General features: G+C 51.7%; 59 protein-coding genes and 3 pseudogenes (1 of these 62 running past the window's edge). 30 read left to right on the top strand and 32 right to left on the bottom strand.

What is annotated here, in order from left to right; genetic code table 11:
• The 6 genes from ABU190_RS03990 to ABU190_RS03965 all read left to right on the top strand — a co-directional run.
• Positions 1–1077: the 3' portion of an iron-containing alcohol dehydrogenase gene (locus tag ABU190_RS03990; RefSeq protein ID WP_354690456.1), read on the top strand. 63 nt of this gene lie to the left of the window's left edge; 1077 of the gene's 1140 nt are visible here — the last part of the coding sequence; its start codon lies beyond the left edge, outside the window; the stop codon is at positions 1075–1077.
• Between the two features lie 21 nt (positions 1078–1098).
• On the top strand, positions 1099–1983 hold the full coding sequence (locus ABU190_RS03985; protein ID WP_296415585.1) for a dihydrodipicolinate synthase family protein: 885 nt from the start codon (positions 1099–1101) through the stop codon (positions 1981–1983).
• 75 nt (positions 1984–2058) lie between these two features.
• Positions 2059–3471: a sodium:solute symporter family protein gene (locus ABU190_RS03980; protein WP_271850540.1), complete on the top strand. Its 1413-nt coding sequence runs from the start codon at positions 2059–2061 to the stop codon at positions 3469–3471.
• Between the two features lies 1 nt (position 3472).
• A complete protein-coding gene (locus ABU190_RS03975; RefSeq protein ID WP_079498235.1) occupies positions 3473–4636 on the top strand; it encodes an exo-alpha-sialidase in 1164 nt (387 codons plus the stop codon).
• Entirely contained in the window at positions 4633–5103 is a 471-nt protein-coding gene (locus tag ABU190_RS03970; protein ID WP_354690455.1) for a YhcH/YjgK/YiaL family protein, read from the top strand. Before ABU190_RS03975 ends, ABU190_RS03970 begins: the two co-directional genes overlap by 4 nt.
• A 2-nt stretch (positions 5104–5105) precedes the next feature.
• Positions 5106–5783 carry an SDR family oxidoreductase gene (locus ABU190_RS03965; RefSeq protein WP_039078925.1) on the top strand — a complete coding sequence of 226 codons (678 nt, stop codon included), beginning with the start codon at positions 5106–5108 and terminating at the stop codon, positions 5781–5783.
• Positions 5784–5835: 52 nt separating this feature from the next.
• Here the strand turns inward: ABU190_RS03965 and ABU190_RS03960 are convergent, their stop codons facing one another.
• Positions 5836–6630 (bottom strand): PhzF family phenazine biosynthesis protein, encoded by a 795-nt coding sequence (locus ABU190_RS03960; protein ID WP_354690454.1) that lies wholly within the window; start codon positions 6628–6630, stop codon positions 5836–5838.
• 182 nt (positions 6631–6812) lie between these two features.
• Here ABU190_RS03960 and ABU190_RS03955 point away from each other — a divergent pair, with 182 nt between their 5' ends.
• The gene (locus ABU190_RS03955; protein WP_354690453.1) at positions 6813–8015 is read left to right on the top strand and encodes a sugar transporter; all 1203 of its coding nucleotides are present in this window, start codon (positions 6813–6815) and stop codon (positions 8013–8015) included.
• A 95-nt stretch (positions 8016–8110) separates the two neighbouring features.
• Here the strand turns inward: ABU190_RS03955 and ABU190_RS03950 are convergent, their stop codons facing one another.
• On the bottom strand, positions 8111–8785 hold the full coding sequence (locus tag ABU190_RS03950) for a MarC family NAAT transporter (protein ID WP_039078922.1): 675 nt from the start codon (positions 8783–8785) through the stop codon (positions 8111–8113).
• Between the two features lie 239 nt (positions 8786–9024).
• Between ABU190_RS03950 and marR the strand changes: the two genes are divergently transcribed.
• Genes marR through marB form a run of 3 tightly spaced genes read left to right on the top strand, consistent with a single transcriptional unit; the run spans position 9025 to position 10108 of the window.
• Positions 9025–9459 carry a multiple antibiotic resistance transcriptional regulator MarR gene (gene marR / locus ABU190_RS03945; protein ID WP_039078921.1) on the top strand — a complete coding sequence of 145 codons (435 nt, stop codon included), beginning with the start codon at positions 9025–9027 and terminating at the stop codon, positions 9457–9459.
• An 18-nt stretch (positions 9460–9477) separates the two neighbouring features.
• Positions 9478–9861, top strand: a complete 384-nt coding sequence (marA, locus tag ABU190_RS03940) for an MDR efflux pump AcrAB transcriptional activator MarA (RefSeq protein ID WP_139153698.1) — start codon at positions 9478–9480, stop codon at positions 9859–9861.
• Positions 9862–9892: 31 nt separating this feature from the next.
• Positions 9893–10108 carry a multiple antibiotic resistance protein MarB gene (gene marB, locus ABU190_RS03935; protein ID WP_039078919.1) on the top strand — a complete coding sequence of 72 codons (216 nt, stop codon included), beginning with the start codon at positions 9893–9895 and terminating at the stop codon, positions 10106–10108.
• 38 nt (positions 10109–10146) lie between these two features.
• On the opposite strand, the gene eamA is transcribed toward marB, so the two are convergent.
• Complete coding sequence (gene eamA / locus ABU190_RS03930; RefSeq protein WP_039078918.1) at positions 10147–11040, bottom strand: O-acetylserine/cysteine exporter; 894 nt, start codon at positions 11038–11040, stop codon at positions 10147–10149.
• A gap of 194 nt (positions 11041–11234) precedes the next feature.
• On the opposite strand from eamA, the gene ydeE reads away from it, so the two are divergent.
• Positions 11235–12422 carry an efflux MFS transporter YdeE gene (ydeE, locus tag ABU190_RS03925; protein ID WP_354690452.1) on the top strand — a complete coding sequence of 396 codons (1188 nt, stop codon included), beginning with the start codon at positions 11235–11237 and terminating at the stop codon, positions 12420–12422.
• A 14-nt stretch (positions 12423–12436) separates the two neighbouring features.
• Here ydeE and ABU190_RS03920 read toward each other — a convergent pair whose 3' ends face one another.
• From ABU190_RS03920 to ABU190_RS03910, 3 genes are all read right to left on the bottom strand, one after another.
• A complete protein-coding gene (locus ABU190_RS03920; RefSeq protein WP_354690803.1) occupies positions 12437–13666 on the bottom strand; it encodes an MFS transporter in 1230 nt (409 codons plus the stop codon).
• A 156-nt stretch (positions 13667–13822) separates the two neighbouring features.
• On the bottom strand, positions 13823–14929 hold the full coding sequence (locus tag ABU190_RS03915) for a cobalamin-independent methionine synthase II family protein (RefSeq protein ID WP_107222775.1): 1107 nt from the start codon (positions 14927–14929) through the stop codon (positions 13823–13825).
• Positions 14930–15082: 153 nt separating this feature from the next.
• On the bottom strand, positions 15083–15478 hold the full coding sequence (locus tag ABU190_RS03910) for a rhodanese-like domain-containing protein (protein WP_354690451.1): 396 nt from the start codon (positions 15476–15478) through the stop codon (positions 15083–15085).
• A gap of 67 nt (positions 15479–15545) precedes the next feature.
• Between ABU190_RS03910 and ftrA the strand changes: the two genes are divergently transcribed.
• Positions 15546–16550, top strand: a complete 1005-nt coding sequence (ftrA, locus tag ABU190_RS03905) for a transcriptional regulator FtrA (RefSeq protein WP_354690450.1) — start codon at positions 15546–15548, stop codon at positions 16548–16550.
• Positions 16551–16659: 109 nt separating this feature from the next.
• The gene (gene mgtS, locus ABU190_RS03900) at positions 16660–16755 is read left to right on the top strand and encodes a protein MgtS (RefSeq protein WP_039078912.1); all 96 of its coding nucleotides are present in this window, start codon (positions 16660–16662) and stop codon (positions 16753–16755) included.
• Between the two features lie 289 nt (positions 16756–17044).
• Here the strand turns inward: mgtS and ABU190_RS03895 are convergent, their stop codons facing one another.
• The 3 genes from ABU190_RS03895 to ABU190_RS03885 all read right to left on the bottom strand — a co-directional run bounded on the left by ABU190_RS03895 (position 17045) and on the right by ABU190_RS03885 (position 18736).
• On the bottom strand, positions 17045–17242 hold the full coding sequence (locus ABU190_RS03895; RefSeq protein ID WP_039078911.1) for a hypothetical protein: 198 nt from the start codon (positions 17240–17242) through the stop codon (positions 17045–17047).
• Between the two features lie 584 nt (positions 17243–17826).
• On the bottom strand, positions 17827–17988 hold the full coding sequence (locus ABU190_RS03890; RefSeq protein ID WP_158276519.1) for a hypothetical protein: 162 nt from the start codon (positions 17986–17988) through the stop codon (positions 17827–17829).
• 361 nt (positions 17989–18349) lie between these two features.
• On the bottom strand, positions 18350–18736 hold the full coding sequence (locus tag ABU190_RS03885; protein WP_354690449.1) for a helix-turn-helix domain-containing protein: 387 nt from the start codon (positions 18734–18736) through the stop codon (positions 18350–18352).
• Between the two features lie 99 nt (positions 18737–18835).
• Here ABU190_RS03885 and ABU190_RS03880 point away from each other — a divergent pair, with 99 nt between their 5' ends.
• Both ABU190_RS03880 and ABU190_RS03875 read left to right on the top strand, forming a co-directional pair.
• Positions 18836–19567: an SDR family oxidoreductase gene (locus tag ABU190_RS03880; protein WP_039078909.1), complete on the top strand. Its 732-nt coding sequence runs from the start codon at positions 18836–18838 to the stop codon at positions 19565–19567.
• 210 nt (positions 19568–19777) lie between these two features.
• On the top strand, positions 19778–20764 hold the full coding sequence (locus ABU190_RS03875) for an MBL fold metallo-hydrolase (RefSeq protein ID WP_354690448.1): 987 nt from the start codon (positions 19778–19780) through the stop codon (positions 20762–20764).
• Positions 20765–20905: 141 nt separating this feature from the next.
• Here ABU190_RS03875 and ABU190_RS03870 read toward each other — a convergent pair whose 3' ends face one another.
• Positions 20906–21454, bottom strand: coding sequence for a thioredoxin fold domain-containing protein (locus ABU190_RS03870; protein ID WP_354690447.1), 549 nt, complete (start codon positions 21452–21454; stop codon positions 20906–20908).
• A 279-nt stretch (positions 21455–21733) separates the two neighbouring features.
• On the opposite strand from ABU190_RS03870, the gene ABU190_RS03865 reads away from it, so the two are divergent.
• Genes ABU190_RS03865 through ABU190_RS03850 form a run of 4 tightly spaced genes read left to right on the top strand, consistent with a single transcriptional unit; the run spans position 21734 to position 25524 of the window.
• A complete protein-coding gene (locus ABU190_RS03865; RefSeq protein WP_108701231.1) occupies positions 21734–22549 on the top strand; it encodes an SDR family oxidoreductase in 816 nt (271 codons plus the stop codon).
• 26 nt (positions 22550–22575) lie between these two features.
• Positions 22576–23337, top strand: coding sequence for an SDR family NAD(P)-dependent oxidoreductase (locus ABU190_RS03860; RefSeq protein ID WP_039078906.1), 762 nt, complete (start codon positions 22576–22578; stop codon positions 23335–23337).
• A gap of 41 nt (positions 23338–23378) precedes the next feature.
• Positions 23379–24578: an MFS transporter gene (locus ABU190_RS03855; protein ID WP_354690802.1), complete on the top strand. Its 1200-nt coding sequence runs from the start codon at positions 23379–23381 to the stop codon at positions 24576–24578.
• Between the two features lie 10 nt (positions 24579–24588).
• The gene (locus ABU190_RS03850; RefSeq protein WP_039078904.1) at positions 24589–25524 is read left to right on the top strand and encodes a GlxA family transcriptional regulator; all 936 of its coding nucleotides are present in this window, start codon (positions 24589–24591) and stop codon (positions 25522–25524) included.
• A gap of 2 nt (positions 25525–25526) precedes the next feature.
• On the opposite strand, the gene ABU190_RS03845 is transcribed toward ABU190_RS03850, so the two are convergent.
• The gene (locus ABU190_RS03845) at positions 25527–26477 is read right to left on the bottom strand and encodes an AraC family transcriptional regulator (RefSeq protein ID WP_354690446.1); all 951 of its coding nucleotides are present in this window, start codon (positions 26475–26477) and stop codon (positions 25527–25529) included.
• Between the two features lie 121 nt (positions 26478–26598).
• On the opposite strand from ABU190_RS03845, the gene ABU190_RS03840 reads away from it, so the two are divergent.
• Complete coding sequence (locus ABU190_RS03840; protein WP_354690445.1) at positions 26599–27132, top strand: carboxymuconolactone decarboxylase family protein; 534 nt, start codon at positions 26599–26601, stop codon at positions 27130–27132.
• Between the two features lie 106 nt (positions 27133–27238).
• On the opposite strand, the gene ABU190_RS03835 is transcribed toward ABU190_RS03840, so the two are convergent.
• Entirely contained in the window at positions 27239–28309 is a 1071-nt protein-coding gene (locus ABU190_RS03835; RefSeq protein ID WP_354690444.1) for a LacI family DNA-binding transcriptional regulator, read from the bottom strand.
• Positions 28310–28511: 202 nt separating this feature from the next.
• On the opposite strand from ABU190_RS03835, the gene ABU190_RS03830 reads away from it, so the two are divergent.
• From ABU190_RS03830 to cspA, 3 genes and pseudogenes are all read left to right on the top strand, one after another.
• Positions 28512–31619: a beta-galactosidase gene (locus ABU190_RS03830; protein WP_354690443.1), complete on the top strand. Its 3108-nt coding sequence runs from the start codon at positions 28512–28514 to the stop codon at positions 31617–31619.
• 57 nt (positions 31620–31676) lie between these two features.
• Positions 31677–32943: pseudogene (locus ABU190_RS03825) on the top strand (MFS transporter).
• A 328-nt stretch (positions 32944–33271) separates the two neighbouring features.
• Positions 33272–33484, top strand: coding sequence for an RNA chaperone/antiterminator CspA (gene cspA / locus ABU190_RS03820; protein ID WP_016495754.1), 213 nt, complete (start codon positions 33272–33274; stop codon positions 33482–33484).
• Between the two features lie 246 nt (positions 33485–33730).
• Here the strand turns inward: cspA and ABU190_RS03815 are convergent, their stop codons facing one another.
• The 5 genes from ABU190_RS03815 to ABU190_RS03795 all read right to left on the bottom strand — a co-directional run bounded on the left by ABU190_RS03815 (position 33731) and on the right by ABU190_RS03795 (position 39170).
• Complete coding sequence (locus tag ABU190_RS03815; RefSeq protein WP_354690442.1) at positions 33731–34858, bottom strand: HD domain-containing phosphohydrolase; 1128 nt, start codon at positions 34856–34858, stop codon at positions 33731–33733.
• A complete protein-coding gene (locus ABU190_RS03810) occupies positions 34851–35912 on the bottom strand; it encodes an HDOD domain-containing protein (RefSeq protein ID WP_354690801.1) in 1062 nt (353 codons plus the stop codon). The genes ABU190_RS03815 and ABU190_RS03810 overlap by 8 nt, the downstream gene beginning before the upstream one ends.
• Before the next feature lie 14 nt (positions 35913–35926).
• A complete protein-coding gene (locus ABU190_RS03805; protein ID WP_354690441.1) occupies positions 35927–37021 on the bottom strand; it encodes an ATP-binding protein in 1095 nt (364 codons plus the stop codon).
• A gap of 3 nt (positions 37022–37024) precedes the next feature.
• Complete coding sequence (locus tag ABU190_RS03800; protein ID WP_354690440.1) at positions 37025–38137, bottom strand: FIST N-terminal domain-containing protein; 1113 nt, start codon at positions 38135–38137, stop codon at positions 37025–37027.
• 238 nt (positions 38138–38375) lie between these two features.
• The gene (locus ABU190_RS03795) at positions 38376–39170 is read right to left on the bottom strand and encodes a helix-turn-helix transcriptional regulator (RefSeq protein ID WP_354690439.1); all 795 of its coding nucleotides are present in this window, start codon (positions 39168–39170) and stop codon (positions 38376–38378) included.
• Between the two features lie 77 nt (positions 39171–39247).
• Between ABU190_RS03795 and ABU190_RS03790 the strand changes: the two genes are divergently transcribed.
• The 4 genes from ABU190_RS03790 (at position 39248) to ABU190_RS03775 (ending at position 42982) form a co-directional block, all read left to right on the top strand.
• A complete protein-coding gene (locus tag ABU190_RS03790; protein ID WP_354690438.1) occupies positions 39248–41305 on the top strand; it encodes an FUSC family protein in 2058 nt (685 codons plus the stop codon).
• Positions 41295–41510: a DUF1656 domain-containing protein gene (locus ABU190_RS03785; protein WP_354690437.1), complete on the top strand. Its 216-nt coding sequence runs from the start codon at positions 41295–41297 to the stop codon at positions 41508–41510. The genes ABU190_RS03790 and ABU190_RS03785 overlap by 11 nt, the downstream gene beginning before the upstream one ends.
• A complete protein-coding gene (locus tag ABU190_RS03780; RefSeq protein ID WP_039078892.1) occupies positions 41507–42370 on the top strand; it encodes an HlyD family secretion protein in 864 nt (287 codons plus the stop codon). The genes ABU190_RS03785 and ABU190_RS03780 overlap by 4 nt, the downstream gene beginning before the upstream one ends.
• 324 nt (positions 42371–42694) lie before the next feature.
• Entirely contained in the window at positions 42695–42982 is a 288-nt protein-coding gene (locus ABU190_RS03775) for a hypothetical protein (RefSeq protein WP_354690436.1), read from the top strand.
• A gap of 95 nt (positions 42983–43077) precedes the next feature.
• On the opposite strand, the gene ABU190_RS03770 is transcribed toward ABU190_RS03775, so the two are convergent.
• The gene (locus ABU190_RS03770; protein WP_354690435.1) at positions 43078–43509 is read right to left on the bottom strand and encodes an NUDIX hydrolase; all 432 of its coding nucleotides are present in this window, start codon (positions 43507–43509) and stop codon (positions 43078–43080) included.
• Between the two features lie 58 nt (positions 43510–43567).
• Positions 43568–44137, bottom strand: coding sequence for a TIGR00730 family Rossman fold protein (locus tag ABU190_RS03765; RefSeq protein ID WP_354690434.1), 570 nt, complete (start codon positions 44135–44137; stop codon positions 43568–43570).
• Between the two features lie 186 nt (positions 44138–44323).
• Here ABU190_RS03765 and ABU190_RS03760 point away from each other — a divergent pair, with 186 nt between their 5' ends.
• Positions 44324–44470 carry a hypothetical protein gene (locus tag ABU190_RS03760; RefSeq protein ID WP_172600650.1) on the top strand — a complete coding sequence of 49 codons (147 nt, stop codon included), beginning with the start codon at positions 44324–44326 and terminating at the stop codon, positions 44468–44470.
• A gap of 91 nt (positions 44471–44561) precedes the next feature.
• Here the strand turns inward: ABU190_RS03760 and ABU190_RS03755 are convergent, their stop codons facing one another.
• The 3 genes and pseudogenes from ABU190_RS03755 to ABU190_RS03745 form a co-directional block, all read right to left on the bottom strand.
• The gene (locus tag ABU190_RS03755; RefSeq protein ID WP_125124603.1) at positions 44562–44741 is read right to left on the bottom strand and encodes a hypothetical protein; all 180 of its coding nucleotides are present in this window, start codon (positions 44739–44741) and stop codon (positions 44562–44564) included.
• A 106-nt stretch (positions 44742–44847) separates the two neighbouring features.
• Positions 44848–45150, bottom strand: a complete 303-nt coding sequence (locus ABU190_RS03750; RefSeq protein WP_193793479.1) for a hypothetical protein — start codon at positions 45148–45150, stop codon at positions 44848–44850.
• Positions 45151–45334: 184 nt separating this feature from the next.
• Positions 45335–45529, bottom strand: a pseudogene (locus ABU190_RS03745) (hypothetical protein).
• Between the two features lie 466 nt (positions 45530–45995).
• On the opposite strand from ABU190_RS03745, the gene ABU190_RS03740 reads away from it, so the two are divergent.
• Entirely contained in the window at positions 45996–46280 is a 285-nt protein-coding gene (locus ABU190_RS03740) for a hypothetical protein (RefSeq protein ID WP_039078886.1), read from the top strand.
• 170 nt (positions 46281–46450) lie between these two features.
• On the opposite strand, the gene ABU190_RS03735 is transcribed toward ABU190_RS03740, so the two are convergent.
• Positions 46451–46729: a hypothetical protein gene (locus ABU190_RS03735; RefSeq protein ID WP_079498210.1), complete on the bottom strand. Its 279-nt coding sequence runs from the start codon at positions 46727–46729 to the stop codon at positions 46451–46453.
• 251 nt (positions 46730–46980) lie between these two features.
• Positions 46981–48378 carry a H(+)/Cl(-) exchange transporter ClcA gene (clcA, locus tag ABU190_RS03730; protein ID WP_354690433.1) on the bottom strand — a complete coding sequence of 466 codons (1398 nt, stop codon included), beginning with the start codon at positions 48376–48378 and terminating at the stop codon, positions 46981–46983.
• A gap of 228 nt (positions 48379–48606) precedes the next feature.
• Here clcA and ABU190_RS03725 point away from each other — a divergent pair, with 228 nt between their 5' ends.
• Positions 48607–49125 carry a DUF6622 family protein gene (locus tag ABU190_RS03725; protein ID WP_354690432.1) on the top strand — a complete coding sequence of 173 codons (519 nt, stop codon included), beginning with the start codon at positions 48607–48609 and terminating at the stop codon, positions 49123–49125.
• Positions 49126–49204: 79 nt separating this feature from the next.
• Here the strand turns inward: ABU190_RS03725 and ABU190_RS03720 are convergent, their stop codons facing one another.
• From ABU190_RS03720 to ABU190_RS03685, 8 genes and pseudogenes are all read right to left on the bottom strand, one after another.
• Positions 49205–49444, bottom strand: a complete 240-nt coding sequence (locus ABU190_RS03720; protein WP_354690431.1) for a hypothetical protein — start codon at positions 49442–49444, stop codon at positions 49205–49207.
• Between the two features lie 397 nt (positions 49445–49841).
• A pseudogene (locus ABU190_RS03715) lies at positions 49842–50090 on the bottom strand (M3 family metallopeptidase); the annotation flags it as partial.
• Between the two features lie 625 nt (positions 50091–50715).
• Positions 50716–52524 (bottom strand): hypothetical protein, encoded by a 1809-nt coding sequence (locus tag ABU190_RS03710; protein WP_354690430.1) that lies wholly within the window; start codon positions 52522–52524, stop codon positions 50716–50718.
• Positions 52524–52997, bottom strand: coding sequence for an ABC-three component system middle component 2 (locus ABU190_RS03705; protein WP_354690429.1), 474 nt, complete (start codon positions 52995–52997; stop codon positions 52524–52526). The genes ABU190_RS03710 and ABU190_RS03705 overlap by 1 nt, the downstream gene beginning before the upstream one ends.
• Positions 52990–54039 carry an ABC-three component system protein gene (locus ABU190_RS03700; RefSeq protein WP_354690428.1) on the bottom strand — a complete coding sequence of 350 codons (1050 nt, stop codon included), beginning with the start codon at positions 54037–54039 and terminating at the stop codon, positions 52990–52992. Before ABU190_RS03700 ends, ABU190_RS03705 begins: the two co-directional genes overlap by 8 nt.
• Before the next feature lie 339 nt (positions 54040–54378).
• The gene (locus ABU190_RS03695; RefSeq protein ID WP_354690427.1) at positions 54379–54660 is read right to left on the bottom strand and encodes a hypothetical protein; all 282 of its coding nucleotides are present in this window, start codon (positions 54658–54660) and stop codon (positions 54379–54381) included.
• Positions 54660–54899, bottom strand: a complete 240-nt coding sequence (locus tag ABU190_RS03690) for a hypothetical protein (protein ID WP_354690426.1) — start codon at positions 54897–54899, stop codon at positions 54660–54662. Before ABU190_RS03690 ends, ABU190_RS03695 begins: the two co-directional genes overlap by 1 nt.
• 104 nt (positions 54900–55003) lie before the next feature.
• A partial coding sequence (locus ABU190_RS03685) for a tail fiber domain-containing protein (RefSeq protein ID WP_354690425.1) occupies positions 55004–55814 on the bottom strand: 811 nt, incomplete at its 5' end.

The following is a 55814-nucleotide window of genomic DNA, read 5'->3' as shown; positions in this document are numbered from 1 at the left end:
CTTACGGGTAAAAAGAAACTCTTACTGGTCAGCGATGGCAACGTCATCAAACTTGCCGCAACGCAGCAAATTCTGACGCTACTCCAGGCAGAAGGCCGACTGGTACAGATTATTGACAACGTACCGCCGGAACCCAGCCAGCATGACGTCGCCCGTATTCTCGCCGATGCGCCAGACGCGGCATTTGATCTGGTCGTCGGTATCGGCGGCGGCAGCGTTCTCGACGTCAGCAAACTGTTATCGGTACTCTATCACCCGCGCTCTCCGGGCCTTGACGCCCTGCTGGCCGGGGAAAAACCGACCGCACGCGTACCGTCTTTATTGATTCCGGCCACCGCCGGGACCGGCTCCGAAGCCACGCCGAATGCGATTCTGGCGATCCCGGAACAGAACACCAAAGTAGGGATCATCTCTCCGGTGCTGCTGCCGGATTATGTCGCCCTGCTGCCGGAACTGACCACCAGCATGCCTGCGCATATCGCCTCTTCTACCGGTATTGATGCCCTGTGCCACCTGATCGAGTGCTTTACCGCCACGATCGCCAACCCGGTAAGCGACAACGTCGCCCTGACCGGTCTGCGTAAGCTTCTGCACAACATCGAAACCGCCGTCAATGAGCCACACAATCTGGCCGCGCGCCTCGAAATGTTGTGGGCCTCTTATTACGGTGGGGCGGCGATCACGCATGCGGGTACCCATCTGGTGCATGCGCTCTCCTACCCGCTGGGTGGCACATACCACCTGCCGCACGGTGTCGCCAACGCCATTCTGCTGGCCCCCTGCATGAAAGTGGTGCGCCCGTATGCCGTCGAAAAATTCGCGCAGGTGTGGGATCTGGTTCCGGGCGCGGATACCACGCTCAGTGATGAGGATAAATCCCACGCGCTGGTGGATTACTTTGCCGCGCTGGTAAAACGCCTCAACCTGCCGGACAACCTGGAAGCGCTGGGGGTGCCGCGCGCGGATATTCCGTCGCTGGCCGATGCCGCCCTGAACGTTAAGCGCTTGATGAATAATGCTCCTTGCACTGTTGATCACGCCGCCGTGCAAGCGATTTACCAGACATTGTTTCACTGATTTTTCATGGAGAGATGTGCAATGAGTAAGAAAATTGAAGGCGTGCTGACGGCGATCGTCACGCCTTTTGATGAAGAAGGCGGATTGAACGTTCAGTCACTAAAAGAACAGGTCAATCGCCAACTGGCTGCCGGAAACGGTATTTTCTGCGGCGGCACAAACGGTGAGTTTTTTGTGCTGAATGAGCAGGAAAAAATCACCGTCACCGCAGCCTGTGTTGAGGAAGTGGCCGGTCGCGCCAATGTGGTGGCTCATATTGGTGAGATCGCTACCCGTGAAACGATTCGTCTGGGTAAACAGATTGAAAAGCTGGGCGTCGACGCGGTATCCGTGATCACCCCCTATTTTGTGCCCTTAAAACAAAACGAATTAATTAACCATTATACCGCTGTCGCTGATGCCCTTAGCGTCCCGGTATTTCTCTATAACATCCCTGCCCGCACCGGGAATACTCTTGAACCGCAAACCGTTCGCGTGTTGGCGGAACATCCAAACATTATTGGCATTAAAGACAGCGCAGGCAGCTATGAAAGCCTGAGCGGATTTCTGAACGCCGTAAAAGATATCGATAATTTCGATGTCCTGAACGGACCGGATTCCCTGATTCACCGGGGATTCGTGGAAGGGTGTTCAGCCTGTATCTCTGGCCTTGCGAACGTCGCCCCGAAGGAAATTAATGCGATCTGGTCGCATTTCAGGGCTGGCGACGTGGAAGGTTCTCGTCAGGCGCAAGAAAATGTCACCGGGCTGCGCACCGATCTCTATAGCGTAGGGTTCTCTCCGGCGGCGGTTAAAAAAGCAGTACAACTGATGGGCTATAACGTCGGCGAAAGTCGTTATGCCGTTTCATTCACTGAAGAACAACAACTGCAAATTCGCCAGATAGTGACGCAGTACGTGCGTTAAGGCGTTTTTCATTCGTCATTAGAATATTGGGCACCTCAGGTGCCCTGGCTTCACTCGCCCCAAAGAGAGGCAAAGATGAACACGTTTACTTCACAAGATACCCTGATCATTGTCGGTATAGTCATTGCCTATATCGTCTTTACCACCTGGCTTACCTTCCGTTTACGCAGTAAAAACTCCGGCGATTTTATGGAAGGCTCGCGCGCGATGCCGGCCTTTCTGGTAGGCATCTTATTGATGTCTGAATACATCGGCGCAAAATCCACTATCGGTACCGCGCAGGCCGCGTTCGAAGGTGGTATTGCCGCCTCCTGGTCCGTTCTGGGCGCGGCTATCGGTTTCCCGTTGTTTGGTCTGCTGCTGGTAAAACGTATTTATAACACCGGCAAAATCACCATCTCCGGCGCGATTGCGGAAAAATACGGCAACAGCACTAAGAACATCATTTCTATCATCATGATCTATGCGTTGTTGCTGGTAAACGTCGGTAACTACGTTAGCGGCGCGGCGGCTATCGCAACCGTGTTGAAAGTGAGTCTGCCGGTGGCAGCCTTTATTACCGCGATTGTCAGTACGTTCTATTTCGCTTACGGCGGAATGAAAGGGGTCGCCTGGGTTACCCTGCTGCACAGCGCACTGAAATATTTTGGTATCCTGGTGATCATGGGCTTCGCGCTGTACAAAACCGGTGGCTTCACCCCTATGATCAGAGAGATGCCGCACTTCTACTGGACCTGGGACGGTAACTTTGGCCCAAGTACGATTTTCGCGTGGTTGATTGGCACCATTGGTTCTATTTTCTGCACTCAGTTTGTGATTCAGGCCATCTGTTCTACCAAAGACGTGAAATCCGCCAGGCGTTCCACCTGGATTGCCTTCTGGTTCTGTCTGCCTATTTCCCTGGCGATTGCGGTGATCGGTGTGGCTGCCAAATACCTGCATCCGGAAATCAGCAGCCTGTACGCGATGCCTATCTTCCTGCAGGATATGAATCCGTGGATTGCCGGACTCGTGACAACGTCACTTGTTGCTTCAATTTTCGTGAGTGTGAGTACCGTGGCGCTGGCTATCGCCTCGCTGGTCGTTAAAGATTTCTACGTGCCTTACCGCAATCCAACGCCGGAGCAGGAATTTAAAGCGACGCGCTGGCTCTCTCTGTTTATTGGCTTCCTGCCGTTGATTTTCGTACTGCTGGTCCCGGAAGTGCTGAAACTGTCGTTCTTTACCCGTGCTATTCGGTTGTCCATCACCGTGGTCGCTGTGATTGCCTTCTATGCGCCCTTCTTTAAAAGCACCCGTGGTGCGAATGCTGGCCTGATTGGCGCCTGTGTCGTCACGTCTGTCTGGTATGTGCTGGGCGACCCGTTTGGCATTAACAATATGTATATCGCGCTGATTACCCCTGCGGTGATTATGGTTCTTGACCGTCTGATCCCGAGTAAAGAACACCCAAAAGCGCCAACACCCGTTCAAAATAGTGGAGTTTGATATGTCCGTTACCGTTAATCGTGATGGTGTGATTCGTCAACAGGAAGACGCACAGGTACTGAGTGCAATGCTGCCCTCGCCCTGCCCGCAAAACCACGCGGCCAACATTCTGCCGCTACCTGATGGCACACTGATGTGTGTCTGGTTTGGTGGCACCCAGGAAGGGGTAGCGGATATTTCCGTGTGGGGCTCACGCCTCGCACCGGGCAGTGAGCGCTGGAGTGACGCGGTGAAGCTGTCTGACGATGCCACCCGCTCTGAGCAGAACCCGGTGCTCTTTCTGGCCCCGGATAACGTACTGTGGCTGATGTGGACCGCGCAGATCTCCGGCAACCAGGACACGGCAATCGTCCGCTATCGCCAGTCGACCGATCTGGGTGTCAGTTGGGGTGAGATCGCCACGCTGCTTGATAAGCCTGGCACCTTTATTCGCCAGCCGATCACCGTGCTGGAAAACGGCAACTGGCTGCTGCCGGTCTTCTATTGCCGGACAAAACCAGGCGAAAAATGGGTGGGGAATGATGATGTCAGCGCGGTGAAAATCTCCGCCGACCAGGGGAAAACCTGGCGTGATGTGGACGTTCCGCAAAGTCTCGGCTGCGTGCATATGAACATCACCGCGCTACACAACGGCACGCTGGTCGCGCTCTTTCGCAGCCGCTGGGCGGATAACATCTATTACAGCCAGTCCACTGATGGCGGTGAAAGCTGGTCCGTACCGGAACCGACAACGCTGCCTAACAACAACTCGTCTATTCAGGTCACGACACTGGCGGACGGTAATCTGGCGCTGGTCTTTAACCACATGAGTGCCGCCGGTGCGCTGGAACGTCGCGCCTCCTTATACGATGAGATTGATGATGGCGACGGACGTAAAGAGCCGGAAGTGACCGAAGGGAGAAGCGCGTTCTGGGGTGCGCCGCGCGCGCCGATGACCGTGGCGATATCGCCTGACGGCGGGAAAAGCTGGCCGTGGCAGCGTCATCTTGATGAAGGCGACGGCTATTGCATGACCAATAACTCTCAGGAAAAACTGAACCGTGAGTTCTCCTACCCGAGCATCAAACAGGGCGCGGACGGCAGTTTGCATATTGCCTATACGTATTTCCGCCAGGCGATTAAATATGTGCGCGTATCACCGGAATGGGTTAAGGAGTCAGTGTGATTTTTGGCAATCTTAACGCCCTGCCGCAGGCAGGGTTACCTGCGGTGTTGCGCGATATTCTCGCGCTTCCCCAGTGTTCGCTCGATGCACTGCAGACGCGCGATGACGGACGTTTTCAGTTACCGGGTGCAGAATGGTTCTGTACCGTTGGCCCGGCCCACACGCAACGGCGTGAAGACCGCCATACGGAATATCACCACCAGTGGGCGGATATCCAGGTACTGCTGACGGGGGAAGAAATTATCTGCGCCGGTACGCAAAATACGCCGCTGGCAACGGATGAGGAACGTAAACCGGATCTGTTTATCACCACAACCGCAGAACTGCCGGTCAGTATGCTGCTGCAAGCGGGTGATTTTGCCGTGTTCTTACCCGGCGAACCGCATCAGGCCCTGTGCGCGGCGGCGGAACCCATGACCGTTCGCAAAGCGGTGTTCAAAGTGCCGCGCTCACTGCTGGGGGGGTAAACATGCCACATGCGATTGTAACGGGGGCAAGTTCCGGGATTGGCGAGGCCATTGTCAGCCGCCTGCTTGAGCAGGGGTGGAATGTCACCGGGCTTAGCCGTTCAAAGGTCACACGCGACAACACACATTTTAACAGCGTCTGTGTCGATCTCAGCGACAGCGCGGCGCTGCGTGATGTGCTCAATACCCTGCCTGTGCCCCATGCGCTCATTCATGCCGCCGGAATGATGGCCGCCGCACCGCTTGGTGAAATAACGCCTGAGGTCAGTCAGCGGTTGTGGCAATTGCATGTGCTGGCGGCGGAAACGCTGGTGAACCACTTCGCTCCACAGATGGCGTCCGGGGGCAGGATCGTGGTCATCGGTAGCCGGACATCGCGCGGCGCGGCGGGACGATCGCAGTATGTTGCCACCAAGGCGGCGCTGGTGGGAATGGTGCGCAGTTGGGCAGCAGAGCTTGCGCCGCGAGGTATCACGGCCAATGTGGTGGCGCCGGGGGCGACGCAAACGCCAATGCTCAGTGCGCCCGGACGCGAAAGCTCGCCACCCAATATGCCGCCCATCGGACGGCTGATTAAACCGGAAGAAGTGGCCGCGCTGGTGGGATTCGTTCTGTCACCGGACGCGGCGGCCATGACCGGTCAGGAGCTGGTGATATGCGGCGGCGCATCGCTTAAGTAACGAAAAAGGGGTGACACTGTCACCCCTTTAACTTTCTCAACGGTGCTTATTTTTAACCACGCAAATAGACTTTGCCAATCAGATAAATGGTGGCCTGGCCGCCAATCAATACCCTTTCACCACGCGCTTCGCAGCGCAGTTCACCGCCACGGGCCGAGAGCTGGCGGGCCTGCAAAACGGTCTTACCGAGCTTATCCGCCCAGTACGGAATCAGCATGCTATGAGTCGAACCGGTTACAGGATCTTCAGGTACTGATTCACCCGGACAGAAAAAGCGACTGACAAAATCATGCTCGTCGCCCGGTGCGGTAATACAGACCATTTTGTTTAAGGGGATCATCGCGGCGATATCCGGGGTAACGGCTTCAACCTGCTGCTGATTGTCCAGCACCACCATGTAATCGCGTGCCACGCGCACCTCTTTGGCCTGGGTGATGCCGAGCGTTTCAAACAACAGCGCAGGCGGCGTTTCCACCTTTTCTGTTTGCCAGGCCGGGAAGTCCAGCGTCAGCCAGTCACCTTTGCGACTTACGGTAAGCGGGCCAACAAAGCGGGTAGCGAAATGAATATGCGTCTCGGGGTAGTCCAGATATTCGAAAATCACATGGGCTACGGCAAGCGTGGCGTGACCACAAAGGTTGATTTCATACTGCGTGGTAAACCAGCGCAGCTCGAAACCGTCGTCGTTACGAACAAAGAAGGCGGTTTCCGACTGATTATGTTGTTGCGCCATTTTCAACAGCACGTCATCAGGTAACCATTCCGTTAGTGGACAAACGGCGGCGGCGTTGCCGCCAAATGTATGGTCGCTGAACGCGTCCACCATGTAGAAGTCGATTGTATGCATAGCCTTTCCTCTTGTTTTCCTTTTTGTTTTAGTTCGTTTTTCCCTTGTATTGCTTTTTGTTTCAACTGGCATCGTTGTGCCCTACCGAAAAATGAGACATTGATCACAAAAAGTTTGTATTTTGAGCAGAATTAGATCTAAGATCTGCACATCTTCTTCTCCTGCTACCGATCCCAAAATATATGACAACACAAATGGTTTCACGTAAAGTCGCGTGGCTCCGGGTGGTGACGCTTGCCGTTGCTGCGTTCATTTTTAATACCACTGAGTTCGTGCCCGTGGGGCTGCTGTCGGACATCGCGCAAAGCTTTGACATGGAAACACCGCAGGTCGGTATTATGCTGACGATCTACGCCTGGGTTGTGGCGCTGATGTCGCTGCCGTTTATGCTGCTGACCAGCCAGGTGGAGCGCCGTAAGCTGCTGATTGGCCTGTTCGTGCTGTTTATTGGGAGCCATGTTCTCTCCTTCCTGGCGTGGAATTTCCATGTGCTGGTGATAAGCCGCATCGGTATCGCTTTCGCCCATGCCATTTTCTGGTCTATTACCGCCTCCCTGGCCATTCGCCTCGCCCCGGCAGGCAAACGCGCGCAAGCGCTGAGTCTTATTGCTACCGGTACGGCGCTGGCTATGGTGCTGGGTATTCCGATTGGTCGCGTCGTCGGGCAATATTTCGGCTGGCGTACCACCTTCTTCGCCATCGGTTTTGGTGCGCTGGTCACCCTGCTGTGTCTGATCAAACTGTTGCCGAAACTGCCCAGCGAGCACTCCGGTTCGCTGCGTAGCCTGCCGGAACTATTCCGTCGCCCGGCGCTGTTATCGATTTATTTGCTGACGGTCGTGGTGGTTACCGCCCATTACACCGCCTACAGCTATATTGAGCCGTTCGTGCAGAATGTGGCGGGATTTAGCGGTAATTTCGCCACCTTACTGCTGCTGATCCTCGGCGGTGCGGGGATCTTTGGCAGCGTGCTGTTTGGCAAGCTGGGCAATAAACATGCCTCCGGTCTTATTAGCGGCGCAATTGGCCTGCTGCTCATTTCGCTGCTGCTGCTGCGCCCTGCGGCAGGCAGTGAGATCAACCTTGCCGTGTTGAGCGTCTTCTGGGGTATCGCGATTATGATTATCGGCCTCGGTATGCAGGTGAAAGTCCTGGCGCTGGCACCGGACGCGACCGATGTCGCCATGTCACTGTTTTCGGGCATTTTCAATATCGGGATTGGCGCGGGCGCGCTGGTCGGTAACCAAGTCAGCCTGCAATGGTCGATGTCAGCCATTGGCTATGCGGGCGCCATTCCGGCGCTGGCCGCGCTGGTCTGGTCGGTCGTGATTTTCCGTCGCTGGCCGGTATCGCTTGAAGAAAGGCAGCAACCGCACCATATGTAATGCCTCACCGTCAGCGGGTCGCAGTTGCGCTACCGCTGACGGTATTTATCTCCCCGCGTCTGGCACTGGCGGCCATCAGCGTAACGGCTGTCACATCAGGCAGCGGCGTGGTAGGTCGTAATGATTTCCAGCACGCCATTAATGATAAATTGCACACCCATACAGACCAGCAAAAAGCCCATCAGACGAGAAATAGCCTCAATTCCACCCTTACCTACCAGCCGCATTATCGCCCCGGAGCTGCGCAGACAACCCCACAGGATCACCGCCACGGTGGCGAAAATCAGCGGTGGCGCAATCCACAACACCCATTCAGGGAAGGCGCTGCTTTCGCGCACTGTCGACGCGGAACTGATGATCATCGCAATCGTCCCCGGGCCGGCAGTACTCGGCATCGCTAACGGCACGAAAGCGATATTGGCCGTCGGTTCGTCTTCCAGCTCTTCCGATTTGGTTTTGATCTCCGGCGCTTCATGCATTTTCTGCGGCGGGAAAAGCATACGAAAGCCGATAAAGGCCACAATAAGCCCACCGGCGATACGCAACCCCGGAATTGAAATCCCGAAGGTGTTCATCACCACTTGCCCGGCATAATACGCCACCATCATGATGGCAAAGACATAGACAGAGGCCATCAGCGACTGGTGATTGCGCTGGGCGCTGTTCATATTGCCCGCGAGCCCTAAAAAGAGCGCAACGGTGGTGAGCGGGTTTGCCAACGGCAGTATCACCACCAGTCCAAGGCCAATTACTTTCAATAAATCCATCATCTAATAAGGCTCTCCAGGGCCAACAAACGTACCGCAGAGTATATCTTCATCGCGACCTGCCCGGCAGTGGCTTTGCTTATCTCTTTATTAATTAAGAAAAAACAAAGAGATAGCTGACGAAAAATACAGACATAACGCGGCTTTAGCAAATCGTGGCATAAGCTAATTCATTCAGTTGACTTATACTTGCCTGAGCAATAATATCTGCCGTGACTAATATACTTGCCGGGGCAACCACTGTGAAAAGCACAAGTGATCTGTTTAACGAAATCATTCCACTTGGTCGCTTGATCCATATGGTTAACCAAAAGAAAGATCGCTTACTTAACGACTATCTCGCGCCGCTGGATGTCACCGCCACGCAGTTTAAGGTGCTCTGTTCTATCCGCTGCCAGGGATGTATCACCCCGGTTGAATTAAAAAAGATCCTCTCTGTCGACCTTGGTGCGCTTACGCGCATGCTTGACCGACTGGTCTGCAAAGGCTGGATCGAAAGAAATCCTAATCCGCATGACAAACGCGGCGTGCTGGTGCAATTAACCACCGACGGCGCCGCGTTGTGTGAGCAATGTCATCAATTAGTAGGGCAAAACCTGCATCAGGAATTAACAAAAAACTTAACGGCAGAAGAAGTGGCAACTCTGGAGCATTTGCTCAAGAAGATCTTGCCGTAACGAAAAAGAGGTATGACGATGTCCAGACGCAATACTGACGCCATCACTATTCATAGCATTTTGGACTGGATTGAAGATAACCTGGAATCGCCGCTCTCACTGGAAAAAGTGTCAGAGCGTTCGGGTTACTCCAAATGGCACCTGCAACGGATGTTTAAAAAAGAGACGGGGCACTCCCTGGGACAGTACATTCGCAGCCGTAAGCTGACTGAAATCGCACAGAAGCTGAAAGGCAGTAATGAACCGATCCTGTATCTCGCGGAGCGCTATGGGTTTGAATCGCAACAAACCCTGACGCGCACGTTCAAAAACTACTTTGACGTGCCGCCACACAAGTATCGTGTGACCGAAATACCCGGAGAGTCTCGCTATCTATTTCCGTTAAACCACTGTAATTGCTAATCGCCTGTTTTAAAGACGTATCGAGGAAATCATGAAACGTATTGCCTGTGCCGCCCTCACCGTGATGGTGTTACTGACCGGCCAGAGTTATGCGGAACAATTCGCACACCCTGCGAAACAGAACCCACGTGACACAATGGTAATGCCCACTTCCCATGAACAGTCGCCTTTCGACTTTAACCACATGGGAGCCGGGAGTGATAAATCCGACGAATTGGGCGTGCCTTATTACAACGAGCGCACCTAATCGTTTTGCCCCGCCTTCGGCGGGGCTTTTTTTATCTCTTACGCCTGAACTGCCCGACGTAAGCGAAAACCAAACACATTGATGTACAGCCCCGCCATAATCAGCACCGCCCCGCCCAGTTGCAACAGGGACAACGACTCACCCAGCAGTAGCGCGGCACTGGCCATCCCGACCACCGGCACCAGCAGCGACAGCGGCGCAACGCGCCAGGTTTCATAACGTCCAAGCAGCGAACCCCAGATGCCATAACCGACAATCGTCGCCACAAACGCCAGATAAACCAGCGACAAAATAGTCGTCAGGTCAATACTGACCAGGCTTTGTCGCATCAACGCCGGGCCTTCAAAGACCAGCGATGCCACCATAAAGGGAATAATCGGAATCAAGGCACTCCAGACCACCAGCGACATGACCGGCGGGCGTGAGCTGTGGCTCATGATTTTTTTATTGAAGATATTGCCGCAGGCCCAACTGAACGCCGCCGCGAGGGTAAGGGCAAAACCGATCATCGGGATGTGTTGCCCGCTCAGGCTGGCCTCAATCAGCACCAGCACACCGAAGACCGCCAGCGCAATGCCCGCCAGTTGTTTCCCCTGCAGACGTTCGCCGAACACGCCCGCGCCAAGAATGATGGTGAAAAACGCCTGCGCCTGCAGAACCAGTGACGCAAGCCCCGCAGGCATGCCGAATTTGATGGCGCAAAATAAGAACGCAAACTGCCCGAAACTGATGGTCAGACCGTAGCCCAACAGTAAGCGCAGAGGCACTTTAGGGCGCGCAATAAACAGCAGTGCCGGAAATGCCACCAGAACGAAGCGTAAACCCGCCAGCATAAGTGGAGGCATGTTGTGCAGCCCGACTTTGATCACTACAAAATTCAGGCCCCATACCACCACAACCAACAGCGCCAGCAGTCCATCTTTACGCGTCATTCTTCGCCTCTGATTTTTAAACTTTTGTAAAAATTTACGTTAACGCAAAAAACAGTCCAGAGACAGATCATTATTTTTGGCAGGTCAGTTTTGGCATCCACGGATAAATCAACCGATGTACATCACGCTTTATGCATGTTATTGCTGTTAGACATCACAAAAAACTATAACAACAGGCATTGTCGGGCAGGAAAATGATCTCAACACAAAAGCGCTCTACCGCCGCGCTACTGGCGTCGTCGTTGCTGTTAACCATAGGCCGCGGCGCAACGCTGCCATTCATGACTATCTATCTCAATCGCCAGTACGCCATGTCTGTTGACCAGGTGGGTTATGCGATGACGACGGCGTTAACCATTGGCGTGGTCTTTAGTCTTGGCTTCGGTATCCTGGCGGATAAATTCGATAAAAAGCGCTATATGTTGCTGGCCATCGCCGTCTTCCTGCTTGGTTTTAGCGCGATTCCACTGGTCAGCCATGCCGGTCTGGTGGTGTTATTTTTCTCGCTCATTAACTGCGCCTATTCGGTATTTTCGACCGTTCTGAAAGCCTATTTTTCCGATACGCTGGGCGCGGCGGCGAAAGCGCGGATTTTTTCGATCAACTATACGTTTATTAATATCGGCTGGACCGTCGGGCCGCCGATCGGCACGATGCTGGTCATGTACAGCATCAATCTGCCCTTCTGGCTCGCGGCCTTCTGTTCCGCGATACCGTTGGTGTTTATTCAGCTATTTGTTCGCCGCGTGCACGTGGCGCAGAGCAGCGAAAACAGCGTGGCCTGGTCGCCATCGGTGTTATTGCGTGACCGCGCGCTACGCTGGTTTACCTTATCCGGACTGCTGGCCTCTTTTGTCGCCGGATCGTTTGCGTCTTGTATTGCGCAGTATGTCATGTCGATCGCCGACGGCGACTTTGCCGAGAAGGTCGTTGCCGTGGTACTGCCAGTGAATGCCGCAGTGGTGGTGACGTTGCAATATGGGCTGGGCAGTAAGCTGACGGCAAACAACCTGCGCCCGTTAATGGCCTTCGGCACCGTCTGTTTTGTGCTGGGGCTGGGTGGGTTTATGTTCTCAGGGGACAATCTCTGGTTCTGGGGCGTGTCGGCCGCCATCTTTACCCTTGGCGAAGTGATTTATGCCCCCGGCGAGTACATGCTGATCGATAACATTGCCCCGCCGGGGATGAAAGCGAGCTACTTCTCAGCCCAGGCGCTGGGATGGCTGGGCGCGGCAATGAACCCGCTGTTAACCGGGATTATCCTGACCACCCTGCCGGCATGGACGCTCTTTGTCATTATGATGGTCACCATCGTGCTGGCCTGGCTGATGATGCTGCGGGGGATGCAGGCAAAACCACTGGGTGCGTTGCAGACAAGCTAACGCCTGCCTGTGCTTTAACGGTTCGGGCGGATCTGCGGCGAGTTGTCGAGCAAACGAATGGCAGGAACAAAGCAGGCCGCCACCGTCGCCAGCACCACCGCCAGCGCGCAGGCCAGCAGGACAGGCGTGCTGCCATAGTGCTGTGCCAGCGGACCGGCGGCAATTTCACCAACCGGGATCGCAACAAACGAGCCCAGGGCATCATAGGCATATACCCGCGCCAGTTTTTCAGGCGGGATATGGGTTTGCAGTGACTGCGCCCAGACCACGCCAAACAGACCAAAGCTCACGCCGGCCAGGAAAAAACCGGCCATCAATGCGGTCGTCGTGGGATAGATTCCCAAAGCCAGCAACGGCAACGCGCAAAAGTTAACCAGTATCACACCAATAAACAGATCGCGTCGGGGACGCCAGCGCAGCGCAATCAGCGAACCCGCAATCAGGCCAATGCTCTGTGCCGCCACGCCGAGCCCCCAGCCGGTACGGCCAAAGGTTTCATCCGCCACGATGGGGCCGAGTACCATCGCCATACCACTAAAGGCCGCATTGACAATAGTAAACTGCACCACAATCGCCCAGACCCAGGTACGGGCGATAAACTCTTTCCAGCCATCGCGCAAATCCTGCAGGATATTTGATTGCGTTTCATGTGATGCGATTGCCCCAACACGAATCAGTAAGTAGAGCGGAGCCGAGGCCGCAAAGCCAAACGCATCAATCGCCAGCCCCCATCCCGGACCGATAGTGCTGGTGAGCATACCGCCAAGCGACGCACCAATCACCGTACCGCCATACACACCAAGCTGGATAAGGGCATTCGCTTCCCGCAGGGTACGCAGGGGCACCGTCTGCGGCACCATCGCCGATGAGGCAGGCAACGCGATGCCCGCCGCCGCGCCGTTAAGCGCGCCGAGCACAGCCAGCAGCATAATGGTTGCGCTGCCGTCGAGCACCAGCCAGGCCACCATCCCCTGGGCCACTGCCGCCACCAGCGAAGAGGAGACCAGCACCAGGCTTCGTGAATAGCGGTCCGCCAGCACACCGCCGAGCAGCAAGAAGATAACGTTGAAGAGTGAACGTGCCGCCACAACCAGCCCTAAGTCCGTCGCGGAGCCGCCGATATCCAGCACCGCAAACGCCAGCGCAATCGGGGCAATGCCGTTTCCCAGCACGGTCAGCAGGCGGCCAAAAAACAGGTAGCGAAAAGAAGAAGAGTGAAAGGCCCGTTGGCCGCGCGACGCCATCACTTCAGTATCCACAAATCTGCTCCGATTTATCCCTTTTTGCCGCCATTAATGGCTCCATTATGTCTGGTTCTGGCCTGGCCGAATAAATAAAGAAAGGACATGCAGGGTGCCCCGCATGCCCAAAGTATTCTGTTTGTCGTTATGACTGGCGGATTACCACACCTCTTCCGCTATTTGCGTAACGAGGCGCACTTTATCCCATTGTTGCTCTGCTGTCAGCGTGTTCCCCTCCTCCGTTGAGGCAAAACCACACTGTGGGCTCAGGCAAAGCTGGTTCAGACTGACATATTTCGCCGCTTCCTGTAAGCGCGCTTTGATGCCTTCCGGGTTCTCCAGTTCCCCATTTTTGGTGGTTATCAGCCCCAGTACCACCTGCTGTTTGCCAGGGCGAATAAAGCGCAGCGGCGCAAAATCACCGGAGCGGTCATTGTCATACTCAAGGTAGAACGCATCGACATTCACGCTACCAAACAATACTTCCGCCACCGGCTCATAACCGCCTTCGGAAATCCAGGTAGAGCGGAAATTGCCGCGACAGACGTGCAGACCAATCGTTAAGTCCGCCGGTTTGCCTTCCAGCGCTTTGTTCAGTACGCGGGCATAGATTCGCGCCAGCTCATCCGGGTCTTCACCACGCTCGACTATCTGACGGCGCTGATCGTCAGAGCACAGGTAGGCCCAGACGGTATCGTCCAGTTGCAGATATCGACAACCTGCGGCGTAGAACGCATGGATCGCGTCACGCCAGGTGGTCGCAAGATCGTCAAAATAGTCTGCCAGGTCCGGGTAGACGGTGGCGTCAATATCTTTACGGCCACCACGGAAATGCAGCACGCTCGGGCTTGGAATGGTCATCTTCGGCTGGGCATTACCACTGATGCTTTTCAGGTAAACAAAGTCTTCCAGCATTGGGTGATCGCCAAAACCGAGTTTCCCGGTCACCCGCACACCGTGTGCTTTGGTCTGCACACCATTGAACTGGATGCCTTTATCCGCGTCGTAACGCTCAACGCCCTGCAGACCATCAAAGAAATCGAAATGCCACCAGGCGCGGCGGAACTCCCCGTCGGTCACCACATGCAAGCCGCAGTCACACTGCTGCTGAACCACCTGACGGATAGCCTCGTTTTCCACGGTACGCAGTTGCTGCGCGCTGATTGTGCCCTGCGCAAATTGTTGACGAGCCTGTTTAATGGCATCCGGACGCAGGAAGCTGCCTACTACGTCTGCGCGGAACGGGGCCTGATGACGCTGCTGCATGGTGATCTCCTTGCACGCCGGGCCAGATAGTTTCCCGGCGTGATAGTTCATTATTTGAATTTTTAGCCTTCTGGATGGCTAAACGTCCAAATAAAATGTCACACGCAGTGTCTGTGTGGCAAACGAGATTTTCTCAACACACATGAAAAAAATTCAACTTGCCGCGAAACTGTACCCTTCATCTTCCCAGCCGGTTATCCCGCCGAGCATAATTTTGACCGCCAGCCCCAACCGCGCCAGCTTGAGCGCCGCACGGTCCGCCCCATTACAATGGGGGCCTGCGCAATAGACAACAAAGAGGGTATCCTGGGGCCATTGCGCCATGCGTTCCGGTGTCATTTGCGAATGCGGCAGATGGATCGCGCCGGGAATATGGCGCCTGGCGAAGGTCTCCGGGCTGCCCACCACATGTAACAGCACAAAATCTTGCTCCTCGTGGTTCAACGCATGGTGGACATCGGCGCAATCTGTCTCGACGCTCAGGCGGCGCAAAAAGTGACTGGCGGTAATCTCAGGTGAGGCGGCAGGAACTTCCGATACATAGCTCATAGTGCTTTCTCCAGGTTTGTGTTAACACTAATGTAACGAAAACAGGACACAGCGACTGTATAGCTTTATGCCAGATAACCGCAAAAACATGACAATTTCACTGCTCCACGAACACCAACATTTGGTTGTCGCTCTCGCTTACGACGGTTTATGTACTTTTGAGTTTGGCGTCGCCGTGGAAATTTTCGGCCTGCCACGCCCCGAACTGGGCGAGAACTGGTATCGCTTTGCCGTTGCGGCGGTGGATGAAGGGGAGCTGCGTGCGACTGGCGGTATCCGCATTGTGACCGAAGGCGGCGTGGAACTGCTCGAACAGGCCGATACAATCATTGTTCCAGGCTGGCGCGGCGCGCAAATGCCGGTACCGGAGACGCTTTGCCAGGCACTGCGCCAGGCCCATCAGCGCGGATGCCGGATAATGTCTATTTGCTCCGGGGTCTTCGTGCTTGCCGCGGCCGGGCTCCTCAACGGACGAAAAGCGACAACCCACTGGCGCTACACTGATCTGCTGCGTCAGCGCTATCCGGCAATCGAGGTGCTGGAAGATGCGCTCTACTATGATGAGGGCCGCGTGATGACCTCTGCGGGTAGCGCGGCAGGCATCGATCTGTGTCTGCATGTTGTCCGCACCGATTTCGGTCGCGACATCGCCAATAATGTTGCCCAGCGTCTGGTGGTTCAGCCCCACCGCGACGGGACACAGACGCAAAAAGTGACGGCACCGGTGGCCCGTTCGCGGGAGAGTCAGTCGCTGGGTAAACTGTTTGATTTTGTGCACCAGCAACTCGCCGCAAGCCATACCGTTGAGTCGCTGGCCCGTCATGTCGGCATGAGCCCGCGCACGTTTTTACGCCGGTTTGCGGAATCCACTGGCACTACACCCGCCCGCTGGATTTTGCAGGCCCGTCTGCGGCGGGCCGAAGAATTGCTAACCCAGTCACGAATGAATATCGACGTGATTGCCGAACAAATCGGTTTTAGCAATGGTGCCGCCCTGCGCCATCATTTTCAGCAACATTACGCACTCACCCCAGGACAATTTCGCAAAAAATTTACGCTGGTGAATAAATAGTTCACATAATTAAGCTATTGTTTAGATTCAATGAGGTAGTATTCCATTCAACGCGGCAAATAACGAAAGGTAAGTGAGGTTAGTATTATTCGATAAAAGGAGAGTAACCATGTTAGGAAATATGCATGTTTTTATTGCAGTGCTGGGAATCATTTTATTTTCTGGTTTTCTTGCTGCATATTTTAGCCATAAATGGGACGACTAATGAACGGAGATAATCCCCCACTAAACAGGCCCCTCGCGCCGATACGCCGCGAGGGGCCTTCTTTTTTGCCGTAATGCAGGCAAAAAAAACCGCCAGTTCACACTGACGGTAAAATGCTTGCATGGATAGATTTGTGTTTTGGTCTATACGCTACCCTGTAGCCACAGGATTAACGGATCACGTTTAATCTACCCACCGTTTCCTAAATAAAGACTAAACGATGGCAAACTAAGCCCCGGAATCACATTTGTCATCGCCTTAATGTGACGCCACGCAAAATAGTGGGCCTTTATTTCCCTTTCATTACCAGACTCGCCGCCTGCGTAAAAATGGCATCCTCCACCCCGTCGCCCCTGTTTCTGCCCTGACGCTCTATCTCTTCAATGATATTGTCCCGATTAATAACCTTACCGCCCGAAATCAGCCCAATAACGGCGGCCCCAATGGCTAATCCAATGAGTCCCGTACGCTCGTCATTGAATTTCATACCGTTTCCTCTCTGTACGACCTCTTTGTTGGGTCAGGAAAAATTTAGCATAGGGTTTACAGGCCGCCATTCATCGAGGCTAAAAAGCGATAAAAATCTTACTGAATGCAGGGTTTTTAGATGAGACGAAACGGTATTGCGTATCCTGATAAAAGAGCCGAGAGACATTAATTCGGGCTAATCAACTGATTTTGCAACGGGCAAATCCGCCATGTCGGCAGAGCGTTACCTCGTAGCATTCTCTGCCCCACAGGCGAAAAAAAATGTAACGAAACCTGACATTCTGCGACTAAAGTGTGAGAGGTAAGCGCGTTATGTAACGTACCCGTTGCCCTCTTCTGAGGCAGTGCCGTCTCCCAACGGGCCGAAAGAGATCAGCCCCTGTGCACAATAAAACCGCCATCGTCAGATTGAAGATCATGACCGCTTTTTTACAGGCCAGGCCGATGCCAGTTTTAACGGAGCATAAGAGTAAAAATACGCAGGCAAGAAGACGATAAACAGAGAGGGTTATAAGAGAGGATCAAATTTACACCCCGGCCTTCGCCAGGGCGTTTATTATGCAGCGAATCTTGCATTATTATTCAGTGCCACTTTAGGCCATAATGTTCGCGGACGACTTTTTCCAGTGCGACGCGATCAACAGTCACTGCCGCCCGTTCTTCGGGAATGGCCAGCCGATATTCGCAGCCGGGGATAATGGTTGTTAGCCGATGCAATCTTTTTTTATAACGGATCCATTTCATATTCATCCCCTGCCTCTACAGCGCAATTCATTCTTGCTTTATTTTATTGTAGTCAGCGTAAACCTTGAGCGTAATGATAAAGATCATCTATTTATTTTGTTTTATGAAAAAAACTAACAGGATACAGATTGTGGTGGCCCAAATGTTAACACAATACGTCTAAATTTGCGTAGCGGATATACAAGCAAACGTACAAAAGATATTCAGCCAGCCTTCATATGAAAGCTGCATTTAAAATAAATAACGTTTTTGCGCAAACACGCGGCTATTTTACCAGTCTGTTTCAGAAATACGCTCTGACGCTCAGTATCCCGATTAAAAATAACCCACGGGATATCTCTTTTAGCAGCAAAACGTTCTGTCAGACGACGGATTCTTCTTCATGTCGCTGTTTGTCATACTCTTTTTGCGCAGCCTCCAGAGTCGGACCATGTTCCAGCGCCCAGTGGTAAAGCGCCTCGAAAGGTTCACGCAGCGAATGTCCTAAAGGGGTAATGCTGTATTCCACCCCAACCGGCATGGTGGGCAGCACTTTTCGGTATATCAAACCGTTGCGTTCAAGGCGCTTGAGGGCATCAGCAAGCGCCTTGTGGGTAATGCCATCCAGGCGGCGGCGGATCTCATTGAAGCGCGAAGGTTCCGTGCACAGTACGGTCAGGATCAGAATCGACCATTTGTTGGTGATGTGCTCAAGCACCGGACGCGTTTTTCCTACTTCTCTCAGGCTGTTGCAATCCATTTTTGTCATGTCGGTATATCCACTGATATCTGGTATAAACAAAGTGCGTAATTGATACTAAATATAAAACTTATATCATCTGTTTTCCACTCACTGAGGAGATCAATGATGAACAGACTCAATAATAAAGTGTCCGTCGTACTGGGCGGAGCCAAAGGCATCGGTCTGGCGATTAGCCAACGTTTTGCCCACGAAGGTGCCGCCACCTGGTTTACGTCTCGTCGGGATGAAGAGTTGCAGGCCGCCGCTGCCACCATCGGAAACAATGCCCTGCCACTGCGCGCCGATGTCAGCCAGCAAAGCGAGCTCATTCGAATTATGGAAAAAGTGCAGGCTGAATCCGGTCATATTGACGTGCTGGTGATTAACGCCGGTATGTCGGAACACGCGACGCTGGAACAGATTTCCGCCGATCATTTTGAACAGATTTTTGGGCTGAATGTCCGCTCTCCGGTGTTTGCGTTGCAGGCGGCCCTGCCCCTGCTGAAACCCGGCGCCAGCGTGGTGTTAATTGGTTCAATAGCCGACGTTATTGGCTCGGAAGGTTATGGGGTCTACAGCGCCAGCAAAGCCGCGCTGCGCTCTTTTGCACGAACCTGGACACGTGAACTCGCCCCCCGCGGTATTCGCGTGAATGTCGTCGCACCCGGTCCGGTGGACACTGAAATGATGGCCGCCGCATCGGAGGCGTTCCGTCAGGGGATCATTAGCGCCATTCCGTTAGGCAGAATGGGCACGCCGGAGGAAATTGCCAGCGCCGCGCTGTTCCTTGCCAGTGATGACAGCCGCTATATCGCTGGCGCGGAAATTTGCGTCGATGGCGGGCTGACCCAAGTGTAATAAAGACCGTGCTGTAAAGAGGCCGCTATGCGGCCTTTAATCAAACTGATACACCTTGTTGGCCCGGTTACCCGCGCCAGCAAACCACGAAAATCATTTTGAAAGACAGAGCCCATCTGCAATGATGCAGCGTCCTCTACGCCGACGGGCCTGAATATATAAGAGCGTGATGCCAGCCAGGATAACGGAATGTCATAACAGGAGGTTTGCATGTTCAATAAAATTATAGTTGTTAACACGTTACGCATTGCCAGCGCTTTCCCCCTGTTATTGCCTTTTTACACCCAGGCAGCGTCACCGCAACATGTCATTAAGCCAGCGACATCCACCTACGCTATTGAGGTGGGTGACATAGACGTCACCGCCCTCAGCGACGGCGCTATCGTTCAGGATTTGCACAAATTACTGCGCGGAACGTCCGGCGAAATGATTGATAGCCTGCTGGCTAAAGACCAGCAGACTAATCCGGTCAACGTGCCAGTCACCGCTTATCTCATCGCGTTACCGGACCATAACGTGCTTGTTGATACGGGGGCCGGTCAACTTTTTGGCCCCGGAAATGGCGGGCTTTTATTACATAGTCTGGCAAAGCTTGGGATTGCGCCGCAGGATATTACGGATATTTTGCTGACTCACCTACACGCCGACCACGCCGGGGGATTAATGAATGATGGACGCCGGACGTTTCCCAATGCCAGCATATTTATTGGTAAACCCGATGCGGATTTTTTCTTTAATCAGTCAAAACAACAGCAGAAAAGATATGGGCCGCGCTACTTCGCAACCGCAAAGAAAACTCTGGGACCTTACAGTGATGCGGGCCAGGTAAAGACCTTTACAGGCACTCAGACGCTGCTTACGGGCATTACTGGCACAGTTCACCCCGGCCACACGCCCGGCTCTTCCTTTTATACTCTGGAAAGCAAAGGGGAAAAAATTGTCTTTGTCGGCGATCTTGTTCATGTCGCTGCGGTGCAATTTCCAAAGCCCAGTGTCACGATAATCTATGACCAGGATCAGGAACAGGCCGCGCAGGTTCGTCACGTTGCGTTTTCATCCTTCGCCAAAAACGGCACCCTGATTGCTGCTCCGCATCTTCCCTTTCCGGGTTTCGGCCACGTTGCTCGCGGGGCGAATCAAGGCTATGTGTGGTTACCCATTCAGTTCGGTACGCATGAAACGATAAAACGCCCATGATCGCTTCTCACTGCGGTGATACAGACACGATGGCAATAGTGATACGCCGCTCTCTGCAACATCAGTAGGGTATCCACATCGCCAAAGCAGCGGCCCGTTCTGGCGATGAAACACGTCGCGACTGGCCGCCTGTGCAATATATTAGTGTAATTCAGAGAGAATTCTGTCCGGCGATACGCTGCCCAGGAAAGTATGGGCGGAGCTATCGAGCACAACCATCGCGGGCGTTACCTCTACGCCCAGCCGATCTGCAAGTGCAGATTGTTGAATGATCAGATTTTTACATTTTTCCGTGCTGTCATTTGCCGGTAAAAATCCCGCCATCGCATTTTGCAGGCTTTTCGGACGATCTGACGCACACCATACTCTGGCCATATCTTCGATAACCGAATCTTTTATTGATGATGGAACAACAGTCAGAAACGACATGGTCAAACCTGCATCCGTATATTTCTTTATATTTTTGACGACGAAGCTGCAATAGACGCACTGATTATCTACAAAAACTAACAATTTGTGTTTTTCCGGACTGGCCTGAAAGGTAATAGGTTCAAGCGCAGGTAAAGAGTGTGAGATATCTTCATAGGCCATCTGCGGCGTGGTATCAGTGGCGGGGACAGACGACGCCAGCACTGCAGAACTGGCTGAAATCATAAAAACTGCACTTAATGCTTTAAGAAAACCCTTCATTCCCTTTTTCCTTCCTGATTTGGTATCGGATTAACGCTACTGTGGCGGTGCCAGTAAACGCCTTATCCATTATTTTTGCAGCATTTTATTGCATAACTGTGCGTCGCTTCGTTTAAGCAGGCCATCATCGCAAGTCCGAACAGTAAAGCTGCGACATCACCTGTCACCGCACTGGTGCATCCAGAATGTCCTGAATAACGACCATTATCGTCATTTAAGACATTCCTTTCTTCCTTATGATTCTTCCATCGAATCAATTGTGACTGAAAGGAACCTGCTATGAACATCGCTACACAACCCAGTAAAGGCACTGCCGTGATCACCGGTGCATCGACCGGCATCGGTGCTATTTACGCCAATCGCCTGGCGCGCATGGGTTACGACCTGATTATTGTTGCCCGCAATCACAACCGCCTGAATCAGATGGCAAGCCATATCACCGCCGATACGGCCCGCAATGTTGAGGTGGTGGCGGCCGATCTTGGCGATGCCGAACAACTTAACGCCCTGGAGAAAAAACTGCGCGACGATGCCAGCATCACTTTACTGGTCAACAATGCGGGCACGGGCACACACACGCCGCTGTTATCCAGCGATGTCGACCAGATGCAGGCGATGATTAACCTGAACGTGGTTGCGCTGACTCGCCTGACATACGCCGTTGTTCCCGGATTCGTCGCGCGTGGCAACGGCGCCATCATCAATATCTCTTCCATCGTCAGCATCGCACCGGAATTGTTAAACGGTGTTTACGGCGGAACAAAAGCGTTTGTGCTGGCCTTTAGTCACTCCTTGCACCACGAACTGGCCGACAAAGGGATACAGATTCAGGCCGTATTACCAGGCGCAACGGCAACGCCGTTCTGGGATAACGGCGGACTCCCGCTGGAGCAGCTCGATAAAGCGATAGTTATGAGCCCTTATGACCTGGTGGATGCCGCGCTGACAGGCTTTTTGCGCGGTGAACTTGTCACCATCCCTTCTTTGCACAACGAAGCCGAGTGGCTGGCGATGGAAAACAGCCGCAAGGCCATGATCCAACATCTTTCGAGCAATACCCCGGCTGAACGCTACCGCGACAGCGCTGGCCGCTAACCCTTTTATCCAACAGGAATGACATGATGAAACTCACCGGAAACACTCTTTTTATTACGGGCGGCACCTCAGGCATTGGTCGCGCCATCGCCGAAAAATTTCACCAGCTTGGCAATCAGGTGATCATCTCTGGTCGTCGTAAGGCGCTATTAGAGAGCGTGACTGCCGCCAATCCGGGTATGGATTACGTGGTCCTCGATGTCACCAGTGCTTCTGATATTAAAAACGCGGCACAGCAAGTACTGTCTCGCTATCCGGCGCTGAACGTAGTGATAAATAACGCAGGGATTATGCCGTTTGATAATCCCGCCGCGGAACTGGATGACGAGATGGCCACCACGCTGCTGGATACCAATCTGCTGGGCACCGTTCGGGTGAGCGCCGCGTTTGTTGAGCATCTGAAACAGCAAGATGATGCGGTACTGATCAACAACAGTTCCATACTGGCCTTTTTGCCACTGGTCACTAACGCGCTCTATTCCGCAACCAAAGCCGCGATCCACTCTTATACCCTTTCCCAGCGCTTTTTGCTCCGCGACGCGGGAGTGAGCGTGATAGAGATTGCGCCGCCGTGGGTGGACACCGATCTGATCTACAAAAGTGGCGATGCACGGGCAATGCCCTTAGCAGACTTTATCGAACAGACCTTCGAGAAACTGGCTACGGATAACCCCGAAGCCATTGTCGATAGCGTGCTCCCTGCCCGCGCCAACCCCGGTGCGAATGAACACGCAATGGTGAACGCGTTTAATCAGGCGATGGTTGAAAATCCAATCCCGGTTGCGTGATCGGATGTCGGGCAGGCAACTGCCCTTCGCTGGAGTTTATGATGCAAAACCACATTTCCATGCCACAACGCCGCGCGCTCTGGGCGCTGAGTATTGCTTATTTTATTCAGGCAACAGGTTCCCTTTCCGTTGCCGGTAGCCTGGCACCCATATCCCATGAATGGGGACTCAGCGATGCGCAAAGCGCCCGTTTGCTCTCTATTTTCGGCCTGACGTTTGCGCTGGGTGCGCCGCTGGCGCAAGTGATGTTTGGCACGATGATGCGCAGAACCCAGGTCCTGGCAGGCATGCTGGTGTTCGCGCTGGGGGGCGCTATTTTTGCCATTGCGCCGAATTACGCATTGCTGGTCATATCGCGTATTGTGATGGGACTGGGTGCGTCGCTGATAGGCCCGGTGCTGGTGGCGTTGGGCGCTGAGTTAGTGTCCCCCAGGGAGCGTGGCAGCGCCATTGCCATGATTTTGCTGGGCGTGTCGATGGCAAGTATGGTGGGTATTCCGCTGGCCGCGTGGATAGCCAATGCCTGGGGCGCGCGGTGCTTGTTTACCCTTGTCGCGCTGGTAAGTCTGATCACCGCTACAGGTGTGTGGCTGCTGGTGCCGAATGAAGTTAAAGGCGTCGATATCCGTTTGCGCCATGTCGGCCAGGTGCTGACCGACGGTAAATCGCTGTCCGCGTTTTTGGTGGTCTTTTTTATCACCTCCGGGGTATACGATATGTATGCGTTTATCTCGCCGATGATCCGCGACCGCTGGCACGGTGCGGCCACCGATGTCTCTATCGCGTTAACGGTTATTGGCGTGGCGGGCATACTGGGCAACCTTTTTGTCAGTCGTGCTGCACGCGTTTACAGTGCGGAGCGTTTACTGATCATCGGTATGACCTTGCTGGTCGCAGATATGCTGCTGATAACGCTGCTACCCGCTCAACTGGCATGGTTGTTTATCCTGCTGGTGGTGTGGGCCTTTTCAACGGATCTGCTATGGCCAACACAGCAGCGGCGCATCGTGGAAATCTCCTCAGCAGAAACGCGGGGTATTTCGCTGGCCTTAACCAGCGCCTTTATGTTCTGCGGTATTGGTTTTGGCTCAGCGGTCGCGTCCTGGCTTTATCCTCTGAGCGGTTTTTACGGCGTGATGATAAGCTCGATGCTGTTTTTGTTGCTGGCATTGACCAGCCTGGGTATATCGGAGCGGCTACGCGCCCGTTCTGCGCAATGGGTAAATATTGAATTGCCATAAAGAGGTTGCGATGCACCGGATAGGATTGATTATTTCTGACCACTTTCAGATGCTGGCATTGTCGACACTGACGGTATTTGAGTTTGCCAACTTCGTGGCTGAAAAGCCTTTTTACCAGTTGACGGTCTATTCCGAATCCGGTGGCAAGGTGCGCTCCTCCTCTGGTATTGGCGTGGATTCCGAACAGTTGAGCGACGAAACCCTGGTTGATTCCTGGCTGGTGGCGGGGGTGCTTTCCCCGGTAGAGGAGCCCGCAAGCCCGGCGGTGATCCATTTTCTGCAAACCTCTGCCCGAAAAGCACGCCGTATCGCGGGCATCTGCACCGGCGCCTTTGTGCTGGCACAGGCCGGGCTTCTGGCGCAAAAACGGGCCACCACGCACTGGGCGCACTCCCGCAGTTTCACCACGCTGCATCCCGGCGTTCAGCTTGAAGATGACCGTATCTTTATTATCGATGACACCATCTGGACTTCGGCAGGGATGACTGCCGGGCTGGATATGGCGCTCGGTATGGTGGAAAAAGATCTGGGCGCAGAGATTGCCCGTATTGTGGCGCATCGCCTGGTCATGAATCAGCGCCGTTCAGGCGGACAGACACAGCATTCCGAAATGCTGGCGCTGGCACCACGCTCAGATCGCCTGCAAAGCGCGCTCGAATATGCCCGCAACAACCTGCACAAAACGCTGACGGTGGAACTGCTGGCCGATGCCGTGCATGTCAGCGCCCGCCAGCTCAGCCGCCTGTTTCGTCAGGAAACGGGGAAATCTCCGGCGAAAGCTATCGAAGGATTACGGCTGGAAGCGGCAAGATTGATGATTGAACAAAGCCGCCTCTCCCTGGATACCATTGCCCGTGAAGCCGGTTTTCGCGACCGGCGTCATATGCGGGAGGTTTTTATTCGCGGCTATGGTATTCCGCCGCAGTCACTCCGTACGGGCAGGTAGCATTAAGCAGTAAGGTGCGAGTCTGCCCGCGTCCCCGGTTTTTGCAGGCTCGCTTTTCGGTAGACGGCCGGGGTGATGCCATAGCGTTTTTTAAAGGCTTTGGTGAACGATGACAGCGACAAAAAACCACACCTTTCGGCAATGATATCCACCGCCAGAACCCTTTCATCAATCAGTAACCGCGAGGCCAGCGCCATACGCAAATGTGTCAGCCACGATTGTGGCGTCTGGTGATAACTGTGCGCAAAATACCGGGCAAAGGTTGCGCGCGATAAAAAACAGCGTTCAGCCATTAACTCAAGGGTCCAAGGGTATGCCGGATCCGCGAACACCGCTAATAACGCAGGCGTCAGACGTTTATCACTCATCAGCCGCAGCATACCCGGAGGCGGTTCTCGCAGTGAAAGTAATATCCGCAGCATCATCGCCAGCAGCGTATTTGCCAGCCCTTTAACCATCGCCATACTGCCTGGCAAACTGTTCTGGCTTTCACGGACTAACATCGTCAGCAACATTTCCAGCTCCGGAAAGCTTTTGCGCTCCGCAGGCTGAAGATGGATAAGCTCGCTCTCTTCGGCGAACAGCCAGGTGCAGTCGGCCCCAAAATAAAACTCCCCGCACAACACCTCGACGGACGGTCCCGGACCTTCCGTGCGTACCTGCGTCAAAATGCCATTGTGATGCCCCTGCGCGGGTACCACTTGTCCCCAGTCCACCAGGCTTTCAAGGATATGGGGCGAACCCTGAGGAAGCAGCAGAATATCCCCGGCACGCACATTAAAGGTTTTACCTGCAATGTGCAGGCGCGCCTCCCCCCGCATAATGACATGCCATGGCACAATGCCGGCTGGCAGTTGCTGATGGTCAGCAGCCCACCGCCCGTTAAACCGACAATGAAGGTTAACCACGCATTGCGGTGCCAGCACAGCAAGTAATGAACTGAGGTTATCCACGCGCACTCCTGAGACGATAAGACAAAAAATAGCCGCTTTAGGGGCAATAATAGCATGGCCAGCGCCCTATGATGTGTCCATCGCCAATACGGTGGCGCACATTAACTGACAGGAGAACATCATGAGCCGTTTAACCGCAATTCAGGTCGAAAATGCCACAGGCAAAACTGCCGATCTTTTCACAATGATCAAACGCGCAATGGGTAAAGTGCCAAACGCGTATCAGACGATAGGTATCGCGCCCGACATCCTGGGCCAGGCGCTGCAACACAATGCCACGCTGGCAAAAAGTACGCTGAGTAAACAGGAGCTGGAAGCCATTAACCTGGTCGTGAGTGAACTCTCCGGCTGCGATTACTGCCTTGCCGCGCATACCCTAACGGGCAAAATGGCCGGTTACAGCCTCGCGCAAACACAGGCACTGCGCCGGGGCGAATATCCGGATGATGCCCGTATTGATGCGCTGGTGAAATTCGTCGCAAACGTGGTCTCAACCCGCGGTACGCTGGCGGAAGAGACGGTAACCCGCTTCCTGGCGGCTGGCTTTAACGACCGTCAGGTTATAGAAATCATCAGTGCGATCAGCGCGATTCTGTTTACCAACATGGTCAACCGCGTCAACAATACCGTGGTGGATTTTCCACCCGTAAACTAAACACACTCGGACATTAAGATTTCTGATTTCTATCATGGCGGTGACGGGTTCCTTTGCACATCATTACCCGCCCCGCCGTTCTCACGGGCAGGCACGGCCTGACGCGCTACAATTTTTCCACCAGCGTTTTTAATTGCCTGAGTAAATCGTCTTTTTCATCTTCATCGCGGCCTCCGTACGGCCAGGTAGACTGGCGAATAACCAGGCGCGTCGGCAGCAGCTCACGGATCCGCATTTGCGGGGCGGCCATCTGCTGAATCAACAACTCCACGGCGCGCTTCCCGAGCTTGTTGAAATCCTGTGCGACGGTAGTCAGAGGCGGCTGGAAATAGAGGCTGTCCGCCGTGTCGTCATAGCCGGTGACAGATACCGCCCTGCTGCCAGTGCGATTGAGCTGTGCCAGCGCGCTCAACACTCCCAGCGCCATCTGATCGTTCGCCACGACAATGGCGCTGATTTTCGGATACTGATGTAACAGCTCAAAAGCTTTGTGCCAGCCGCTGGCCGCGCTCCAGTCGCCGAAGACCGTCACCGCATTACGTACACCGTGACGATGCAATGCTTCACGCCAGCTACTGAGCCGCATCCGCGCGGAGACCGAACTTTCCGGCCCCGCCAGTAAGCCAAACTCCCGATGCCCTAATTCCCACAGATGCGTGACGCAGGCACCGCAGCCCTCCATGTGATCAAAGCGCACACAGCAGACATCGGTCTCCGGCGATATATCCAGAAACAGACAGCAGATATCCGGATTCTCACTCACCAGTTTTTCCGCAATGCTCCCTTCCAGCGGCAGATTAATAATCGCGCCGCGGATGTTTTGCGCGCGAAACTCATTCAGCCGCGCCTGTAAAGAGGCGTAATCGGCCGTCACGGGCATCGCGATCGCCACCTCCAGCTCGTGGGCGCTGGCGTGACTTTTGATCGCGGCGGCTATTTGCGAAGGGGCATGCAGCGTTAACGACGCGGTAATCAGGCCAATCGACGGCGCCGATTTCCCGGCCAGTAATTGTGCCGAGCGGTTCGGCACATAGTGCAACGCCTGCATCGCGCGGATGACTTTATCGCGGGTACGTTCAGCCACCACCTCGGGTTTATTCAGCACGCGTGACACGGTTTGTTCCGAGACACCCGCCTCACGCGCCACATCTTCCAGGGTTGCCGTACGGCGTTGCATCGCCTTCTCCTTAACCTTGTGATAACAATGTCGTTCGCTAACATTATATGTCGAAAAGACGACAAAAAACGGCGTCTTTCGCACGGTTTCGTGATCGTTAATGGGTTTCACTTTCCCAAATATTGTGGCACTAAACAAAATATCTGATAACTCACCTATCTTGTCGAGCGAATGACATTTCTTTTTATTATCAGGTATAGCGATGCAACATTACGATTCCCACGCGCGTCGTGGCCCCCGGTTCCACGATGTGCTTGCCCGTGAAGACTGGCAAAATCAGACCATTACGCACCTTAACCGCTTAGCGGCTCACCCGACGTTTGCCAGTTGGCGAGACGTTCATGCCGCAAAGGAAAATCAGCCCTCGACGCACCGTCGCCTGCTGGACGGACAGTGGCAGTTTGCCCTGGCGCGCAGCCCCTTTGAGGTGGATGCCTCCTGGCTGGAAAGCGATCTGCCCGGTAGCCGCAGCACGCCAGTTCCCTCGAACTGGCAAATGGAAGGCTATGACACACCTATTTACAGCAATGTGCGTTACCCCATTGAAACCACCCCGCCGCGCGTGCCGGAAGAGAACCCGACCGGCTGCTATTCGCTGCTGTTTAACGTCGATGCGCACTGGCTGGATGAAGGGCAAACGCAGGTTATCTTTGATGGCGTTAATTCTGCCTTTCATCTGTGGTGTAACGGTGAATGGGTCGGTTACTCGCAGGATAGCCGCCTGCCTGCGGCCTTCGATCTGAGCCCTTATCTTCATACCGGCGAGAATCGCCTTTGCGTGATGGTGATGCGCTGGAGCGCAGGAACCTGGCTTGAAGATCAGGATATGTGGCGGATGAGCGGGATCTTCCGTTCGGTCTGGCTACTGCACAAACCTGCGCTGCACCTGAGCGATGTCCAGCTCACCCCACAGCTCGATGCGCTGTATTGCGACGCAGAACTGGCGGTTAACGTCACCGTCGCCGCCCCGACGCAGATGCTTAAGAACCTGACGGTCAACGTCGAGTTGTGGAACGACACACAGCGCATCGTCAATCATCAGCAACCGCCCGGCTCGCCGGTGATTGATGAGCGCGGCAACTATGCCGAACGCGCGGTGATGCGCCTGCCGGTCGAACGCCCGGCGCTGTGGAGTGCGGAGACACCGAACTGCTACCGCGCTGTGGTCTCCCTGTGGCGCGGCGATGAGCTGATCGAAGCCGAAGCCTGGGACATCGGTTTTCGTAAGGTTGAAATTGACAATGGCCTGTTGAAGCTCAACGGTAAACCGCTGCTGATCCGCGGTGTCAACCGCCATGAACATCACCACCAGCGCGGCCAGGTTGTCAGCGAAGAGGATATGGTGCAGGACATTCGGCTGATGAAGCAGAATAATTTTAACGCCGTGCGCTGCTCCCACTACCCCAACGCCCCGCGCTGGTATGAACTCTGCAACCGCTATGGTCTGTACGTCGTCGACGAGGCCAATATTGAAACCCACGGTCTGGTGCCCATGAGTCGTCTCTCTGACGATCCGTCATGGCTCCCGGCATACAGCGCTCGCGTCACACGGATGGTGCAAAACAACCGCAACCACCCGTCGATTATTATCTGGTCGCTGGGCAACGAATCCGGCGGTGGCGGCAATCACGAAGCCATGTACCACTGGCTTAAGCGTAACGACCCGTCACGTCCGGTGCAGTACGAAGGCGGCGGAGCAAACAGCACGACAACCGACATTCTGTGCCCGATGTATGCCCGCGTGGAGAGCGATCTGCTGATACCGGCGGTACCGAAATGGGGGATCAAAAAGTGGATCAGCCTGCCAGGTGAGCAGCGCCCGCTCATCCTGTGCGAATACGCGCACGCAATGGGCAATAGTCTTGGAAACTTTGTGGATTACTGGCGGGCATTTCGTGATTATCCGCGCCTGCAGGGTGGCTTTATTTGGGACTGGGCCGATCAGGCGATCACCAAAACCTTTGATGATGGCAGCGTCGGCTGGGCCTACGGCGGCGATTTTGGCGATAAACCCAACGACAGGCAGTTCTGTATGAACGGTCTGGTGTTCCCCGACCGCCGCCCTCACCCTTCACTTATTGAGGCCAAACATGCCCAGCAATTTTTCCAGTTTACGCTGCTGGCGCAAAACCCGCTGCGCATCAGTATTACCAGCGAATATCTGTTCCGCGCGACGGACAATGAAACACTGCACTGGCAGGTTCAGGCCGCAGGTGAAACCGTTGCCCATGGCAGTGTAGCTCTGGATATCTCGCCGGAGGGGCACAAGGCGTTGACGCTCGCGGAGACGTTGACGCTGCCCACCGGTGCCGAAGAGGTGTGGCTGACGCTGGAGGTTATCCAGCCGCAGGCCACGGCCTGGTCAGAAGCCGGGCATCGTGTCTCCTGGCAGCAGTTCGCTCTCGCCGCCCCGCTGGTGCTGCGATCACCTGGACACCCGGCGAATGCACCGGAGCTTGAGGGCAGCGACAGCGCCTGGACGATACGCTGCGGCAGCCAACAATGGATTATTGACAGGCAAAGTGGGCTGCTTACCCACTGGCAGGTCGACGGCGTGGAACAGTTACTGACACCGCTGCGCGATCAGTTCGTGCGTGCCCCGCTGGACAATGACATTGGTGTCAGCGAAGTGGAACGCATCGATCCCAACGCCTGGGTCGAGCGTTGGAAGAGCGCGGGGTTGTATAACCTCACCGCGCGCTGTGTGCAGTGTGAGGCGCAACGTCTGGCTCATGAGGTGATGATAGACAGCCGCTGGCACTACCAGAGCGGTGATGACGTGGTAATTGTCAGCCACTGGCGAATGACCTTTGATGCCGAAGGCAAGCTGCATCTGGCGATCGATGGCGAACGCGCGGGCACTTTACCGCCGCTGCCGCGTGTCGGGCTGAATTTCCAGGTGCCGGATCAGTACCAGCCTGTCTCCTGGCTGGGCTTCGGCCCGCATGAAAACTACCCGGATCGGCGCGCCAGTGCCTGCTTTTCCCGCTGGACGTTACCGCTCGATGAGATGACAACGCCCTATATTTTCCCCAGCGAAAACGGCCTGCGTTGCGATAACAAAGCACTGGACTGGGGGCACTGGCACGTCGCGGGAGATTTTCATTTCTCTGTGCAGCCCTACAGTACCGCGCAATTAATGGAGACCGACCACTGGCACAGGATGCAGCCGGAAAATGGCGTCTGGATAACCCTCGATGGTCAGCATATGGGTATCGGCGGTGATGACTCCTGGACGCCCAGCGTATTGCGGCAATGGTTGCTGCTTGAGACACGATGGCAATATCAGTTAACGATCCACTTCCAATAATAATCGGGGGGCGTTAAGCCCTCTGGCATACAGGCATAACAAGATGGAACAGTCACAATGAAACTCTCTCAACTCGCACCAAGAGAACGACATAATTTTATCTACTTTATGCTGTTCTTTTTCTTTTACTACTTCATTATGTCGGCTTATTTCCCTTTTTTCCCGGTCTGGCTGGCGGAAGTTAACCATTTAACCAAAACCGAAACGGGGATTGTCTTCTCGTCTATCTCGCTGTTTGCGATTATTTTCCAGCCGGTGTTTGGCCTGATTTCCGATAAGCTGGGGTTACGCAAACACCTGCTGTGGACCATTACGGTCTTGCTGATCCTGTTTGCCCCGTTCTTTATTTTTGTGCTCTCACCTCTGCTTACAAATGAATATTTTCGCCGGTGCGCTGGCCGGAGGGATCTATTTAGGGATCGTCTTCTCCAGCGGTTCTGGTGCTGTCGAAGCCTATATTGAACGCGTCAGTCGCGCGAACCGTTTTGAATACGGTAAAGTGCGCGTTTCCGGTTGTATTGGCTGGGCATTGTGCGCATCGATAACCGGTATTTTGTTTGGTATCGACCCTAACATTACGTTCTGGATCGCCTCCGGTTTTGCTCTGGTGCTCGGCGTACTGTTGTGGATGTCCAAACCCGAAGGCAGTAACAGCGAGTTGGTCATCGACGCGCTGGGCGCCAATCGTCAGGCATTCTCAATGCGAACCGCCGCCGAACTGCTGCGGATGCCGCGTTTCTGGGGCTTTATTGTTTACGTGGTTGGCGTCGCCAGCGTCTATGACGTCTTCGACCAACAATTTGCCAACTTCTTTAAAGGCTTTTTCTCCAGTCCGCAGCGCGGGACCGAAGTCTTTGGCTTCGTTACCACCGGTGGGGAACTTCTCAACGCCACGATTATGTTCTTCGCACCCGCCATCGTGAACCGCATCGGGGCAAAAAACGCACTGCTGGCCGCCGGGGTTATTATGTCAGCACGTATTTTGGGGTCTTCTTTCGCGTCGTCTGCGGTTGAAGTGGTTATCTTAAAAATGCTGCATATGTTTGAGTTGCCGTTCCTGCTGGTCGGCACCTTTAAATACATCTCTTCGGCCTTTAATCCAAAACTGTCGGCCACGCTGTTCCTGATTGGCTTTAACTTATCGAAACAGCTTTCAGGGGTGGTGCTATCGGCGTGGGTGGGACGGATGTACGACACGGTTGGCTTCCATCAGGCGTACCTGATTCTGGGCTGTATTACCCTGACTTTTACCGTTATGTCGCTGTTTACCCTGAAAGGCGGTAAAACGCTGCTGCCGGAACCAGGATATAACAGCGCCGCGTGATAACACGCCACGCAAGGGATGACCAGAGCATCCCCAAAACGCGACGGCAGGCTATCTGGTACTGATGCACCAGATAGCCGTCCGGGCGTGTAAGCGGTTAAAATAAAAAAATATAAACGTTGCTTAATTAATTTCGCTATGTCTTAATAGCGCCATCGGTTTGGAATACAGACCTTATGAAAGCAGTTTTAGTAAAGCAGTCCTCAGTTCAAGTGTTATCCATAGATATCCTTCTTCGAGAGCCTCCTCCTAAGTGCCAAATAAGTCACTCTAACATTACAGGCCATTATCGCCACTCTGCGTGGCCCATAAAATTAAGGAAGTATCTATGTCTAATAAAATGACTGGTTTAGTAAAATGGTTTAACTCCGATAAAGGTTTTGGCTTTATCACTCCTGACGATGGCAGCAAAGATGTATTCGTACATTTCTCTGCTATCCAGAGCGACAGCTACAAAACGCTTGATGAAGGCCAGAAAGTATCCTTCACTATCGAAAGTGGCGCTAAAGGCCCTGCTGCCGGTAACGTTACCGCGCTGTAAGTTGCGCGCATTATCAGTGATGTTTACAACAGCGATGAAGACAACAGTCTGAGCAGATAAAATCTACTGATAAAAATAAACCCGCCGAGTGCGGGTTTTTTATTGCCTTACATTCAGCCAGCGGCTCGCTTTTATTATTTCCGGTTAGCGGACCGGTTATTAAACAGCCAGTGCCTGACTTACCCCTGGGTAATTCACCCTCTGTCCTTGCAGCCCTTTCAACGACAGAGGGTTGTGTTTATTTTTTCAGACAGACGTTCCCCGTACCCGAATAGGCTCTTTGATGGCATTCACGGACAACAACCGCTGGAGCGCATTAATAGCGGTGTCAGTAAGTTCATGCCCTTTGGTCAAGACCATCAGTCCATTCGATGTCAGAATATCTTCCTCAACCACCCATCCGGGCAGCAGTTCGCGAATATGCGCAGAACGAACGCCACTCACGTTTGCACGGAAATCTGACAACGCCTTAATGATGTAGTCGGGCAGTGGTGGCGTGGCCGCACGCAGAATTTCCCATGGCCGCTCCAGGCTCCAGCCACGGACGGCATGTTTTTCCAGTTCGAGCGCGGCACGCAGCAAATGCGCGCCTCGCAGAACCTCCAGAGGGACATTCGGCGCCGGCTCTTTCGCCTGGTGACGTATAATTCCCGCGACCAGTTCGAGGCGAGGAATGTTCTCAACCAACCGCCCGGCAACCTCCGGATGACCAAGCAGCAGTTTTTTCTCTTCATCCGTCAGTTTACGCTGGGCTGCATCAGCCTGGACGATATCCGCAGGAATACCGACACAGCCTATCTGGCTTAGTGACGCCGCGATGGTGTAAATCCATTCATCGGGCCACTCCAGTTTCGGCAACGCATGATTCACACATGACTGCGCGAACGCGGAGCGCTGAAAAGCCCATGGCGCGACCATCGCGAGCACTTCGGTCAACGTTTTCACCGAAGCGGTAAGCGTGGTGGCAAGCAACTCTTTTTCGGCACAAATAAGGCGATACTGGCGCACCGCCTCATTCAGCGTGGCAATCAGTTCGTCTTTTGGACAAGGCTTACACAGATAGCGAAAAATGGCGCCTTTATTGATAGGCGCAATAGAGGATTGCACATCGGCCTGACCGGTCAGCAGAATTCGAACACTGTCGGGAGAGATTTCCCGCGCTTTCGCCAGAAAAGTCGCCCCGTCCATGCCAGGCATACGCATATCGGACACGATGACGGCAAACTTTTCGCCCCAGCGAACGGCGTCAAGCCCGGCCTCGCCGCTCTTTGCGACCACTACATCAAATTCCCCAAAAAGATTGCGTTCAATGGCGGCGAGCACATTGGGTTCATCATCCACGCACAGTACCCGAGCGAGGGCAGTATCAGTCATGATGGGTCTCCTTTATATGAGCAAGCATTTGCTGCCACAGAGGGAGCTGGTTCAGCATGCCTGTTTGTTCGAGATAATCGTTATCGGGTACGTTATTGTTCGCCAGCGCGACCGCAACATGTACGGTACCGATCGCACCGAAGCTATTATTCGTAAGGCGTGAAGGCTGGGCTTGCCGGGCAACGATCTCGACGAGATCGCCGGGCAACCCCCACAACGCAAGCATCCAGGCACCCAGCGCGGCGCGGCTCGTGGGGGAATGGCCTTCAATATCGGGAAGCAGAAGAGCAATGTTGGCGAGCAATGCGGCGGTCGACTCCAGCCCCTCGTGGCCACACATGCGGGCGGCGAGTTGCGAGGCGAGAAAGGCCTTACGTTGTAACTCACTGACAGCAGGATCACTGTTCGCTTCGCTAAAAAACTCAGGTGTCTGGATCAATGACGTTATCTGCTCCAGACCCAGGTGGGTGATGGCACTGCCGATATCGTGGATTCGCGCCCCTCGTGTGAACCAGGCCGAATTCGCAATCTGCAAAAATCTGACCGTCAGCGCGGGATCGCGCCTGATGAGATCAGTAATACGCGGGATATCACAGGCAGTCCCGGAAAGGCATTGTCTCAGTTCGGCGAATATCTCAGGTGTGGCAGGCAGGTGGCTAATATGCCCCGTTAAATCAATGAGCCCCGGATCGTCAATAGTCTGGCGTAGCGCGAGCGTGCTTTCGATCATCTCGATCAGTGCCGTACTGTCACACGGCTTAGACACAAACCGGTGCGCGACCTGGAGCATTCGTTGGGTTGATGTGGGCTCTGAATAGCCAGAAAGGATGATCCGTACCGTACCCGGCCAGCGAGCGCGAACCTGGGTGAGCAACTCAGCCCCATCCATAAAAGGCATGCGCATGTCCGATACCACAACATCTGCCGGAGTCTGTTCAAGCATCGCCAGCGCATCAGGACCACTACTTGCAAAGCGGCATTCCCAATCGGGGTTATACATCATGACCGCTCTCTCAATGCCCGAGAGTATGCGGTTTTCGTCGTCAACAAACATCACCTGCATGCCGTTCATCCCTCTTTGCGACTATGAAGCGGAAATTGCAATATGAACGTTGATCCCACCCCTTCCTCAGACTCGCAGCGGATATGTCCCATGTGTTTGTCGATGACTGTCGAGTAGACAATGGCAAGCCCCTGCCCCGTCCCCTTACCCACGGCTTTGGTCGTGAAGAAGGGATCGAAAATACGATCCAGAATACCCGCGGGTATGCCGCTACCGTCGTCCTCTACGCGTATTTCCATATAATCGCCGTTTTGCTCAGCAGAGATGACAATACGACCTTTTTCCTTAACGCCTTTCTGCAGGGTATCAGCAATCGCATGAGCGGCGTTGACTACCAAATTAAGTATGGCCTGACTGACCATATCGCGCAGACAGGGCAGCAAGGGCAAATCGTCGCCAAAATGGGTTTCCAGATCAGCGACATATTTCCACTCATTGCGCGCGACCGTCACGGTTGTACGGATGACCTCACGGATATCGACAGATTCTTTCTCGTTTTGCGATGGGTGAGAAAACTCTTTCATGGCAGCGACAATTTTCGCAATGTGCTCAAGGCCTTCCAGGGACTCATCTAACGCAGAGGGAATTTGGCTGCGTAGAAAATCAATCCGGGCACGCTTTAAAACCGTGTCGAATGCCTCTATCGTCGGCTCATTGTCCAGTTTCTCACGCGCAACGTCGACCACCGCAAGGGCGGCATCAAGCACCTTTGTCAGCGTTACATGGGCGGTTTTCACAAAACCAACATTGTCAGAAACATACTGGGTCGGGGTATTAATTTCATGTGCAATACCCGCGGCAAGCTGACCAATCGATTCCATTTTCTGCGCTTGCAACAGTTGGGCCTGCGCTAACCGTAATTCCGATAATGCTTTTTCAAGCTCGCGCCGCTCGTTCTCAAGTTCCATCGTCTTACGAGCAACGACCTTCTCCAGACCAATATTCTGTTCCAGAATCGCAAAAGGCGTTGTATGGCTATGCCTGGCCTCTTGTGCAATACGGCGTTTCAGGACATCGATTGTTTTATCGCGGGCGTGTAGTTTGCGCTCATAATCGGCAAGTGACAGGCCCGCATTGGGTTCGTGGGTAAAAGAAGACATAATTTATCCTCCGATAGCAACGCCTGTGAATGTCTGGTTTACGTGCAGCCCGTTGTACTGCTCGCCGTAGGTAGAAAAACCGATCACATTGTTCTGGCGCATAATGTCGCTAATCGGTTCTTCAAGACCTTCTTCTTCAAACTGGAGGCGGCGAAGGATACAATCGCAACCGATGATGACACGCGGGTCAGGAATTATTTCATGAACCTTTTCAAACGATTGCCTGAAGGTCTCGATGGGATCTTCTGCTCTGCCAATCGAAATAATCAACCCCTCTTCAATCGCGCAGTAGCAGGTTAACGAAAAATCGGCATTCCATTTCTGAATGGAGCGTACATAAGGTTCATCGCCAAGCGAGAGCACCAGCGGGTTGCGAGAAAATATCGTGGGCGTTAACTCGTCCACGCTCAGGCCGAGAGATTCGGCGTAGACTTGTGCGGCAGGTTCGCCGTTAATTTCAAAAATGATCCGTTTCTCTGGATCGGCTTCGGTAATCACCAATTCCACGTCGCTGGGAACAAAGTGTTGAATTTTAAACGTCGCAAGAGGAGAGTGGGTCTCAATGACCGCAAAAACCGCTGCGTCTGATACAAATTTACCGTTGCCGTCGTAAATGAAGCTTTGTTCAAAGCGCAGGTCATCACCCGCCGATCCCCCGATGATAGGCACATTCCCTATCTGCTGATAAAGATTAGCCACAAGTCGCTCTTCGGCCATCGAAAGCCCATCGACAAGCAACAGACCGAAGCGATTAATATTTGGCCTTGCCTCGCTGTCGAGACGGATTTTTTCAGCCATGTCCGCAATAACGGCAGAGTATTCAACTAAGGGATGGATCATAAAAGCGGAGGCCCGAAAATCACTCCCTAAGCCCAGGCCGAGCATCCCGGAGTGCTGGAAACCATCCAGACCAATTTGCCCGGAGGAGGTGCATCCTATAAGCGTGCATGAAAAGGTTTTTTTTAATTCGCTGCCTAATATTTCAAGATCATAATCCGGAGAGCAAAAAAATAAGATGGTTTCAATATCCTCATGACCAATCTTATTGGCAAATTCAGCTACAGCCTGGACAGGATCGCGTAATTCACTACTTGCATATTTTAGTTTGACATTCACGGCATATTCTCCGGCTGAGAAAAGCGATAGTGTTTATTTTAAACAGTACATGCTCAAAAAGATGCTCGTCTGGATTCAAGAGTTGGGGCGTCATAAAAGCTGCCACCAGGCCACTTATGAATGCCTGTCTTAATTAGTTATACATGCATGGCATTTCTCTTCAAAGACGCACGTAGACTTTCTTTTCAGGCCGCCGTCTGGATCACTTTTGTTAGCCTTTCATTCAAAACCCGGCTAATTAACGTATGTCTGTTTTTCGTTCGGCAAAATAGTGCGCGGGGGTGCTGCCCATCGTTTTTTTGAACATGGTGATGAAGGCATTCACCGATTCATACCCCAGGTTTGCCGCCACGTTTTGTACCGAGACGCCGCTTGCCAGCGCCTGCAGAGCAAGAATCAGATGGAGCTGCTGACGCCATCGTCCGAAGGTTAGCCCTGTCTCGCGTAGCATCAAGCGTGCCAGCGAGCGCTCGCTGAGCGCCAGCCGTTTAGCCCACGCTTTAAAGGTGCTGCGATCCTCCGGGTTACTGACCAGCGCATCTGCCATGGCACGTATTTTGGGATGGGCCGAAACGGGCAGACTCAATTTCTGCTGCGGCATGGTGGCTAACTCGTCAAGCGTCACTCTGGTCAGTCTTGCGACATGGCTATCGGGCGGGTAATCAATGCCCTCACGCGTTAAGCGGTCCACCAACTCTTTAATCAGGGGTGAAATCGCCAGCGTGCAACATTTTTCCGGAAGCGCAGTGGCGCCGGGTTCAATAAACAGATAATTGAGATGGGCGTTCCAGGTCGCTTTGGCGCTGTGAGGGACCCCGCCCGGTATCCAGACGGCACAATTCGGCGGCACTATCCATATGTCATTTTCGGCGCGACAGGTTACCGCGCCATACAGCGCAATGATCAATTGCCCTTTGCGATGTGTATGTACCGGCACTTCGGCCTCGTAATCAATAAAATCAAGATGCCGCGCCACTGCCGGGCACGAGGTGGCATCAGGGTCAAATAATGTTGTAACGAATTGCGGTTTCATGTGATTGGCAACATTTAGGTATTTTTTGACAGAATAGAGTATTTAATAGCATACGCAAGCCGGTAATAATCCCCGGCATGAACACATTCGCTCTCTTTCACCGTCATTTTTTGCGTGCTATCAGCAAGCTATTACGCCGTGTGGCTTCTCCCGCACTGCTGAACGATGCTAACGCGTTGCTCTATTCTGCAAAGACTTTTACCGCCGCGATGCTCGCCTATTTTATTGCGTTGTCGATAGGTCTTGAGCGCCCGTCGTGGGCCATCATTACCGTGTACATTGTTTCGCAAACCTCGGTGAGCGCGTCACTGAGCAGAAGCCTTTATCGTCTGGCAGGTACAGTCATCGGCGCCGGAGCGACCGTTTTGATCGTGCCCACTTTCGTGAACATGCCGGTGCTTTGCAGCGTGATGCTCACAGGCTGGATAACCTTCTGTCTCTATTTATCCCTCCTTGTACGCACTTCACGTGCGTATGCTTTTGTATTAGCCGGTTACACCGCGAGCCTGATTGGTTTTCCTGCGGTGTTTGATCCCGGCACTATTTTTCATATCGCCATTCTCCGCGTGCAGGAGATCATGATAGGTATTTTCTGCGCCGCGCTTATTCACAGATACGTATTGCCCGCGCGTATTTCAGGGGTGTTTAACAACAAATTAGCGCAGACATTACGCTCGGCCCGACTGAAAATTGCCGACACCTTAGCAGGCAAACCCGATGAGCATTCCGATAGCCTTCATCTGGCGCTGGCACTGCAGTTTTTGCAGGGTATCAGCCACCATATCCCTTATGACTTTGCCCTTTCAGCGCCGGTCCGCCAGGCACGAAAAGCCATCCATGACCGGCTGGCTCGTCTGTTAATTGTGAATTGTGAATTACGCGATCGCTTACCGACGCCAGAGGAGATCCCCGTCGAGCTGCGGTTGTTGCTAAAGGATGTCCAGACCTGGCTTACTCATGAGGGAGAAAGTGAGCAGACAATCAGCGCAGAGGCGCTAAAAAAACGCAGTGAACAGTTAACGGCGTTATACGCTTCGCAGTCACCGACAATGACAATGACAGATGCAATACGGGCCAGTTTTACGCGCCACCTGACAGAAGCCATCGTGCTTTTACAGCAATGCGAACGCCTTTCTGATGCGGTTCGCCACGCGAAAAACACCCCCGCGCTGATGGAGGTCAAGGCTGCAAAAGGCTACGTATTCCACCGGGATCACCTTAGCGCTGCACGCACAGCGCTGGGGGCTTTCTCGATAATCTTAAGCGGCTGCCTGATTTGGATTTACTCAGCCTGGCCAGATGGCGCCACGGCGGTCTCTGTTCTTGGGGTCTGCTGTACGCTGTTTGCCAGTTTCGACACGCCAGCCCCCCACCTTGTGAAATATATTATGGGTTCCGTCTGGGGGGTACTGATAAGCCTGTTCTATAGTTTTGTCCTTCTTCCGCAAGTGACTGATTTCGCGGTATTGGTTGCGGCGCTTGCCCCCGCCTATTTGCTGGCCGGATCGCTCCAGGCGCGCCCGCCCACCACATTTATGGCCATGGGGATCACCCTCACCCTGCCAATCCTTTGCGAATTAGGCGCGCATTACAGCGGGGACTTCGCTGTAGCCATCAATACCTCTATTGCCTTGTTTGCCGCCATCGGCTTTGCCGTGGTCAGCATGAGTTTGTTGCAAACGGTGCAGGCAGACGCGGCCATTAACCGTCTGCTGAAACTCTGTCGACGCGATATCCGGCGCAGCGTGAAAGGTGTTTTTAAACCCGATGAGATGCACTGGACCAATCTGATGATAGACAGAACTGCCCTTTTACTGCCGCGTTTGCAACGCAGTGAACACGCCTCAGAACAGGTGCTTGAGCATATGTTGCACTATCTGCGAATTGGCCTCTCTGTCATGCATTTACGCCACTGTTATTCGCGGGCGGAAAGAAAAACGGCCAGAGAGATCAATGACCTGCTTTACCAGCTTATTCACACGAAAGACATACCTGCCGTACGCGAGCGCATTGCGTCAATGATTCGCCTCTCACTGCCTGCGCCAGATGAACAATCGCGCCAGGTTGTCGACAGGCTTGTTGATCTGCACTGCGCACTGCGAAGGAGCAAGAAGGAGCAAGAAAATGCTGAATGACATCAATATTGGGGGTGTTTTTCTCCCCGGTCTGCTGGTCATTGCGCTTATTAGCCTGGCCTGCACGCTGTTACTCGTGCCGCTGTTCTCTTTCAGCAGGTTTTATTGCCGTTTGCCTTGCCGCCCGCTGATTGGTTTCTCACTGTATATCGTCACTTTTTTCCTGTTCCTGCATGACGTTAACGCGCTGGGGTTATTTGCATGAAATCGTTTCTCTCTTTATTGACCCGCTATGCGCTGACGCTAAGCGCAGCCGCCGTGTCAGCTATTCTGGCTTTCATGATGTGGAAGCATTATGCGCAGACGCCCTGGACCCGCGATGGACGGGTTCGTGCGGATGTAGTGCAAATTGCGCCGGACGTCTCAGGGCCGGTTATCAGCGTGGCTGTCAGAGACAATCAGTGGGTGAATCGTGGCGATGTTCTCTATTCCATCGATCCGCACTGGTTGACGCTGGCGTTGCTCAGCGCGCAGGCTGACGTCGACGCTAAACGTCATGAAATGCTGATGCGCCAGGATGCCGCCAGACGACGTGTGCAGATAAAAGGCATGATTTCCGGTGAGGATTTGCAGCAAACAAGCAGCGCGGCGAATATCGCAACGGCCAATTATCATGGCGCGCTGGCTGCGCTGGAACTGGCAGAACTCAATTTATCCCATGCCACCGTGCGGGCGCCGGTTGCCGGTTATGTCACGCATCTGCGGCTTCGCCCCGGCGACTATGCAACTGCCGGGGAAACAAAGGTCGCCATCGTCGACGCGCAAAGCTTCTGGGTGGTGGGCTATTTTGAGGAAACTAAACTGCGCCACATTCGCGTGGGAAATACCGCGCACATTGCGCTGATGGGGTTCGAGCCCGTCCTGACCGGCCACGTTGAGAGTATCGGGCATGGGATTGGTGATAATAATGACGACACGGGCGGTCTGGGCCTGCCGCAGGTTGAACCGACTTTTAACTGGGTACGTCTTGCCCAGCGCATCCCGGTGCGTATTCACATCGATAACTTGCCGCAAGGGGTCGAATTAGTGGCAGGATTGTCGGCAAGTATCTCCATCGCACCTTAGGCCACACTGGTTGTCGCAGTTATCCAAATCATTTCCCTCACGGCGTGGATAGCACCGCGCCGGTTGCCTCTTGTGGCGGTCGGAATGAGGTTTCTCTCGTCCCGTCAAAATAACATTCGGTGAGCGCGGAAAATAAGATATATCCCGGAGGGGGAGATTCAGCATTTTTTACGCTCTTTCTTAATCATTTTTAAATTCTGCGCGCGAATTTGTCGGCACATGATGAGTTAAATAGATTTAAAAAATATTCACCCGCAGGTGCCAGGTGTATTTAAAATTGTTATTCTGGTTTTGCTTAATCACCTCCCTCCATAAGGAGCCCCCATGCCAGAGTACTGTTTTTTTAAAAAGGGTAAGCATACCGTTGCTCTGAAAAAATCAGATGAACAACGCGCATTTCAGTTGACTGAGCAGGGTTATGAAAAGCAGTTTGAAGAGATCATTGCCGCGAATGAAAAACAGGCGCTTGCCCGCTTTGCTGATATTCGCCGGGAAAAGGAAATCGATCAGCATAACTTCCTGGCAGGCGCTATTGCTATGCCGCTGATAGGCGTTATGACGGCGGCGGCAACGTCTCTTTTCAAAAAAAGGAAAGACGCAAGCAAAACATAACGCCCTTACTTTAAGGGCACCGGATTGACGGGCCGCAGCCCTGAACGTTGCAGCCCGCCAGCGGTGTTACATCGTCACTGCGACAACATCCCCATTCACGCGTGAGCAGGGTTTATCTGTTTTATCGCCAGTTCCACGACATCTTTACTGAAATCAAAATCACCGCTCAGTAATGCCGCAGCGTCAAACCAGCGCGCTTCAAAGACATCCGACGCGGCAGTCGGTTCTCCCCCCTGCCAGGCACAAATGACCGGGATCAGCAGATAATGGTAAAGAAGCTCGCCGGCGGCGTTGTAATCAAATGCTTCCAGGGGCACATCCGTCGACTGGTAAATAACCCGCAATCCGGTCTCTTCGTTTACTTCACGCAACGCGGCCTGTTCTATGGTTTCGCCTGCCTCGATTTTTCCACCCGGAAAACCCCAAAAACCTGCGTCAGGTGGGTTAGCGCGACGTACAAGCAGTACACGAGATTTATGGACGATCACCCCCAGTACGGCGGCAACGGGATGTATGGTGTGTGGCATGATACGCTTTCCTGCGCGCACTGGCCGGGAGCGCCCGGCGCAGCGCCCTTAAATACGATTAATTTTTCACCCATTTACTCGCAGGCGCCTGATAGTTGCGAAAATACGCCACGACATTTTCGACATCCGTGGAAAACGGCAGCATATCGGCGTAACGGGCATGCATGAATCCCTCGGTAACCATTTTCTCAACCATCGCCTGCAGCGGATCGTAATAACCGTTGATATTCAGGAATGCGCAGGGTTTGTGGTGAATACCGAGTTGTGCCCAGGTCCACTGCTCGAAAATCTCTTCCAGCGTACCCGCACCACCAGGCAATGCGATAAAGCCATCCGATAGCGCCGCCATTTTGGTTTTTCGCTCGTGCATATTTTCCACGACGTGAAGTTCACTCAGCCCCTGGTGCGCGATCTCCTTTTCAAACAGACCTCGCGGCATAACCCCCACCACGTGGCCGCCGTGCGCCAGGCAGGCATCGGCAACGGCGCCCATCAGGCCAACCTTACCGCCACCGTAGACAAGAGAAATGTCGGCCGCCGCGAGGGTTTTGCCCACATAGCGCGCCGTTTCGATATACAGCGGATTTTCCCCGGAAGATGAACCACAAAAGATACCAATCGCTTTCATTACAACACTCCGTTGTTAGTGGAGGCGGTAATTTACCATATCTTTGTGTCAGCTTATTGCGCCTGTGGGTTGGACAATGTCGGTCGGCACATTCTGGGAATTAAATGCGGAACAGTAAATTAAATAAGCTCAGTTTTTGTTCCGTAATTGTTGCGTACACTCACGTTAACCATTAAGGAGGTACGTATGAATATCGATAGCTGGCTCAATCAACTGCTTAACGCGTTCACCGAACAACAAAAACCCGCATGGATGCCACAATGCCTCTGGCTGTCACCGCAGCAGAAGATAGCGATTATCCGTGAGTTGATCTGTCCGGTGAGTAAAAAGTAAAAACATCATCTGGCGTCAGAGAGGCCAGATGATGTTGATAAACAGTGCGGCCTACCCACCAACAACCGGGGGCGTCCGTGAGTCCGGAAATTCACTCCTCTTCGGCTTCCAGTGCCCGCTTGATATCATTAAGTTTTGCTGTCTGGCGGCGCATCTCCAGCAGATAGAGCGCTTCATAGGCTTCGATACCCACGAGGTTTTGTTCACCCAGCATATCTAAATCCTCTACCAGTAACGCGATCTCTTCCGGCGTGATTTTCGGTCTCATCATCACTCTCCTTTGGGTTAAACAAGCCAGCTTTTCGTCAAAAGACAAAGAGTAAGTATAACGGCAGTGGCTCCTTTTAACGAAGCAGCCGCCTTTTGTCGGCCTGGTGCTATTCGTACTTGTTTCGGTGTCGCTGGCAGTAAAGCAGAAGATAATCTTCAAATGAGGGGGGTAAATTGAACGTTATCGCCTGTTGCACCACGTGAATACCGTAGTGTTCAAAATAATCACTACGCGTAACGCGAAACTGGTCGATGAGGATTAGCGGTTTAGGATCAGAGAGCGTGCTTTTTTGCTCGTCGATGACCTTCACTAAATACGTATCGGCATCTGTCGCAATAACATCATAACGAACAAGACGATCGCCGGATTCGGCTGACAGGTAGTGCGTTTTTATGGATGAGTAAATCATTGGCTTACTCCTTTCATACGCGACTTATCAGAAGTATATCCGCTTAAATGAGGAGTGAAATAGTAGCGTTCACATTTCTTAGATTCGTATTTACGTCTTCCAGGTGATAGCACATTTCTGCCAAACGTAGACACAGCCCAAATTGACAGGCCCGCTTATCCAGGCAGGCCATGGTCAAATAAATTTACCCTTTCATTGGGGACGCAAGCGGTCCACCAACGATCTCTATTTCAACGTCATGACAGATCTCAAACCCTTCCGTAAGGCGCCAGACACCGGTCATTATTTTTCCTGTATCCATATTCTCAACTTTATCATGGGTATACTAAGCCACCTGCACAATACCCTGGTGCTGGATCCAGTAATAACCCTCTTTCATGGGTACACTCTGCGAGTTACTCGCCGGAATGAGTGCTATGCAAGGTCACTCAAAATACGCGGCAAAAGATAAAGACCCAACAGGAGAATTGAGTCATTCAGGATGTGGAAACCGTGATGCCGGGTGCCTCCCGGTGTTCCTGACGGTCAGTCAGAAACGCATTCGCTATTCGCGACTTGCATGGTATGAAGACCAGCCCCACCGCTGAGGGGGATTCATCACGTCAGAACGATTGTTTGTCGGCTTGCCATACCGAACCGTTTAAGTTTAGCCGCAAAAGGTACGTTTCACCAGCCTGGCCCGCCGCGTATGTGCGCCATAACGAATTAATGCAAAGTAAACACATTCTTAACTACCACATCGAAAATAGATAGCGAAAAAACTCAACTTCTTTCCCACCAGGCCGTTAATATAAATATGGGATAAAAAGTGAATGCAGATAGCCTGTCTGCGCGAGGAGAGAAAAATGCCGAAAATTTCTTTTGATCCTGAGTCCGGTGAACATAAGGTCATTGGTGTGATCACAACCGTCAATGTCACGCATGGCGGTTCCCTCTTCATTACTGAGACCGAAAACGGCGGCGTAACGACAACCACCGTCGAGTTTAATAACGGGGGATACGTCTCTTCTACACCAAACGAGGAGGGATTATGTGTCGCCAGCAAAGATGTGCTGATTACCTATACTGACGATCCAAATAACAAAGGCGGCATCACAATGAATGTGACCATGGATGAAAGCGTCAAATAAACGTCTGAGTATGGATAATAAAAGCGTCGCTTTCAGGTCCTGCGGCGACGCTTTTAACGATGATTTATGTATTTCCTCTTTTGCTGCCTGATTAACTCATTTTGCCATACATAGAAAATCCTGATTCTTATGAATGGACAATTGAATATATCATCATTCCTGTTGAATATTTAACTGACTAAACCATTTTGTCTGGAAAACGCCTTAACTTTCATTTTGAATGTTTCCAGGTCGTCTTGCTCCGCAAGTAATATGATATTTCCGCGAATATTATTTATTTGTTGTCGGTGTACATCCGTCAGTTTTTGCGCGGCAACAGGCTGGAGGAGGATAGCGGAGAGCGTTATTAATTTTTCGCCTGACCGTTCAGATATCACCCTGATTGCATCTGGGAAGTACCCAGGCGCACCGGCCATCACGCTGTTTATAATCAAGAAAAAATAGTCCATCGCGCACTCCCTCTCTTGAACGGGTTTTAGTACGGATTACTTCTATTAAATTACTTTTAATATATAGCCTGGCAATAACGTTGCATTGCTATTATCAGCACAGTATGACGCTGATTAACAAGAATTAATTATCGGGAAGAAGATCCAGATTCAGAAAATCACAGTGTACTGCCCGTTTTGATGTCAGAGACAAACAGCAACCAGGTTCGACGGCACCAGCGAATGGCCGTCGAACCAGTGCGGAGAGCAGGTTATGAGGGCACCGAGCCTTCTGGCGCCGTCTGTTTTGCCAAAGTACGCGCCAGAATCGAAGAATATAACGGTTTCCCACCAAGAAATTGTGCGAGTAACGTCGCACCGAGGCAGGTAATAATCATCGGCAGTATGAGCTGATAATTATCTGTCATTTCCAGTACCAGGACGATCCCCGTTAGCGGAGCACGAACGGACGCAGCAAATAACGCCCCCATCCCGGCAATGGCAAACGTACCGGCTTGAAGCCCATAGGCCGGGAACAACTCCGCGACACCCACACCATAGGCGGTGCCGAGCACGGTACCTAACGCCAACATTGGCGCGAAAATTCCGCCAGGCGCCCCGGAGCAAAAACAGAGCAGCGTTGTGAGCAGACGGACCAGAAACATAACAATTAACGCATAAAACGTAAAGCCGCCGCTGGCCGCATCGGGGATCAATTCAAAGCCGCCTCCGGCTCCTGGCGCATAAAGCAGCGCAAGGATGCCACATCCGCCACCTATACACCCCCCTACCACCAGGGTTCGCCATGTTCGCCCGCCATAGATATGCTGAAAACCATCCTGAAAAAGAAAGACGAGGCGGTTGAATAACACGCCGACGAGGCCAAATAACATTCCTAACACGAGATACAGCCACAGCGTATTGACTGGCGCATTGGATAACTGCCCTACGGCGATGACCGGGCTTTCGCCATTAAATGTGCGAAATACGATGCTTGCCATGATCACGCCAATAAAAACGGCTTTGATGGAGATAAGGTTATAGCGAAATTGCGGCCTCATCTCTTCGAGAATAAAGAGAATACCCGCCAGCGGTGCGTTAAACGCTGCCGCCAGACCGGCAGCCGCCCCCGTTGCCAGCAATGAATGGCGCGCCTCACCATGTTTTATCCGCAACAGGTCAGAGACCATTCGGCCAATATTACCACCGAGCTGAACGGTTGGCCCTTCTCTCCCGAGCACCATGCCTGCGCCGAGCGTTCCCATACCGCCAAAAAACTTCACCGGTATGACACGCCACCAGCGAACAGGGCGTAACTCTTCCAGCGCGCCTTCGATTTCAGGGATACCTGAGCCCGACGCTTCAGGCGCAAAACGCCTGACGAGAAAATAGCCCATCACCGCCAGCAGCCCGGAGATAATAAAGGCCATAGTCCATAGCGCCCACCCGCTTAAGTCAGCCTGATGCAGAAAACTTGTTCGCCAGTGCTGCACGGCATTGACGGCGCGAAAAAATGCGACGCCAGCAAACCCAACGAGCGTGCCAACAATAGCAGCACAAATTAATACGGCGACGGGCGTCCGGTCACGGTACAGCAACGCTTTGAACATGCTCTTACGTGCCAATTCCGTTTCAGGAACTTGCACATCTGATGAACCAGGAACAATCATTTTTGCTATGTCATCTACCAACAAGGGGGGAGAGTTTAACGCACCTTGTGCCGACTAAACAAAAACGATGTCGTTACAGGACGTATCACTTCCCTTGAAACAGGTCCCTTCGCGCGGAATATCGCCCTGTCGTGTTGCTGTCAGCCCGCTGTCGTGTGGATGTCGTGTTGCTCTTATCTGGCCCCCGGCATACTTCTGCCGGGTAAACATTCAGCCAGGAGAATAACCATGACTATTTTCACCATTCTCAGTCATACCCCGCTGTGGGTATGGATACTTTTTGCTTTTCTTATGCTGCGGGGCTATGCCGCGCTCTCAGAGCGCGAAATGAATATCAGTCAGTTGTTTATTTTACCGCTACTCTTTCTGATTTGGGGAGTATGGGGTTTAAAGGAAGAGTTTAATTTTAATGTTGCCTCATTAGTGGGCATGTTTAGCGGACTTGCGTTGGGTATTGTGGCCGGGTGGCGGTTATGGAAAAACCAGCCTCGTTTAAAAAACAAACCGCATAGCGACAGAATTATTCGCGCGGGCACGCCTCTGACACTGATTTTTATTATCATGGGCTTTGGCTCGAAATATTGTCTGCTGGTTTGGTTGTCGTTGCATCCGGAAGCACACGATGCAGTACAATTCAGCGCTCTGTTCGGCGTTATTACCGGACTCGTTGATGGGTTGTTCTGGGGTGGGACACTGAATCTGTTTTTCTCATGGCGCAAAATGTCGCCGCATGTACGAGGCGCTTAAGCAGATTCTGCGGCACTGTGGCCCAACCTTTTGGCAAATTATGCGGCCTGCTGTAGTCATGCAGGCCCACGGAACATAATTACTCGCCGTTGAGTACCAGCTTATTATAGGCCTCTAATAGTTGCGTCTGAGAAACATAACGGTCGGCCACAAAAGAGATGGCGCCACATTTACCATTGCTAAACGTCACAAAGCTAATCTCTATCGCCAGGCTTTTTACAACCGCGCCGGGATAGATACAATTAATCTTACGTTCATACGGTCTGACATCGATTAATTCAGCAGGTTTCTCTTTGATAAATAAAAGGACTTTCCTCATTTTTCATTCACATTAATCAACAGATACCTGAGTGGAATGTAATTATTACATCACCCTGGCTGGTATCTTAATTTCAGGAATAATCTGAGAGCACATAACACTCATCAAAGCGTGGTGCTTTCCGAATTTATTTTATCCCTCCCTTACAGCCGAAAAAAACAAAGCATTTTGTGGAGATCAGACGGCATTAAAAAGTAGTCTAACGTCATGGGACCATCGATTAAAGGTAGACATACTTAATGAATTATTACACCCATAAATTATTTCATTATCAACTATGCCGTTTGAATCACATTGCACCGCTTCGGTTAGCACGTTAATTTAACGTTTGCGTAGCATTTAATTATCACGCATAAAAAACCGGGCATCAGCCCGGTTTTTTATGCTATTTCTGGCCCTACTCGCTCAGGCCTCGGTTTTTCAGCATCGGTTCAATCTGCGGATCATGACCGCGCCACTGGCGATAAAGTTCAGCTAAATCAGTACTATTGCCACGCGACAAAATCGCTTCGCGGAATCTTTGCCCGTTTTCTCGGGATAAACCGCCCTGCTCCACAAACCACTGGAAGCCATCGTCCGCCAGCATTTGCGTCCACAGATAGGCATAATAACCCGCTGCGTAACCACCGCCGAAGATATGGGCGAAGCATATAATTCAGTTATTTATTTTATTCAATATAAACAGAGAGTTACCCCCTTATTTGCGCTGCAATTTTGCTGGATAACACTATAAATAGATTATTATATTATTCAGTAAGTTGCATATCATTTTGGGGAACCGCTTCCTCAAAAGTACCTCTTCCCATCTCTAAAATAAGCAAATTTCATACAAAGAAGCAGGAATGAAAGACATCTGATCTTTCTCACCGAGCAAGACAAGCAATCCGGAGCCGATTTTCCTTAACAACTTCATTTATGCACAAAGATACTTTTAGCTGAGAGAACTCTTTTACATGTTAACTAATGAGTTTTTAATTAGACCCGTATTAAATATAAATCAATAGGTTATGTTATCATTTACCAATACTTAGCTTTTATGATCTTTCCGAACCAACAATATGCTGCTAAGAATTAATATTATGGCGTCATCCTATTAATAATCAGGCCTGCTGTGAGCAAAACCAAAATCACGCTAGCAGTTTATACTTATTACTAATAAAAAAATCGAAAGCAATACAAAGATGAACACTTAAGGTTAACTATTCCGGACATAGAACGTTAAGGGAATGATGGCTAAATTTATTTAAAACTCAGCCATCGATGATTATAACTTAGATAGGGAAGAAGCCTTTCCTACCGTTAGATCCTTCTACACCAACAAATTCAGTGTATTTTAATTTTCTCTTTTGTAATGGAGATGGTTCTTCATTTTCCAAAATTATAATTTGCCCTACCGTCTTTTTATCCCCCAACCACGAATAAAAGTTCTCCTTTACGCTTTCATCTAGAAGTTCCTCTTTATTGTCGAAAGATATATGTTTAGGATCTTTGTATGTCACAACAGGTGAGTCAATAATCAGAAAACCAGAATGAGGGTAACCTTTTTTAATTGCCCGCTCCATAAGACAGATCATGAATGCAGTTAAGAAGATCCCTCTTTTGCCTTTACCGAATGATACACGCTGGCGATTATTTATAATGATATCAGAAAATTTTTCATCGAATGAAACTGTCTCTACTCCAGGCACTTGCCACTCAGACAGCAAAGTCATTATATCCTGACACAGAGAAGTACTACTTTCTGATAAATCTCGGACTATTTTATGTCTTGTTTTTTTTGTTTTCGCTGTTACGTCAGCAAGACGCACACTTAAACTCTCTATTTTCTCTAGACTTTTAATATAAGAGTTGAGCTCACTTTTTCTTTCAGATAATAGGTCAAAACTGAATTTGTCAATCGGTTTCACTGGAGACATTAATAACTCTTTCTTTCCTAAAATGCCTTTCGCCTTTTCACTTATATCAGATTTTTGCTTATATAGGAGTTCCATTTCAGCCTGAATCCCTCGAACAGCATCCAAGAGACCGTCCTTAAGACTCATGATTTTCTTTTTTTCTGACTCTGATGCCAAGCAAATAACTGAAAAATTAATATTATTTTTTTCGTGATTATATTGTCTTTCAAATGGCGTTGCGCATAAAGGACACGCATTTGTTTCAAATCCGGGCACGATCTCCGCGGCCTTCTTAAGCACCTCTAACCTAGATACATCATTTGAGTACTTTTCATCTAATATCCGGAAACGGGATAATGACTCACGGTAGGCTGTAATTTTGTTATCTATTGTATTTTTTTCACTCTCTAATGAAAGTTCCTGCGTCCTTATTTCAAGTAACTCAGCACTTAGGTCTTTGACAATTGTATTCACTCTCTTAATCTCGTTGTCAACTAATTCCAAGGAGTACTCTAGTTCACTTTTAACTAAACCTTCAGGTATTTCATTTTTAAGAATGCTAATCTGTTCTTCGATAGCAGCTGCTTGTCCCTTTGCTTTATTTATTTCATCCATCGATAGTGGCAATATCATTTCTGAATCATCATTACCGGTAAGTACCAATGCTATACTTGCAGAATTTCTAGTAGTGATATTGGAGTCTGAACCAATAAAAACAACATTGTCCAATGTCCTTATTTCATCAAAAATCGATAGAAGGCGTATATCCCCCGGAGTGAAATTACCCTTAACTCCACGTTTAGTTAAAATAATCTTCCCTGCAGCATTACTCCATTTGACCATTAATAAATTAAAATCCTCTTTCAATTTATCATGTTCTGACTGAGGAATAGCATTTAAAAATCCATGGTATACACTTATCTCATTACTTACCAAGTCTCTGAATATGGTAAATTCTTTTTCGTCACTTACTTTAATCTGCAATGAAACAATCGTATAACCTTCTGATAAACCTATATCCTTTGGTCTATCCCTCCCTCCCAGACAATAGCGAAAACATTCAATAATATATGATTTCCCCGTGTCAGTTGGACCAAAGATCAAATGAGATTCTCCATTGAAGGAAATACTTGCCTCTTCTTTATTTGAACCAAAAACTGTAAGTTTGAATATTTTAATTGTCATTATGGCTTCCTTTCAATTTCAGAAGAGGTGAATTCGGCTCCCCAAGTCAAACTTTTCTTATCGAATAAAGACGCAAGTTCATCAAGACTGAAATCGCCAAAGGTGGTCGCAACCCATTTACATGATGCATTCAATTTTGATGCATAACTACTACCAATCAACCCTACTAACGCCGGACCATTATCGCCAACTGAATAATAAATACCTGTTGAATCATACGTCACATCGATAAAAGATCTTGCTGACATTAAATGAAGCCCCTGTTCAATAATATCCCTTTTGCATATATATTCCCCTCCTCTCATTGGCACAGGTGTATGTAAACTTGTTGGGCCACCTAAATCCTCTGAGTAAACGGTTGCATACTCAAGGTAAACTAGCTTTTGTAAATCAACCTTTCTTGGGTAAAGAGAAAGTAATAAATACACCATTCGCACACCCATTTCAAACGGTGAGTTAAATAGATTATTCATTTTTATCCTCTTTGACCCAATTTAGTTGTCCGTTATTAGCCAGGTGATGACACGTTCCCTGGAGATCTCCCGCATGAAGCCTTTCATGTAGGGGGTTAGATGTTATCTGAAGGGAATTCGCTACATTTTGAACCGCTGTTATTTTATCAACACCATTCGCATAAGGAAGTGAAGCTACGGAGCCTATCCCTGTATTTACTTGTTCTAAAAGATCATCAAAGGCACCTGGTATTTTATCTCGACTAAATCTATTTAAACCCTCAGCGCAATAAAAAAGAATCCTTTGCTGTACAAAATGGTCGATATAAATATCGGGAATTTCTGCGAAAGAAATGATTTCTTTTCTTTGCACGCTTCCATATGCTTTATATAATTTCCTTATATAGTTTTGTTCTTTGGTGTCGGGCTCGATAGGCACTTTTGGATTAGCTCCTCGCGGACCTAATACGCCAAACATCTCCCAATGGCCATTAGATCTAGAATGTATATCAATCATTTCACTTGTGGTTTTAATTTTTATTATATCAAAAGGAAAACCCTCTATAAATAACTCTAACTCAGGACTTAAATCTTTCTTGAAAGTTTTAAAATCCCCTTTTTTATCCTTCCACTCTTTTAATATCCAACTTTTCAGCGTATCACTATTTGATGAAGTTGGATTTGTAACCAAATCATATAACTTGGGTCCTATTTTAAGAGCACAAATAAAATAATTCCTTGGCTGTGTATATTCATTTGAATAAACATAAAACAAAAATTTAGCTAAGTCAGGAGCAAAAGCACTTGGTGATAATGTTTCTTCATAATGTTTTGCTTGATAAAGGTCCCAAGAACAATATTCGGTTTTTTCTTGTGTGTTACCACAAACATCACGGCCTTTATCTCCTGCACCACCGATACGGTGCACCTGAGCATATACGCCTTCTTTAGCAAGCTGGTGAACGGATTGTAGGATAAAGTTCTCCCATTCATCTTCATTCATCAATAACAGTCTTTGCTCTGGAGTTGGCTGCGCAGGCCCTCTATGGTAATACATGCTCATGATCATCCTTATTCAATTGCTAATACACTGTTTTATATGCCTTTTTAAACAGAGCAATGCTATCAATAAATAACAATCTTATCTACCAACTATAGGTTGCAGTAGATTATTTTAATATACATCCAACTGGCTCAATTTCGCATTTAAAAAATACCTAGGCATCTATAGATTGATGAGATATTCGCTAGCTTTATCTACCTGCGGCACAAAGCGGCTGTTAAGGTAGCCGTCATCAACAAGGATGTGAGGGAGGTAAAAATCCGTTAGTGCTACACTTCTCCCCAAAAAACCACTTACCGTTGTTTTTACCTGCAATCTCTATGGCAGACCTTTTGCTGCTTACACCGGACAGCCATCCTTTCCTGTCCGGTATACGAAATACGTCACGCGACCGACAACCACAACATCTTCCAAAGACTCTCCCTCGATCGCCTCTCCATCTTCCGTAATTAAGGACCGCCCTATGAATTTCGCACACTGCTGGCGGTCATATAGAGACAGAACAACAGTGCATCCCTGCTCCAGTTTTCCAAGATTGGCCTCGACGACGGCGTAGCCGGTTGCTGTCGGCATTAATCCTGTAGTGGCGCTAACGCCGCAAATTGCATCAAGTGTTTGCATTAGCGGACAATCCCCATATTGCGAAGTAACCAGAGACGGTTTTCACTGAAATCTGGCGTTTTATCGACGAAGCTGGGCTGGTTCAGTTCAATCCACCTGTTGGCGTCCTGCTCTGTGAAATGGTGGTTGTGCTTGCGTAACTCACGAATAAAATCGCCCGTGCGCAAGCACATATACCCTTTAGGATTAAGTTGGATGGCGTCACGGAACGCGACAAAAACATTGTTTCGGCGGGGCATAGTCATCTCCTAAAAAATACTGTATATGAATACAGTATTTTTTATTGAGCAACAGATCAACTCAGCTTGTGACTATCAATTTTTTGCATAGAGTAAGGGTTTGATTACTCTGCCACCGGCTCGTTAGTTTTACCGGATTCCAGTGCTATAACGCGTGCGGTCAAGGCGTCAACCTGCGCCATCAGAGCCAGAATCGCCTCATGGTGCAGCGCTGCGGCAACGCCATAGGAGTCCGGAGACAAAACGCCCGCTACTACGCTACCGTCCGGCAGTGTCACATCATGAGTCTCCACAACTGCATCCGGGAACGCGCGCTGCACATCCTGTGCTGTCAGGCCTATTCCGTAACTGCCGTTGGTTTTCCAGTGCCAGGATTGCCCTCGCATAAGAGCCATTTTTCCCAGCGGGTCAGGAACAGGCCCGTCCAGGTCTTTCAGTCGTTCGTCACATGTAGGAGTCCATGAAACACCAGTTGCCACACCAGACTGAGAGAATACCCAGTAGGCCGGAGTGCCTCCGTAGGACAGTTGGAAGATGCCATACGAGCCATTACCCTGGACAGCCTGTGCGTACAGCGAAAAATCAATTCCGGCATAAACACCACTGCGGAATTTAGAACCGATTAGTTCTGAGTTGGTTATTGTACCGTTAGCAGGCGTCGCGGCAGGTGATGCCGCACTGGATTTTACTGTCCCCGCGATAACCCCGCCGGACTTCCCGTCTATTGTGCTCAGGCGCGTATCATTGCCCTGGCAAAATGACCCGGCGACGTTGCCGAATGGGTTTGTTAATCCCGTCCCGCCCTGCCCCTGGCTGAGCGGTGTTGTCAGCCCGTTCAGAGAAGTGATATCTGAGTTAGCCCCTTTTTTTGCCAGCGACTTCTGGCCGGGAACCGTGACGGCCACACCGTTTGTT

Source organism: Phytobacter sp. RSE-02, assembly GCF_040578655.1.
Lineage (GTDB): Bacteria > Pseudomonadota > Gammaproteobacteria > Enterobacterales > Enterobacteriaceae > Phytobacter > Phytobacter diazotrophicus.
The sequence above is the reverse complement of the archived record's forward strand: the minus strand, read 5'-3'. Positions and strand labels throughout refer to the sequence as shown.

Excerpts from the sequence above, each read along its gene's own strand:
- ABU190_RS03795 (WP_354690439.1), bottom strand. The coding sequence starts at position 39,170 with ATGAAACCGCAATTCGTTACAACATTATTTGACCCTGATGCCACCTCG.
- ABU190_RS03920 (WP_354690803.1), bottom strand. The coding sequence starts at position 13,666 with ATGGCGTCGCGCGGCCAACGGGCCTTTCACTCTTCTTCTTTTCGCTAC.
- ABU190_RS03805 (WP_354690441.1), bottom strand. The coding sequence starts at position 37,021 with ATGTCTTCTTTTACCCACGAACCCAATGCGGGCCTGTCACTTGCCGAT.
- marA (WP_139153698.1), top strand. The coding sequence starts at position 9,478 with ATGTCCAGACGCAATACTGACGCCATCACTATTCATAGCATTTTGGAC.
- ABU190_RS03780 (WP_039078892.1), top strand. The coding sequence starts at position 41,507 with ATGAAATCGTTTCTCTCTTTATTGACCCGCTATGCGCTGACGCTAAGC.
- ftrA (WP_354690450.1), top strand. The coding sequence starts at position 15,546 with ATGCCAGATAACCGCAAAAACATGACAATTTCACTGCTCCACGAACAC.
- ABU190_RS03775 (WP_354690436.1), top strand. The coding sequence starts at position 42,695 with ATGCCAGAGTACTGTTTTTTTAAAAAGGGTAAGCATACCGTTGCTCTG.
- ABU190_RS03785 (WP_354690437.1), top strand. The coding sequence starts at position 41,295 with ATGCTGAATGACATCAATATTGGGGGTGTTTTTCTCCCCGGTCTGCTG.
- ABU190_RS03830 (WP_354690443.1), top strand. The coding sequence starts at position 28,512 with ATGCAACATTACGATTCCCACGCGCGTCGTGGCCCCCGGTTCCACGAT.
- ABU190_RS03740 (WP_039078886.1), top strand. The coding sequence starts at position 45,996 with ATGCCGAAAATTTCTTTTGATCCTGAGTCCGGTGAACATAAGGTCATT.
- marB (WP_039078919.1), top strand. The coding sequence starts at position 9,893 with ATGAAACGTATTGCCTGTGCCGCCCTCACCGTGATGGTGTTACTGACC.
- ABU190_RS03865 (WP_108701231.1), top strand. The coding sequence starts at position 21,734 with ATGAACATCGCTACACAACCCAGTAAAGGCACTGCCGTGATCACCGGT.
- ABU190_RS03890 (WP_158276519.1), bottom strand. The coding sequence starts at position 17,988 with ATGAAATGGATCCGTTATAAAAAAAGATTGCATCGGCTAACAACCATT.
- ABU190_RS03690 (WP_354690426.1), bottom strand. The coding sequence starts at position 54,899 with ATGCCCCGCCGAAACAATGTTTTTGTCGCGTTCCGTGACGCCATCCAA.
- ABU190_RS03985 (WP_296415585.1), top strand. The coding sequence starts at position 1,099 with ATGAGTAAGAAAATTGAAGGCGTGCTGACGGCGATCGTCACGCCTTTT.
- ABU190_RS03870 (WP_354690447.1), bottom strand. The coding sequence starts at position 21,454 with ATGAAGGGTTTTCTTAAAGCATTAAGTGCAGTTTTTATGATTTCAGCC.
- ABU190_RS03875 (WP_354690448.1), top strand. The coding sequence starts at position 19,778 with ATGTTCAATAAAATTATAGTTGTTAACACGTTACGCATTGCCAGCGCT.
- ABU190_RS03755 (WP_125124603.1), bottom strand. The coding sequence starts at position 44,741 with ATGATGAGACCGAAAATCACGCCGGAAGAGATCGCGTTACTGGTAGAG.
- ABU190_RS03960 (WP_354690454.1), bottom strand. The coding sequence starts at position 6,630 with ATGCATACAATCGACTTCTACATGGTGGACGCGTTCAGCGACCATACA.
- ABU190_RS03910 (WP_354690451.1), bottom strand. The coding sequence starts at position 15,478 with ATGAGCTATGTATCGGAAGTTCCTGCCGCCTCACCTGAGATTACCGCC.
- ABU190_RS03750 (WP_193793479.1), bottom strand. The coding sequence starts at position 45,150 with ATGATTTACTCATCCATAAAAACGCACTACCTGTCAGCCGAATCCGGC.
- clcA (WP_354690433.1), bottom strand. The coding sequence starts at position 48,378 with ATGATTGTTCCTGGTTCATCAGATGTGCAAGTTCCTGAAACGGAATTG.
- ABU190_RS03725 (WP_354690432.1), top strand. The coding sequence starts at position 48,607 with ATGACTATTTTCACCATTCTCAGTCATACCCCGCTGTGGGTATGGATA.
- ABU190_RS03835 (WP_354690444.1), bottom strand. The coding sequence starts at position 28,309 with ATGCAACGCCGTACGGCAACCCTGGAAGATGTGGCGCGTGAGGCGGGT.
- ABU190_RS03860 (WP_039078906.1), top strand. The coding sequence starts at position 22,576 with ATGAAACTCACCGGAAACACTCTTTTTATTACGGGCGGCACCTCAGGC.
- ABU190_RS03770 (WP_354690435.1), bottom strand. The coding sequence starts at position 43,509 with ATGCCACACACCATACATCCCGTTGCCGCCGTACTGGGGGTGATCGTC.
- mgtS (WP_039078912.1), top strand. The coding sequence starts at position 16,660 with ATGTTAGGAAATATGCATGTTTTTATTGCAGTGCTGGGAATCATTTTA.
- ABU190_RS03710 (WP_354690430.1), bottom strand. The coding sequence starts at position 52,524 with ATGACAATTAAAATATTCAAACTTACAGTTTTTGGTTCAAATAAAGAA.
- ABU190_RS03850 (WP_039078904.1), top strand. The coding sequence starts at position 24,589 with ATGCACCGGATAGGATTGATTATTTCTGACCACTTTCAGATGCTGGCA.
- ABU190_RS03880 (WP_039078909.1), top strand. The coding sequence starts at position 18,836 with ATGAACAGACTCAATAATAAAGTGTCCGTCGTACTGGGCGGAGCCAAA.
- eamA (WP_039078918.1), bottom strand. The coding sequence starts at position 11,040 with ATGACGCGTAAAGATGGACTGCTGGCGCTGTTGGTTGTGGTGGTATGG.
- ABU190_RS03695 (WP_354690427.1), bottom strand. The coding sequence starts at position 54,660 with ATGCAAACACTTGATGCAATTTGCGGCGTTAGCGCCACTACAGGATTA.
- ABU190_RS03950 (WP_039078922.1), bottom strand. The coding sequence starts at position 8,785 with ATGATGGATTTATTGAAAGTAATTGGCCTTGGACTGGTGGTGATACTG.
- ABU190_RS03895 (WP_039078911.1), bottom strand. The coding sequence starts at position 17,242 with ATGAAATTCAATGACGAGCGTACGGGACTCATTGGATTAGCCATTGGG.
- ABU190_RS03915 (WP_107222775.1), bottom strand. The coding sequence starts at position 14,929 with ATGCAGCAGCGTCATCAGGCCCCGTTCCGCGCAGACGTAGTAGGCAGC.
- ABU190_RS03955 (WP_354690453.1), top strand. The coding sequence starts at position 6,813 with ATGACAACACAAATGGTTTCACGTAAAGTCGCGTGGCTCCGGGTGGTG.
- ABU190_RS03760 (WP_172600650.1), top strand. The coding sequence starts at position 44,324 with ATGAATATCGATAGCTGGCTCAATCAACTGCTTAACGCGTTCACCGAA.
- ABU190_RS03975 (WP_079498235.1), top strand. The coding sequence starts at position 3,473 with ATGTCCGTTACCGTTAATCGTGATGGTGTGATTCGTCAACAGGAAGAC.
- ydeE (WP_354690452.1), top strand. The coding sequence starts at position 11,235 with ATGATCTCAACACAAAAGCGCTCTACCGCCGCGCTACTGGCGTCGTCG.
- ABU190_RS03815 (WP_354690442.1), bottom strand. The coding sequence starts at position 34,858 with ATGACTGATACTGCCCTCGCTCGGGTACTGTGCGTGGATGATGAACCC.
- ABU190_RS03705 (WP_354690429.1), bottom strand. The coding sequence starts at position 52,997 with ATGAATAATCTATTTAACTCACCGTTTGAAATGGGTGTGCGAATGGTG.
- ABU190_RS03885 (WP_354690449.1), bottom strand. The coding sequence starts at position 18,736 with ATGACAAAAATGGATTGCAACAGCCTGAGAGAAGTAGGAAAAACGCGT.
- ABU190_RS03700 (WP_354690428.1), bottom strand. The coding sequence starts at position 54,039 with ATGAGCATGTATTACCATAGAGGGCCTGCGCAGCCAACTCCAGAGCAA.
- ABU190_RS03790 (WP_354690438.1), top strand. The coding sequence starts at position 39,248 with ATGAACACATTCGCTCTCTTTCACCGTCATTTTTTGCGTGCTATCAGC.
- cspA (WP_016495754.1), top strand. The coding sequence starts at position 33,272 with ATGTCTAATAAAATGACTGGTTTAGTAAAATGGTTTAACTCCGATAAA.
- ABU190_RS03840 (WP_354690445.1), top strand. The coding sequence starts at position 26,599 with ATGAGCCGTTTAACCGCAATTCAGGTCGAAAATGCCACAGGCAAAACT.
- ABU190_RS03980 (WP_271850540.1), top strand. The coding sequence starts at position 2,059 with ATGAACACGTTTACTTCACAAGATACCCTGATCATTGTCGGTATAGTC.
- ABU190_RS03765 (WP_354690434.1), bottom strand. The coding sequence starts at position 44,137 with ATGAAAGCGATTGGTATCTTTTGTGGTTCATCTTCCGGGGAAAATCCG.
- ABU190_RS03735 (WP_079498210.1), bottom strand. The coding sequence starts at position 46,729 with ATGGACTATTTTTTCTTGATTATAAACAGCGTGATGGCCGGTGCGCCT.
- ABU190_RS03965 (WP_039078925.1), top strand. The coding sequence starts at position 5,106 with ATGCCACATGCGATTGTAACGGGGGCAAGTTCCGGGATTGGCGAGGCC.
- ABU190_RS03810 (WP_354690801.1), bottom strand. The coding sequence starts at position 35,912 with ATGTTTGTTGACGACGAAAACCGCATACTCTCGGGCATTGAGAGAGCG.
- ABU190_RS03720 (WP_354690431.1), bottom strand. The coding sequence starts at position 49,444 with ATGAGGAAAGTCCTTTTATTTATCAAAGAGAAACCTGCTGAATTAATC.
- ABU190_RS03855 (WP_354690802.1), top strand. The coding sequence starts at position 23,379 with ATGCAAAACCACATTTCCATGCCACAACGCCGCGCGCTCTGGGCGCTG.